Source organism: Microbacterium horticulturae, from assembly GCF_029094505.1.
Taxonomy (GTDB): Bacteria; Actinomycetota; Actinomycetes; order Actinomycetales; family Microbacteriaceae; genus Microbacterium; species Microbacterium horticulturae.
Genome location: NZ_CP119108.1, coordinates 2,916,786 through 2,972,182, shown reverse-complemented (window position 1 = coordinate 2,972,182; position 55,397 = coordinate 2,916,786). Strand labels below are relative to the sequence as shown.

Here is a 55,397-nt window from a genome sequence, read left to right as displayed (position 1 = left end):
AGGTCGTCTACTACAGCACGATTCTCACCAGCCAGAGCCTCAAAGTGGCAGCTCTCCTGGACTCGGATTCGGCTGGCGATCAGGCTGCTGAGCAGGAAGCGCTCTGGCAGCTACTGAGCGCGAAGAGGATCCTGAGAACCGGAGACCACATCTCCGGCGTGCAGCGCGCTGAGATCGAGGATCTGCTGCGGCAGACACTGGCTGAGGTCGCCCGCGACGAACTCGGATGGGACAGCCTCGCGACGGTACAGCAGCAACCCGCTCGCCCTCTCATGGAGATCCTCGTCGCCGAGCATCCTGGAGCTTCCAAGTGGAAACTCGCTCGCGCATTCGCGAGATGGTTGAGCGCGAATGGAACTGCAGCACTTGATGCATCGGAACGCGAAGCGTGGCGATCGCTCTCAACTGCCGTCAACAAGGCGCTCGGCTGACCGCTACGCGGCCAGATAGAACTGCCTTGGCGCGCTCGATTCACTGTCTCGTGAGACATCCGACTTGCGCATAAACGCCGGCTCGAGGAACCGCGAATCGATGCGTTCCGTCTCGGACTTGACCAAATCGAGCATGTCGTCGACAAGCCAGCGCGGAGTGAAGACCTCACCGTGGTCTGCCACGCGCTGGCGCGACTTCACGAGCTGTTCTTTGGGCACCCGTCGTTCCTCTCCACGCGCTGCTGTGGAGTGTACTAGTACCCGGGGACATGCACCCTGGTGCGATGTACCGGTGGCAAAGACCCTTGATGAGTGCCCCGAGTCGCCTCTGCCGCCGCCGAACACATCGGCGCCCAGATCGTCGGGGCTCGAACGCGCCGCAAGATGACCCAGGACCAGCTGGCTGCGGCCACGGGCATCGACTCGTCGAACATCCGCAGCTACGAGGGTGGGCGGGCGACCCCTAGCATCCACACGCTCATCCGCATCGCGACCGCCCTCGATGTCGAGCCGGGCTCACTGCTCGACGGGCTCACGCTCGCGCATTTCAGCGCGAGCGGCCGACGCGCGAGCTGACGCAGACATCATCGACGACCTGCGCGAAGAGCGGCTGTGACCCCGAGCGGAACCCCCACCCTGGCGCCCGCGCACAGGAAACCCTAAGATAAGGCGCCATGACGACTCCGCCGATTCCTCCGCAGCAGCCCCCGGTGCCTCCGCAGCAGCCGCCGCAGGGTCCCTACGGCCAGGCGCCGCAGCCCATGAACCCCGCCGATGAGAAGCTCTGGGCGACGCTCATCCACATCGGCGGCATCTTCTTCGAGTTCATCCCGGCGCTGATCGGCTACCTGGTGCTCAAAGACCGAGGGCCGTTCATCAACGGTCACGCGAAGACGGCGCTGAACTTTCAGCTCACGCTGCTGATCGCCGAGATCGTGGGATGGATCACTGCCGTCTTCATCATCGGCTTCATCATCCTTGCCGCGGTCTACATCGTGCGCATCATCTTCTCGATCATCGCCGCGGTGAAGGCCAACCAGGGGCAGTTCTACATGTACCCGCTGTCGATCCCGTTCATCAAGTGAGCGCGACGGGGTCTCCCAGCCCCCGTCGATAGAATCGAGGATGCCGCTGCATGCGGCATCCTCTTCTCTTTCTCCCCTTGCGACCATTGGAGCCACCATGGCCGAGCCTTCCCGTCTCGACAAAGTCATCGCCCTCGCCCGCCACCGCGGGTTCGTGTTCCAGGCCGGTGAGATCTACGGCGGCTCGCGCTCGGCATGGGACTACGGCCCCCTGGGTACGGAGCTCAAGGAGAACATCCGTCGGCAGTGGTGGCAGACGTTCGTGCGCGGCCGCGGTGACATGGTGGGTCTCGACTCGTCGGTGGTCCTGCCCAAGCGTGTGTGGGAGGCCTCGGGCCACCTCGCGACGTTCACCGACCCGCTCGTCGAGTGCCTGCAGTGCCACAAGCGCTTCCGCGCCGACACGCTGATCGAAGACTTCGAAGCGCGCAAGGGCCGCAAGGCCGAGAACGGCCTGGCCGACATCCCCTGCCCGAACTGCGGCACGAAGGGCAAGTACACCGAGCCGCGCGAGTTCTCGGGCCTCATGAAGACGTACCTCGGCGTCGTCGAAGACGAGTCGGGCCTGAACTACCTGCGCCCCGAGACCGCGCAGGGTATCTTCATCAACTTCGCGAACGTCGTGCAGGCCTCGCGCAAGAAGCCGCCGTTCGGCGTCGGCCAGGTCGGCAAGGCGTTCCGCAACGAGATCACGCCGGGCAACTTCATCTTCCGCACCCGCGAGTTCGAGCAGATGGAGATCGAGTACTTCGTGCCGCCGGCCGATGCGCAGGAGTGGTTCGAGCACTGGGTCGAGGAGTGCTGGGGCTGGTTCACCGACCTGGGTCTGAACCCCGACAACATGCAGCGCCTCGACGTGCCGAAGGAAGACCGGGCGCACTACTCCGACGGCACCATCGACATCGAGTACCGCTTCGGCTTCGCCGGCAAGGAGTGGGGCGAGCTCATGGGCGTCGCCAACCGCACCGACTTCGACCTCACTAACCACACGGAGGCGTCGGGTCAGTCGCTCAGCTACTTCGACCAGGCGTCGGGCCAGAAGTACATCCCGTACGTCATCGAGCCGTCGTTCGGCCTCACCCGCGCGATGATGGCCTTCCTCGTCGACGCGTACCGTGAAGAAGAGGCCCCCAACGCCAAGGGCGGCACCGACACCCGCACGGTCCTGGGTCTTGACCCGCGCCTGGCGCCGGTCAAGGTCGCGGTGCTGCCGCTCTCGCGCAACGAGAAGCTCTCGCCGCTGGCCCGTCAGCTCGCCGACACCCTGCGCGCCCGCGGCTGGAACACCGACTTCGACGACGCCGGCGCCATCGGCCGCCGCTACCGCCGCCAAGACGAGATCGGCACCCCGCTGTGCGTCACGGTCGACTTCGACTCGCTCGACGACGACGCGGTGACCGTGCGCGACCGCGACACCATGGCGCAGGAGCGCGTGCCGCTCGCGAACGTCGAGCAGTACCTGGCCGAGCGGCTGAAGGGCGCGTAGCGGAGGGTGGATGCCGCGGCCGCCCTGTACGTCAGCGACCTCGACTTCACGCTGCTGCGCAGCGACGCGACGCTGAGTGCGCGGACCGTCGAGGTCCTGAACAGGCTGGTCGCCGACGGCGTGCCGTTCACCTACGCGACGGCCCGGTCGTACCTTTCGTCACGCCGCGTGACGGCCGCGCTCGACCTCGCCCTGCCGCTCGTGACCTACGGCGGCACGGTGATCGCCGATCCGCACGACGGCGCGCCGCTGCACGTCGAGGGCATGCCGCCCGAGGTCGTCACGACGATCTTGGATGCCGCACGCGACGTCGGCATCGAGCCGATCGTCTATGCGATGGAGGGCGGGCGCGACCGTGTGCGCTGGCATGCGGAGTCGAGCTCGAGCGGGGTTCGTTGGTACGTCGCGCACCGCGAGGGCGACCCGAGGCTGGCGCCGCTGCGCTCGTGGAACGATGTGGATGCGGCATCCATCTTCTACATCACGCTGATCGACACGCGTGAGCGGCTCGAAGCGCTGCGCACCGACCTGGCCGAGGCGCTCGCCGGGTGCGCGCACTTTCTCTCCCTCGACGGATACATGAACGAGCACTGGCTCGAGATCCACGCGGACACCGGAACCAAAGCGCGCGCCGTGCGGCGGCTCGCGGGTTCGCTGAGCGTGGAGCGCATCGTCGCCTTCGGCGACAACCACAACGACGTGCCGCTGTTCGAGGTTGCCGACGAGACCTGCGCGGTCGCGAACGCGGTGCCCGAGCTGCGGGCGATCGCGACGCACGTGATCGGCGCGAACGACGCCGACGGCGTCGCGGACTGGCTCGCCGCGCGCTTCGCGCCGGTCGTGGGGTAACGGCGCCGGTCACAGATGACGGCTTTTCCGCGCAGAATCGGTAATCCGTGACGACGGAATGAGCGGGGTGGATGCCGCGGCCCGCGCACACTACGGGACGAGTGGATGCTGCGGGCCGCGGCATCCACTCTCCGGCGTCTAGGGCGCGGTGCCCGCGGCCGGAGGCATGCCTCCGGCGTGCACTCAGTGCACCGGGACCGGCACGCCGAGAGCGGCGAGCGCGTCGTGCAGCCCGGCCGTGTCAGACGCCTCGCCGGCCCAGGCGATCACGCCGTCGGGACGGACCACCGTGACGGCGGCGGGAGCGGCATCGGTCACGAACGTGCACACGTCGATGTCGAGAGCCACGCCGGGTCGAACCGCCACGACGACCTGCCCGTCCGCGGACGCATCGAACAGCGAGCCGCCCTCGGCGCCGGGCCAATCATCGGCGAGCGTGCCGGCCGGTCCGTCGTCATTCGCGTAGCTGACCACGTCGCCGCTGATCACCCGAACCATCTCGGTGGCCCCGTCGGGCGTGTCCATGAGCGTGCGGAAGAGCCGTGCCGCTGCCCGCGAGCGTTCGTCAGTGCGCATGAGCCCTACCTGCGCGCGGCTGTACTCGATGATGCGCTCGGCCTCGGGGCGGCGCTCACGCGCGTAGTCGTCGAACACCGCCTCCGGCAGTCGGCCTGCCACGACTCCGGCCAGGCGCCAGCCGAGTGCAACGGCGTCGAGCATCCCCAGCGAGAGCCCCTGCCCGCCGAACGGGGGGTGCACGTGAGCCGCGTCGCCCGCCAGCAGCACGCGTCCGCGGCGATAGCTGCCGGCGATGCGCGTGTTGTCAGTGAAGCGGGTGGCCGACATCACGGCAGTGACCGTCGCGTCGACACCGGTGACGCGGCGCAGCGACCCGGTCAGCTCGTCTGCGGTGATCTCGGCGTCGCGATCGACGGGCGCGCCGTCGAACTCCGCGGTGAGGATCAGGTTGTTCGGGATGCGGCGGAACACCCCGGTCGGCGACACCGTCCAGCCGATCGGGATGTCGTCGAGTCCGTCGCCGGCCACGAGCATCTGGTAACCGGTCATGATGCCGTCGAGTCCGGGGAAGGCGAACCCCGCGCTCTTGCGCACGGCGCTGCGGCCTCCGTCGGCGCCGACGACCCAGTCGGCTTCGACGTCACCGGCGTCGGTGAGCACGCGCACACTCTGGTCGTTCTGGCTGACGCCGGTCACGTGGATGCCGCGGCGCACCTCGACGCCGCGTTCGGCCAGCCGCTGCTCGAGCAGTTGCTGGATCTGTTGCTGGCTGATCATCGCCGGCGGGGTTGAGTGGGTAAGGCGCTCTGGGCGGGGCAGGTCCGGTCCGATGAGCATGCCGGCCACATGGCCCACGAAGCGCGGGCGCGCGGCCTGCGGGTGCGCGGCCTGCGCGGACGCGGCCCGAGCCCCGGTCGAGCCGGATCGCCGCTCACCGGGCGAACCTGCGCCCGCGCCCGCAGGCGTGCCGCGACTCGGTGCGCCGAAAGCGCCGGCGTCGAGCGCAACGCCGCGGCGACGCAGCGTGTCGGCGGCGCGCCCGTTCAGGGAACCCGCCTTGATCGTCGGATCGATGGCGCCGGCCCGCTCGAGCACGATCGGCTGCACACCGGCAAGCGACAGCTCGTGGGCGAGCATGAGCCCGACCGGCCCACCTCCGACGATGACCACATCGTTCATGATGAGAACCCTTCTGAATTATGTGCGACCTAAATTAGGTGGAACCTAAGTCTGATACGCTTTCGCCATGGCGTCAAGCACCGATTCGCCGCGGGCAGCGGGGGAGCCCTCGCCTGCCAAACAGCTCCGGCGCAAACGGATCTCCGACGCAGCGACCGTCCTCTTCTCTGAGCGGGGATTCGACGGCACGTCCATCGCCGACATCGCCGCGGCCGCAGGCGTCTCGAAGATGACCGTGACCAACCACTTCGCCCTCAAAGAAGACCTGGTCTTCGATGAGTTCGACCAGCAGCTGCGCGACATCCGCGCGAGCCTCGAGCCCGCGGCATCCCTCACCGATGCCATGGCCGCGATCGAAGAGCATTGCATCGCGGGCGAGCGCAGCGGCGGAGCGGCCCGGGCACTCGCCGCTCCCGACGGCGCGTGGCAGGGGTTCGCCCGGCTCGTGTTGGCCAGCCGCACGCTCACCCAGCGCTTCCATGCGCACTACGTCGATGTGGGCGATGTGATCGCGGGCGCGCTCGCGCCGACGGTGGGCGAGCGCGACACCGCGGTCGCCGCCTGGCTGCTCGCCGAGACTGTGCACCTCGTCGACTGGTGGCCGTTCGACGCGGTGCGTCGGGAGATGTCGACGGCGCAGATCCGTCGCGGGCGCGCGGAGATGCGCGCCCGGGCGTTCGCGGCGCTGCGCGGCGGGCTCCAGGGGTTCCCAGCGGGCGTGCCGGGCTCTGACGATTGAGCGCGCACTCAGTCGTCACAGATTGCGGTTTTTCCGCGCGGAGACGGTAATCCGTGACGACCGAAGGGGCGGGGTGGATGCCGCGGCCCGCCAGTAGGCTTCAGGCATGAACCCCCGCGCCGACAGCGTCGACGGCGTCCTCCGCCGCAGCGCCGCACGTACTCCTGACCGCACCGCCCTGACCTTCGAAGACCGGGCCTGGACCTACCGCGAGCTCGATGACGCCGTCTCACGAACGGCGGCCTGGCTGCAGGCGAAAGGCGCGGCCAGCGGCGACCGCGTCGCTGCGTACGGAACGAACTCCGACGCGTACCTCATCGCGTTCCTCGCGTGCGCCCGCGCCGGGCTCGTGCATGTGCCGATCAACTACGCGCTGCGCGGCGCCGAGCTGCAGTACCTGCTCGAGACCGCGGGTGCGCGGCTGGTGCTCGTGGATCCGGCGCTGGCCGAGGCATCCGCCCCCGTCTGCGCCGCGCTGGGCATCGACGACGTCGTGCCGCTGCGCGGGGGCGAGGGGTCGCTCCTCGAGGCGGCGACCGACGGACCCGTCCCGGTCTTCGTCGACGCCGCCGACGGGAGCGAGCTGGTGCAGCTGCTGTTCACCTCGGGCACGACCTCGAAGCCCAAGGGCGCGATGATGAGCCACCACGCGCTGGTGAGCGAGTACGTCTCGTGCGTCATCGCGCTGGACCTCGCCACCGACGACAAGCCACTCGTCTGCATGCCGCTGTACCACTCGGCGGCGATGCACGTGTTCATGATGCCGTACCTGTCGATCGGCGCCAGCGTCACGCTGCTGGGAGCCCCCGTCGTCCCGGAGATCCTCGAGCGGGTCGAGTCCGAGCGGATCGGGTCGTTGTTCCTCGCGCCGACGGTCTGGGTCCCACTCGCGAACCACCCTGACCTCGAGACCCGCGACCTGTCGTCGTTGACGAAGGCGCAGTACGGGGCGTCCATCATGCCGGTGACGGTGCTGCAGCGCCTGCGCGGACGCTACCCCGACCTCGCCTTCTACAACTGCTTCGGGCAGTCCGAGGTCGCACCTCTCGCCACCGTGCTGCGCCCCGAAGAGCACGAAGAGCGACCCGCCTCGTGCGGACGACCGGTCTTCTTCGTGGAGGCGCGGGTGGTGGATGCCGCGGGCCAGGATGTGCCCGACGGCGAACCCGGCGAGGTGCTCTACCGTTCGCCGCAGCTGTGCGACGGGTATTGGAACGACCCGGAGGCCTCCGCCGAGGCGTTCCGCGACGGATGGTTCCACTCCGGCGACCTCGTCACGCGCGACGCCGAGGGCTTCATCACCGTGGTCGACCGGATCAAAGACGTGATCAACACGGGCGGCATCCTGGTCGCTTCGCGCGAGGTCGAAGACGCTCTCTACACGCACGACGCGGTCGCCGAAGTCGCGGTGGTCGGCATGCCCGACGAGCGCTGGATCGAGGCGATCACGGCCTTCGTCGTGCGCCGCGATGGTGTCGAGGTCGCGCCCGACGAGCTGATCGCGCACGTGAAGGGCATGCTCGCGCCGTTCAAGGTGCCCAAGCAGGTCGAGTTCATCGACGAGCTGCCGCGCAACCAGAGCGGCAAGCTGCTCAAGCGCGAGCTGCGCGCGCGGGGCTGAGCGAAGGACGCCGTGGCTGCGAGGGATTCGCAGGATGCACCCGAGAGCTCAGCCACATGCCCGAAAACGGCATTGAACCTCCCGTTCACACAGCCCGCCGGCGTCCCTCGCAGGGCACCGGCCGCGGCAGCGGGCACCATTCGGCTGTGTGAACGGGAGGTTCACTACGCAAATGGAGAGTGCCGGGAGCAGAGACACGGCGGGAATCCGCGACGTCGCGCGAAGGCGGCGAGACGTCGAAGTGTTGATGAGGCACGTCAGCTGGTCGAGAGCATCCTCGAGCGGCGGCGGTCGCCGCGGCATCCACCCCGCTCAGCGCACGATCGCGGTGACCGTACCCAACCGCGCGAGCACTTCGTGGCTGATCGAGCCCAGCAGCAGTCGGGCGAACGCGCCGCGGCCGTGGCTGCCGACGACGGCCAGGCGCGCGTCGTGCGCGAGCTCGGTGATGATCGTCGACGGATACCCGCACTCCACGCGCTCGACGATCTCGAGGTCGGGGTGCTCCTCACGCACCGAGGCGAGCGCGCCGCGCAGAATCTCGGCGGTGACTCCCTGCATGTCATCGAGATACGGCTCGGGGTAGCCGCTGAGCGGACCGGGGATCGGCATCGGAGTCCAGACGCTCAGCGCGGTCAGCGACTCGCCCAGCCGAACGGCTTCGATCGCCGCGAACCGCACGGCGGCTGCCGACACCTCTGAGCCGTCGGTGCCGACGAGCACGCCCGAGCGCCCCGACACATCGAAATCAGGCACGACCACCACGGGGCTCTTCGCGGCGGCACTGATCCGGATGCCGTGCGCTCCGCGCACCGATCCCGACCCCGGCCCCTTCGAATCGCTGCCGATCACGAGCAGCGTGGCACCCTCCGATGCCTCGACCAGCACGGCCACCGGGTTGCCCCGTTCGACGCGGACCGTGACATCCACTCCCGCCTCCTTCAGGCGTGCGGCGTGTGTGGCGAGCATCTGCTGGGCAGCTTCGTGCGCGGTCTGGGCGATGCTGTCTTCGCCGACCGCGCCCACGCCACCGCCGACGATGGTGACCAGCTCGACGCTCTGCCCGAGCGCCTTCGCATGCTGCTCCGCCCATGTCACGACCCGCTCTGACACGGGTGCGGCGGAAAGTCCGACCACGATCTTCTCGCTCATGACCTCGACCTCCTTGTGCCCAGGCTAGGGCACAGCGCGCTCCGACGGGAGGGGTGGATGCCGTGACAATCGGCGGCCGCGTCAGCCCTTCTTCGCCGCCCGCGCCGCCGCCTTCATCTCGCGCTTGAACTCGCGCACCCGTGCGAGGGTCTCCGGGCTCGTGATGTCGGCGACGCTGCGCAGCGTGCCCTCGTCGCCGTAGGGGGTGGATGCCGCGCGCCAGCCCTCGCCGTCGAAACCGCACTGCTTGCCCAGAAGAGCGAGGAAGATCTTCGCCTTCATCTCGCCGTACCCTGGCAGAGCCTTCAGCCGCTTCAACACCGTCGGCCCGTCGGGGTCTCCCTGCGTCCAGATCGCGCTCGCGTCGCCACCCCAGTCCTCGATGATCGCGCGGCACAGGTCTTGCACGCGCCCGGCCATCGACCCGGGGTACCTGTGCACGGCCGGTGTCTGCCGGAACAGAGCGATCAGCTCCTCCGGGTCGTAGTCGGCCAGAGTCGCGGCATCCACCGGCCCCACCCGCTGCTCGATCTTCAGCGGCCCCGCGAACGCCGTCTCCATCGCGATCTGCTGGTCGAGCAGCATCCCGATCAGCAGGGACAGCGGGTTGCGGGTGAGCAGGTCGTCGGCTGCGTCGTCGGCGGTGAGGTGCAGGGCCATGCCTCCAGTCTCGCAAGCGGGCGGCGCCCCGTCCAGGCGGCGCTGACGCAGGGATGGGACAATAGGCCCGTGGCCCCCGCAGATCCCGAATCCGTTCCGCTCGGCGAACTCGCCGGGCATGCCGCATCCATTCGCATCGCGGTGATCGGGGGAGGCGTCGCGGGCCTGGTCGCCGCCCTTGAGTGCGCGAAGGTCGGCACGCACGTCACTGTGTTCGAATCCTCCGACGCGCTCGGCGGCACTGCGCGCACGGTCGAGCTCGATGGCCTTCCGGTCGACATGGGCGTCGACAGCGTCACCCCGGCGCTCGACGACCGGTTGCGCGATCTGGGGCTTGCCGACGCACTGGTCGTGCCCGACACCGAGACCCGCTGGGTCGCGGGAGTGCCGGGTGTTGATGCCGCGCCCCTGCCTGACGACACGGTGCTGGGCATTCCCGAGAACATGTTCTCGGATCAGTGCCGGCGCATCCTCGGCACCGGCGGCGTGTGGCGCGCATACGCCGACCGGCTGCGGCCGCCGCTGACCATCGGGCATGAGCAGGACCTCGCCAAACTCGTGCGCACGCGCATGGGGCAGAAGGTGCTCGACCGACTCGTCGCTCCGCTGACGGCCGGCGTGTTCGGCACGACGCCCGATCGCATCGATGTCGATGTCGCTGCCCCCGGGCTCAACGCCGCGCTGACCCGCACCGGGTCGCTGTCGGGCGCCGTCGCCGCGGTGCGGACCGAGGGCGCGCACGTGCGTGGTCTCGTCGGGGGAGCCGGCCGTCTCGTCGACGCCTTGGCGCAGCGCTTGCAGCAGCGGGACGCCGAACTGCGCTGCGGCACGACCGTCGCCGCGCTCGAGCGCACCGGCGACGCCTGGGCCGTCGTGACCGCTGACGCCGAGCTGGACGCGAGCGACGAGGCGCCCGGCCCCGAGACCTTCGATGCCGTCGTCGTCGCATGCGACGAGGCCGGGGCGCGCCGCCTGCTCGCCGCCGTCGCGCCGGGAGTGTCGGCGGGTGCGGCGGGGGATGCCGTGGCCGCTGTCGAGACCGTCGCCCTGGTCGTCGACGCGCCCGAGCTGAACGACCGGCCCCGCGGCGCGGAGGTCGTGACCGTTCCCGGCACCCACCGAGCGCGCAGCGTGCTGCACCTCACCGCGAAGTGGGGCTGGCTCGCGCATCGCGCCGGCACCGGGCGTCACGTCGTGCGGCTGAGCTTCGACGCCGGCGTCACCGCCGGGATGGGCGACGACGAGGTGTTCGCGCTCGCGCGGGACGAGGCATCCGCCCTCTTTGGCATCACGCTCGATGCGTCGCAGGTGCGCGCGGCGCACCGCGCGCGGTTCATAGCGGCGCCGCCGCACGCGTTGCGCGGTCACGACGCCGCTGCCGACCACATCCGCCGCGCGATCGACGCGGTGCCCCACCTGACCGCGACCGGGTCGTGGCTGTCGGGCAGCGGCCTGGCGCAGGTGGTGCCCGACGCCGTGGCCGCCGCCGATCGCTTGCGTCGTCGAGCGCTGTTCGACAGCTGATCCGGCATTTCCACCGACATCATCGGCGAATTGTCAAGTGGATGCCCGAAACGGCATACGGCGTTACCCTGGGGTGAGGCAACGAGGTGAGGAGACCGGATGAGGGGCAAAGTCGGGCTGGTGATCGGACTCGCTGCGGGATACGTCCTGGGTACGCGCGCCGGCCGTGAGCGCTACGAGCAGATCAAGGAACAGGCCGAAAAGGTCTGGAACCTTCCCCCTGTGCAGAAGCAGGTCGACAAGGCCAAAGACCTCGGCAAGTCCGCGGCGATGGCGCTGCCGACCGCCTTGTGGAACGGCACGGTCAAGGTCGTGAAGGCGGCCTCTGAGCGCGGCACCGCGGGGGAGCGGCTGGACGCCGCGGTGGAAACGGGAAGAGATTCGGCCGAAGACATAGCGGCCGCCGCCGAGACCACGGCGGGCGAGGTCAAGGACGCCCTCCGCGACCGCGACGGGAGCTGAGCGCATGGCCCGCTTCCGTGATCGCGCCGATGACGGCTTTCTCTCCCTGATCGGTGAGCTGCCGGAGCTCATCCGCAATCTCGTGGTCGCCGAGATCGACGCGGCCAAGACGTGGGTGCGCCGATCGGCGAAGGATGCCGGGTTCGGCGCCGGCTGGATGGTCGTCGCCCTCTTCTTCTTGTTCTGGGCGATCCCGTCGCTCGGGGCGTTCTTCATCGCTGGGCTCTCGTCGTGGTGGCCGGTGTGGCTGTCGGCGCTCGTGGTGTTCGGGATCATGCTCGTCATCGCTGTGGTGTTCGCGCTGCTGGGCATCCTGCGCTTCCGCAAGCTGACCCAGCGAGAGAATCCGGGCAAGGCCGTCTCCCAAGACGTGAAGATCGTGAAGGATGTCGCCGATGAGTTCTGACAGCAGCCTGCCGCGCACGGTCGTCGACCTCGACATCGATGACCCGGTGCTCAAGGCCCGGGCCGAGCTGAAATCGGCCCTGGCGGCCATCGAAGAGAAGGCGAACGTGCCCAAGCGGGTGGCTCGCGCCACCGAGCGCGGCACCGCCCGAGCGCGGGTGTTCGCGCGCAAGAATCCCGCGCTGGCTGCGATTGCCGTGATCGGTGCTGCGGCGGCGGTCGGCGCCCTCGTCTGGGGTGCCGTCGCGCTGTACACGCGCCCGGGCCGCTGACCGCGACATCCACACCTCATACCCTGCTTTTGACAGCGCGGGGTATGCTCGGAGCTTAGGCAGTGGCAATGGTGCGAGTGCTGCCGACGGCGCGGACCCGAAACGCGCAGGATGCGTACCGGGTGCGGTGTCGCCCGTCGGTTGCTCGAACGTGGGGCGGCCGACGTCGTAGAAACCTCAGCCGACCCCCTGAACACCAGAACATGAACACAGCCGAAACCCTTCACGGTGCTACCACCGACAAACCGCTCAACGGATGGCGCGTTCTCGTGCCCCGCGGCGGTCCGTGGGGCGATGGCGTGGCCGCGAAGCTGCGCTCGCACGGAGCCGTGCCGGTCGTCGCGCCGCTCATCAACTTCGCACCCACCGAAGACGTCACCGCGCTCGAGGCGGCGCTCGCCGACCTCGCCGACGGCGCCTTCGATTGGCTCACGCTCACCAGCGCCACCACGGTGGACGTGCTGTACGCCTACCGGGCCGTCATCCCGGCGTCGACGAAGGTCGCTGCTGTCGGCGAGACCACGGCCGCCGCACTGACCGCGGTCGGCTACCGCGTCGACCTCGTGCCGGAGAAGGACAACTCCGCCGCCGGGATGGCCGACGAGCTCATCGCGCTCGAGCCCGAGCCGCGCCGCGTGCTTACGCTGCGCAGCGAGATCGCCAAGCCCGTGCTCACCAAGCGGCTCATCGCCGCGGGCCACGCTGTGCGCCAGGTGGTCGCCTACCGGACCGTCGGGGTGCCGGTGACTGAGCGCATTGCGCGCGACGTCGCCAACGGGCGCATCAACGCCATTCTCGTCACCAGCGGATCGGTCGCCGAGCAGGTCCGGCAGCAGTTCGAGCACATCCCAGACGACACCGTGATCGCGGCCATAGGCCCGCGCACCGCGAAAGATGCGCGCAAGGTGGGCCTGAGCGTCGACATCGTCGCGCGCAAGCAGACGGTCGACGATCTCATCGATGCCGTCTCACAGTTGCCGTTGCCGCACGCGTCCGACGAGTTCCACCTGTAGGTCGCGGGCCGCGGCAGCTATCGCCTTCCTAGTCTGCACGCACCCCTGCTCCCTTCACGCCGTCGCCCCTCGCCCGAGGCGAGGGGAATGGCCGAGGCGAGGGGCGTTTCGGCGTGATCAGTCCTCGCTTCGGCAGATCCCCTCGCCCGAGGCGAGGGCGGGTCGCGGGAGCCGTCGCGGGCAAGGACGGGTGGTCGCAGGGGCCGGCTGTTCGCGGGCAAGTGTCGGCGACGGGGAGTGGATGCTGCGCGTTGCGGGGCCGCAGGAGAGTGGATGCCGCGGCCCGATAGCCTGGAGACGTGACATCCCTTCGCGTCGTCGTGCTCGCCGGCGGTGTCGGCGGCGCCAAGTTCACCCTCGGGGTGCGCGCCGCCCTCGCGCGCGCCCAGGCTCCGGAAGCGACGGTGGTGGTCAATACCGGCGACGACCTCTGGCTGTCGGGCGTGCGCCTGCAGCCCGACATCGACTCGGTGCTCTATGCGCTCGCCGGGCAGAACGACACCGTGCGCGGCTGGGGGAGAACCGGCGACACGGAGCGGGTGAACGCCGAGTTGCAGGCCTGGGGTGCCGGCTGGCCGTGGTTCACCCTGGGCGACCTCGACCTGGGAACGCACCTGGCCCGCACCGGCTGGCTGCGCGAGGGCCTGTCGGTCAGCCAGGTGGTCGAGCGCCTTTCGCAGCGCTGGCCCCTCGGCGCGCACCTGGTGCCCATGACCGACACCGAGGTCGACACGCACGTGGTCACCGATGCCGGGCGGATGCACTTTCAGGAGTGGTGGACGCGTCACCGTGCGACCATCGCGCCGCGCGCGTTCGAGAACCCCGGTATCGAGGCAGCCGTTCCCGCGCCCGGGGTGCTCGAGGCGATCGCCGCCGCCGACCTCGTGCTGCTGGCACCCTCGAATCCCGTCGTGTCGATCGGGCCGATCCTCGCGGTGCCGGGCATCCGCGAGGCCGTTCAGGCGGCGAAGCGCGTCGTCGGTGTCTCGGGAATCATCGGTGGCAAGGTCGTGCGCGGCATGGCGGACGTGTGCTTGACCGCGATCGGTGTCGAGACACGCTCCGACGCGGTGGCGGCGCACTACGGCGCGCGCGCCGAGGGCGGCCTGCTCGACGCCTGGGTGATGGCCGAGGAGGACGCCGCTCTCGCGCCCGCGGTGCAGGGCTGCGGCATCCATCCGGTCGTCGCTCCGCTGTGGATGAACGACGCCGCCGCGAGCGAGGGTGTCGCGCAGGCGGCGTTGGACGCGTAAGCCTGTCACACGGCGGCGTCTTCTCATAGGGTGGTCAGGGGAATCCGACACGAGCACGAGGGACGGGCATGGAATCTGCGGCGGACATACTCGTGGCGATCGGTGCGCAATTGCAACGCGCGCAAGAGATCTCGACGGTCGCCGAACGGCTGTCGGACGAGCTCGCCGGCCTGCGCGGGGTCGGTGAGACGGATGACGGCGAGGCCGCCGTCACGGTCGACCACAACGGGCTGATCGTCGACGTCGCGCTCTCCGATGCCGCCCTGACCGAGGGCGGGCCGCACGCGGCGTCCCTGGTGATGCAGGCGATGAGTCGCGCCATTGAAGACGTACAGCGGAAGGGGCAGCCGCTGCGCGACGCGGTGCTGCAGCCGCACGCGAGTCCGCCGATGCGCACCGATCTGGGTGAGAAGCTCGACGAGCTCTACGACCGCATCGAGCAGATCGATCGCCGCCTGCGCGGGGAAGAGACGGAGGAAGACCGATGACCGAACTCGATGTGCAGATCTCGGCGCTCGAGGCCCATGCGAACGCGATCGAGAGCATCGGCGAGCGTATCGACGAGGTGTCGAAGGCCGCGCTGACCTCGATCTCGCTGGACGGCGCCGCGTTCGGACTCGCCTGCTCGTTCCTCGTACCGGTCGTCGCCACGATGCAGGCGGGAGCACTCGCCGGCATCGTCGCACTGGGCGCGGCGGTGAAGGCCGAGGGGAAGGCCGTTGCGGCAGCAGCCACAACCTACAGCACGGCCGATGACGGCCTCGCGGATCAGATCGCCGCAGCCGACGCGGCGGAGGCCTGATGAGCGGCCTGGTCGCAGCACCGGAGTACGAGGGCGTCTCCGGAAAGGCTCTGCTCGACGCCACGCCCGCCGCGGGCAACATAGCCTCGGCGGCGGAAGACTTCGGCAATGGCAACATCGGATCCGGCATCATCGACGTCGCCGGCGGTGTGCTCGACACGGTGGGTCTCATCGCCAATCCGATCGCCGCCCTCGCCGGATCGTGTGCCTCGTTTCTGATGGATCACATCGGGCCGCTGCATCGGGCGCTCGAATCGGTGACCGGCAGCCCCGAGATGGTGCGCGCATTGTCCGAGACCTGGGACAACCTCGCAGAGGCACTGAACGAGATCGCCGACGACCATCGCGCCGCGGCGAACCGTCTGGTTCCCGATTGGGCCGGCGACGCCGCCCGGTCGTACGGGCTGACAGCGGAGCGGCTCGAGCAGGTGATAGCGACCATCGGCACCTCTTGCCACAACGTCGCCCTCGGCTTCCGCGTCGCGGCGACGATCGTCGAGATCGTCTACGAGATCGTCAAGGGCATCATCGCGGACCTCGTGGGCATGCTCATTCAGGCGGTGGCGGAAGCACTGGCCACCCTCGGGATCGGCATTCCCTTCATCGCGGGCCAGTGCGCCCAGCGCATCGCGCAGCGGGTTCCGCAAGTCATGCGGTGGGTCGAGAAGGTCCAGGACGCGATGCGGACCGTCAACCGGGTGGTGGGCCAGCTGACCCAGTTCGGGCACATTTTCGAGGGCCGCGTCGACGTGGTCGCTGAATCGCTCGGCAGGGTGGTGACGGTGCCCATGAACATCGACATCGCCGCCGTCGACATCCCCGCGATCGTACAGGCAGGCAACAGCAGCTACAAGGACAACTGGACTGATGACTGAGGAACGTGACGCAGCCGAACAGATCGTGCGCATCGAAGGCATGCGACAGGCCATCGCGTCGTCCGGCGGGGTCGCGCGATCGGCTGACGGCTCTGTGCGCGTGCGGGTCGGGCCGGGCGGCCTGCTCGAGCAGCTCGAGATCTCTCCGCGTGCTGTCACCTTGGGGCCGCGGGCAGTGTCGAAGCTGATCGTGGACACGCTGCGCGAAGCGCTTGTCGCTTTGGAGCAGAACGTCGTGTCGGCCGTCGCCGAGGCGGATGCGGGGGCCGCCGGCACCCAGACCCTCGCCGAATTCCGGCGGGGGCTCTCCGGTCCGCTCACCGCGCTCGGCGGCGGCGACAGTCAGACCCGGTGAGCGCTCAGGCGGACGGCGGCTGATCCCCACCCAGCGTGGAGGCGACGGTCGGGATGCCGAGATTCGATCTCCCGTGCAGGTCGATGCGAACGCCGCCGATGCCCGGCCGCTGTGGCGCGGCATCATCGGACGGCGCGGTCCAGATCTCCACTTCGTCCCGCCGACTCAAGGTCACGGACCACTTCGCCTGCGGCGTCTGTTCCCAGGTGATCTTCGCCAGGCCGGAACCCCGCCAATCGCGTTCGACGAGTCGCTCGGAGAGAACGAGCGCGTTTCCGTCGGGCGCATAGGTGGGGGAGACCCCCGTGCCGGCGATGAGGGCGTCCGCACGGCCCCAGCAGGAGTGTGGAACGCGGGCGACGAGCGCTGCGAGGAAGTTCGCGCGCGTCGCGATGCTCGGGACATCACCGATCGGATCTCCGTAACAGAGGATCACGCCGGCGCGGATGACCACCGTGCACGAAGCCGGTGCTGTCTCGAGCGTCGCGATGAACGCCGGCGTGAGCAGCTCGGCGGCGAACGGCGCGACGAACCCCTCCACCGACCAGCGTGCACTGACGCCGCTCGGCAGGGGGAGCTGCGGAAGTCGGACCCCGTCGTCGTCGCGCAGCTGTGTGTCGACGATCCTCAGCTCGGGCAGCGACGCGGGCAGCGGCATCCACACGACCTCGGCCGACACGCGATCGCCGTAGGCCGTCGCCTGACGCGTCTTGCCGAGCGCGTAGCCGACGAGGTGGCCGCCGGTGAACGGCTGGCCGTCCACGGTGCCGTCGACGACTTCGCTCATGCCCGTCGGCCACACCGGGTGCCTGTCGTGCCGGCGCAGCACGGCCTCGCAGATCTCCTGGGCGGGCACCGGGGCGGCGTCGTGCCACGTCCAGCCGGCCGCCTCGGCCTGAGGACGCCCCGCACGCCGCGTCTCGGCGGCCTTCTTGTACTTTCCGCCGAACATCAGAAGGACTTCGCCAGTGTCGACTCCGTCTTGTGCATCGCACTGCCGCTGGTCTCAAGCACCTTCGCGTACGATGCGAGCCGCGCCTGCAGAGCGGCCATGTGGGTGCACCAGTCCTGCCGCATCCGCCGGTAGGACTCGAACGCCGCGCCGGTCCACTCCGTCTCGAGGCCGTCGAGCTTCTGGTCGAGCGTCGTGAGGATGCCATCGATGCGGGAAGCCGCCGACGACAGCTGGTCGGCCGCATCGGCGACCTGGGTGAAATCGATCGTGATCCGGTCGCTCATCGTCTGCCGTCCTTCTCCTCGGTCGGGGTGACTTCTTCCCCAGGGTAACGGTGCCTCGTGAGCGCCGTCGATCGCACGCCGAGTCCGAGGCGGGCCGCGGCCGCAAGCTGGTCGGGGGTGTCGACATCCCGACGCAGGGAAGGCCCGGCATCCAGCACGGTGCATCCCAGCTCGACGTGCCGGCGCAGCGAGTCAGCCCCGAACGCCGCAGCCCACGCCACACCGGCGCGCGCGGTGATCAGGGTCGACCCGGTGCCTTCGGCGTCGGGCACCACCGCGCGATCGAGCGCCGAAGCCCGCCGCAGCGCGTCGGCGAGGTCCACAGGGCGCAGCGCCGGCAGGTCACCGAGCATGGCCGCGCGATGACCCGGGCCGGCGGCATCCACCCCCGCCGCGATCGCCGCGTTCAGCCCTGTCGGCGCGGTCTCGTCGACCACCCGAGCGCCAAGGGCACGCGCCGCGGCGGCGACCTCGGCGTCGGCAGTGACCACGACCACCGCGCATGCCCGGGAGGCCGCCTCGATCGTGTCGAGCGCTATGGCGCGCGCCAGTGCTGCGCGATCGTCGACCCCGGTCAGGCGCGACTTGCCGTGCGCGGACGGCTTGACCGGGATGACGACGGCCCAGTCTGCGCAGAACTCAGCCGATCGTGGCACGTCGGGCCTCCGGACAGGCGAAACACCGCGCGCGGCGCACGGATCGACGGAGTTCTGAACAGGCCGCTGCCGGCCGTACCGCCCGCACCCGTCGCAGGTCAGTCTCCGTAGCGCGCACGCAGCCGCGGAAGGATCTCGGCGCCGTACATGCGCAGGAACTCCTCCTGGTCGAAGCCCGGGTCGTGGAACACCAGGTGCCGGAACCCCAGGTCGATGTACTTTCCGATCTGCTCGACGTGCTCATCGGGGTCGGTGGAGACGATGAAGCGGGATGCCACACGCTCGATCGGCAGCTCGGCCGCGCGCCGCTGCATCTCGATCGGGTCGTGCACATCGCGCTTCTCTTCGGGCTTCAGCGCCAGCGGCGCCCAGAAGCGCGTCTTCTCGAGCGCGGTCTCGTGGTCGGGGTGGTACGAGACCTTGACCTCCATGAGGGTGTCGACGTCATCGGCGGCACGCCCGGCCTTCGAAAGCCCCTCCTGCAGCGCCGGGAGCAGTGTGTCGGAGTACAGGGCCGGATCTTTGCCGCTCGTGGTGATGTACCCGTCGGCGATGCGGCCCGCCAGCCGGGTCGCCGCCGGCCCCGATGCGCCGATGTAGATCGGCACCTCGTGTTCGGGACGGTCGTAGATCGTGGCATCCTGCACGTGCCAGAAGTTGCCGTCAAACGTAACGCGCTCGCCGCGCCACAGCTCGCGGATCAGCGTGATCGACTCCTTGAGCCGCTGGAACCGCTCGGGCGAGTCGGGCCATTCCAGTCCCAGCGTCACCTCGTTCAGGGCCTCGCCGGTGCCCACACCCAGGATCACCCGCTCGGGGTACATCACGCCCAGTGTCGCGAACGCCTGGGCGATCACGGCCGGGTGGTACCGGAAGGTCGGGGTCAGCACCGAGGTGCCGATGAGCACCCGTTCGGTCTGCGCACCCAGCGCGCCCAGCCAGGGGAGAGTCGCCGGCGCGTGCCCGCCCTCGTGCATCCAGGGCTGAAAGTGGTCGGAGAGGAAGACCGAGTCGAACCCCATCTCTTCGGCGAGCACGCCGAACCTCAGCAGCTCGTTGGGTCCGAACTGCTCGCTCGAGGCCTTGTATCCGAATCGCAGCATCATCGTGCTCCTCTTTCGATCGTCACGGGCAAGAACTCGCCCCCGTCGGTGTCGAGCGTCGCTCGGAACGCGTCGACGGTTCCGGGCCACAGCAGGGTCAGTCGGCCCGACCTCTCGTCGACGTACCAGTTGCGGCATCCCCCCGAGATCCAGGGGGTGGATGCCGCGGCCCGGTCGATCTCGTCGGTGTAGGCATCTTCGGCGGCCGGATCGACCCGCCGCACACCGGGATGCCGCGCGAGGGTGCGTGCCGCGTACGCGGCCTGTGCCTCGATCATGAGCACCGACGAGTTGTGGCCGAGCGATGCGTTCGGTCCGTCGAGCACGAACAGGTTCGGGAACCCGGCGACCACGGTCGAGCCGAACGAGGTCATGCCGCGATCCCAGTGTGCGGCCAGGGTGTCGTGCTCGCCGCGGACCAGGTCGGCATAGGGCTGCTCGGTCGACTCGAACCCGGTCGCGAGCACGACCGCGTCGACGGTGTGCCGCCCGCCGCTCGCAGCGACGAGGGTCGACCCCTCGACGGCGGCCAGCGCCGAGGCCTCGAGGGTCACCGCACCCGACGAGAGCGCCGGGTAGAACGCGTCGGAGAGCAGCACGCGCTTGCAGCCGAACGCATAGTCGGGCGTCAGCGCGCGGCGCAGCGCGCGGTCGGGGACCTGCTCGGCGAGGTGCTGCAGTGCCACCGCGCGAGCGGCGGCCGCGGCATCCCGATCACCCGACCGCGACGCGAACCGCGCCTCGCCCTCGGCATAGAGCTCGTCGCGCAGCCGGGCCAGCACGGCCGGGTCGGCGGTGAACGACGCGCGCTCGGCGGGGGAGTAGGCGCGGTCGTCGCGCGGCACTATCCACGCCGGGGTGCGCTGGAACAGCGTCACCTCGGCGACCTTCGCGAGCTCGGGCACGAGTTGCACGGCAGTCGCGCCGGTGCCGATCACCGCGACCCGCGCGCCGCGCAGGTCGGTGGTGTGGTCCCAGCGCGCGGAGTGGAAGATCGGCCCCGGGAACGACTCGAGCCCCGGCACGTCGGGGATCTTCGGCTCGGTGAGCCGCCCGCAGGCCAGCAGGAGAGTGGATGCCGCGATCTCGCCCGCATGCGCACCGCTACAGCGCACGCGCCAGACGCCGTCGTCCCAGCGTGCATCGAGCATCGTCGTGTTCAGCAGGGGCGCGATGCGCTCGAGGCCGGCGACCCGCTCCAGGTACGCGCGGATCTCATCGCCGCGCGCGAACAGGCCTGACCACTGCGGGTTCGGGTGGTTCGCGAAGCCGTACAGGTGGCTCGGGATGTCGCACGCGACACCCGGGTAGGTGTTGTCGCGCCAGGTGCCCCCGACCGACGGGCCGCGCTCGATCACGAGGAAGTCGTCGATCCCCTGCGCGCGCAGGGCCATGGCCGCGGCCAGCCCGGCGAATCCCGCGCCCACGATGACGGCGTTGACGCGATCGGGGAGATGCCGGGGCTCAGGATTCTGTCCGGGCGGTCGTTTCGACTCGCTGCGCTCGCTCAACGGCCGGCCTCCCGTGTCGCGCAGGCCGCGGGCCGCGGCGCGAGAAGACGCTCACGCACGCCGCACCTCCGCATAGTCGGTGGCGCGCTGGCGGAACGGGCGGAAGAGGTGGGATGCCATCGCCGCCGCGTCGGCGACAGGCAGCTCGAGTCCCGCCTCGATGCCCGCCTGCGGCCGCACGCGCCCGTCGAGCAGCGTGCCGCCGAGGTCGTCACCGCCCGACTGCAGCAACGTCTTCGTCACCTCGCGGCCCACGCGCGTCCACGGGATCTGGATGTGCCGGATCGACCCGTTCAGCAGCAGCCGCGACACGGCCACCATCGCGCGGTGCTCGTCGAGGGGCGAGCGTCCGTCCACGAGCGGAACGCCGCCGGCCGGCGCCGGCAGCGGGATCGGCACGAACTCGGCGAAGCCGCCGGTCTCGCCCTGGATCGCCCGCAGCGCCCGCAGATGCGCGATTCGCTCGGCGGCGGTCTCGACGTGCCCGTAGAACAGGACGCTCGTCGAACGCAAGCCCGCTCGGTGCGCAGCGGTGATGCCCGCCGTCCACCGGTCGATCTCGAGGTCGCCGGGAGCGACGAGTGCCCGCACCCGCTCGGAGAGCACCTTCACCCCGGTGCCGGGCACCGTGCCCACGCCCGCATCACGCAGCGCGCGCAGCGCGGCATCGAGTTCGAGGCCGCTGCGCTCGGCGAAGTCCCACACGTCCTGCGGGCGGTAGGCGTGCAGGTGCAGCTCGGGTGCTGCGCTCTTGGCCGCACGCACGATGTCGAGGTAGACGGCGGGGTCCGCAGCATCGGGCACCCGCCCCTGGATGCACAGCTCGGTCGCGCCCAGCTCGTGCGCATCGGCCGCTATCGCGGCGACGTCGTCAAGCGTGAACGTGGCGGGGTCGCCCGCGGGCGCCTCGCGGAACCCGGTCGTCGTGAGGTTGCGGTTCACGACGATGCTCACGGCCTCGCCGACCGTGTACCGGCGCACGTCGTCGGCCGTCTGGGTCAGCGCATCGAGGTCGCGGCCTGTCGCGCGCAACAGGCGCTCCCAGTCGCCGTCGTCGAGCGAGAGGGGGGCGGATGCTGCGGCCTCGGCCAGTGCTGGCAGCGCGCCCGTGTGTACCGTCAACATGCTCAGATGCGCATTTCCGGCACGGAGAGCGGGGTTGGAGCGAATTGAGCCTGTATTTCCCACCGAATCTGCCGGGGCGTCGGATCGAGCCAGCCCCGTCTCCGGATCGGCCAGGGCCGCGACGGCGCCATGCAGGGCGGGGTCGATCCAGGTTGCGGCATCCCGCACGTATTCGGGATGCGCGGTCAGGCGCTCGTTCAGCCGGAAGCCGGCGGCCGCCGTATGCGCGGCCAGGTCGTCGATCTGCGGCCACGGCCGTTCGGGATTGACATGGTCGGCCGTCAGCGGTGAGACGCCGCCCCAGTCGTCGATGCCCGCACGCACGAGCAGCTCGAGCTCGGCGGCGTCGGTGAGGTTCGGCGGCACCTGGATGCGCATCCGTGGCCCCATCACGATGCGGGCGACGGCCACCGTCGCGAGGTACTCGCGCAGTTCGGCATCGGGCGCGCCGCGCATCGCCGTGCCCGGCTTCGCGCGGAAGTTCTGGACGATGACCTCTTGCACGTGCCCGTGTCGTTCGTGCGCCGCCCGAATCGCGACGAGCGACTCGGCCCGGTCGCGCACGGTCTCGCCGATGCCGACGAGGATGCCGGTGGTGAACGGGATGCGGGCGGCTCCGGCGTCTTCGATGACCTGCAGGCGCACGGCGGGGTCTTTGTCGGGCGAGCCGTAGTGCACCTGGCCGGGCTCTTCGTAGAGACGGCGCGAGGTGGTCTCGAGCATCATGCCCATCGACGGGGTGGCTGTGCGCATGGCGTCGAGTTCGGCACGGCTCATGACACCGGGGTTCGCGTGCGCAAGCATGTCGGTGGAGGCCGTGATGAGCCGCGCCATCGCCGCGACGTAGTCGAGGGTCGAGGTGTAGCCGTGCTCGTCAAGCCAGGTGCGGGCGGCGGGCCACCGGTCTTCGGGCCTGTCGCCGAGCGTCAGCAGCGCCTCTTTGCAGCCGAGCGCCTGCGCCTGCCGTGCCACCTGCAGCACCTGCTCGGCCGACATGTACAGGGGCTTGTGAAGCTTCGCGAGCTGGCCGGGCGTGTCGACGAACACGCAGTAGTGGCAGCGGTCGCGGCACAGCGTCGTCAGCGGCAGGAACGCCTTGCGCGAGTACGTGATGACGCCGGGGCGGCCGGCTGCGGCGAGTCCTTCGTCGCGGAGGGATGCCGCGACCTCGAGCAGTCGCTCGAAATCAGCCTGCTCGGCATGCAGGAGCGTCTCGGCCTCGTCCAGGTCGATCCGAGCGCCGCGAGCTGCGGCATCCAGCACCCGGGCGGGCGTCGTTGCGGTGGCGGTGTCGATCGACGTCACTGTTCCAGTCTGTCACCGGCGGGGTGCGATCGGCGATCGTTGTCGCACTGTGAGCAAATCAGCCCGGATGTGCGCGACGACGCTGGCACACTGGAAGTCATGGTGACGCTCATGCTCGACTCGACACAGCTCGAGGTCGTGCTGTCGGTCACCGAGCACGCGCTGAGCCTGCGCACGCAGAACGTCATCATGGACCGCTCGCAGATCGTCAAGGTGCAACTCACCGACGACGCCTGGACGTGGTTGCGGGGCGTGCCCGACCCCGGGGTGTACGTGCCGTCGGCGTTCGCCATGGGCACGTGGAAGTCGGCGGGCGGCAAAGACTTCGCGATCATCCGCCGGCGCCGCCCGAGCGTGGTGATCGATCTCGAGGGGCACGAGGAGTTTCAGCGCGTCATCGTCACGACCCGCCATGGGATCGCGCTCGTCAAGGCGCTGCGCATGGACACCGGCGACGAGTTCGCCGACGTCGTCGACATCGCCGAGGCTCCGGCCAAGAAGAAGGCCCGCCCGGCCAAGCCGCGCCCTGCGACCGCCTGATCAGGAGCGCGGCGCCGTCACCGGAACTCGATCTTCGCGTCTTCGTTGTTCAGCACGACGACCGGCGTGATGGGGTCGAAGCCGGCGGCCATGATCTTCTTGCGGTCGAACCGCAGGATCGGCGTGCCCTCGGTCACATGGTCGCCCTTGGCTACCAGCGTCTTGAAGCCGTCGCCCTTCATCTCGACGGTGTCGATGCCGACGTGGATGAGCAGCTCGGTGCCGTCATCGAGGGTCAGTCCGATGGCGTGGCCGGTGTCGAACGTCGCGCCGACCTCGCCGTCGGCGGGGGCGATGACAAGGGAGCCGGTGGGCATGATCGCCACGCCGGGACCCATGATCTCTTCGGCGAACGTCGCGTCGGGCACCCGATTCAGCGGCACGACCTCGCCGTCCAGCGGCTGCCGCAGCGAGACGACGGCGGGGGCTGCGGCATCCCCCGTCTTCTCTTCGGTCAGGACCGTCGTGGCCGCGGTGCCGTCGCCGGCGATGGATGCCGCAGCCGACGTGGTCGGCTCGGGTGCGGTCACCTCGCCCGACATGAGCCGCTCCATCGCGTCCTTCACGAACTGCACGTTCAAGCCATACACGACCTGCACGGAGTGCCCACCCGACTTCATGGTGCCGGCGGCTCCGGCGCGCTTGAGGGCGGTGTCGTCGACCTTCGAGACGTCGTCGATCTCCATCCGCAAGCGGGTCGCGCAGTTGTCGAGGTCGGTGATGTTGGCAGTGCCGCCGAGGCCCTCGATGAAGCTCGCGGCGGTGACGAGGTAGGCGTCGTCCTTCGAGCCGGTCGCCGAGACCTCGTCGTCGACGAGCTCGTCGTCTTCACGTCCGGGCGTCTTCAGGTTGAACCTCTTGATGAAGAAGTAGAAGACGAAGAAGTAGATGAAGAACCAGAACACGCCCATCACGGGGATGAGCCACGGGTTCTGCGCCATCGGGTTGGTCCAGCCCAGCACGAGGTCGATGAAGCCGCCGGAGAAACCGAAGCCCATGCGCACCGGCAGTATCTGGCTGATCGCCATCGAGATGCCCATGAACACCGCGTGGATCAGATAGAGCACCGGTGCCAGGAACATGAACGAGAACTCGAGAGGCTCGGTGACACCGACGAAGAACGACGAGATCGCGCCGGAGAGCAGGATGCCGTAGGCGATCTTCTTGCGCTTGGTCTTGGCGGTCATGTACATGGCCAAAGCGGCGCCGGGCAGCCCGAACATCATGACGGGGAAGAAGCCGGTCATGTACTGGCCGGTCTCACCGAAGGTGCCCTGACCGGCGAGGAAGTTGTTGAGGTCGTTGATGCCGGCCACATCGAACCAGAACACCGAGTTCAGCGCGTGGTGCAGGCCGACGGGAATGAGCAGGCGGTTCAGGAACCCGTAGATGCCCGTGCCGACCGGGCCCAGGGTCACGATCCACTCGCCGAAGCTGACGAGCCCGCCGTAGACGAACGGCCACACGAAGAACAGGATGATCGCGGCGACCAGAGAGACCCCGGCGGTGACGATGGCCACCGACCGTTTGCCGGAGAAGAACGACAACGCATCGGGCAGCTTGGTGTCTTTGAAGTGGTCGTAGCACCAGGCGCCGATGAGGCCGCAGAGGATGCCGACGAAGACGTTCTCGACGTTGCTGAACGCCGCGTCGACCTTGCCGACGGCGACGCCCTGGAACAGGGCGACCGTGTCGGGCTTGAGCAGCGTCGTGATGACGAGCCACGACACAAGACCCGCCAGTGCCGAGGTGCCGTCGGTCTTCTTCGCCATGCCGATCGAGATGCCGATCGCGAACAGCAGGGCCATGTTGTTGAGCAGGGCGCCGCCGGCTGCGGCCAGGAACGTCGAGACGATGTTGTCGCCGCCGGCTGCGGTCTTGATCCAGTACCCGACGCCCGAGAGGATCGCGGCGACGGGGAGTACCGCCACCGGGAGCATGATGGAGCGGCCGAGCCGTTGGAAGAACTTCATCGTGGGTCCTCCTGCCGAGGGGTCGTCCGCCGATGATATCCGTATGATCCGGCGATGGGAAGGCTATGCGCGATGGTGCCTGATGCCGCGCTCAGTCGACGTCGCGGCGCCAGCTGGTGACGTGTCCGAGCACCATCAGCACGATCGCGTAGGCGAGCAGCACGACACCGCCCACCCACCAGTCGAGTGGTTCGGCGCTGCTCGTCGATCCGGTCGTGGCGGTGTAGATGCTGGTGCCGACCAGCGCGTCGCTGGCCGCGCCGGGCAGGAAGCGCAGCGCCGCGTCGAGGCCGTCGACGAACATGCCCGCCACGCGCGCGATCGGTTCGACGAACTGTGTGAACGCGAGGACGATGACCACGGCGGCGACCTGGTTGCGCACCAGGGTGCCCACGCCGATGCCCACGAGCACCCACAGGGCGAACGCGATGACGATGCGGCCGAGCATCGCCCAGGTGTCGGACTGATCGAGTCCCGTCGACTGCCCGAAGCCGGTGAGGAAGCCGGCTGAGGGGCCGACCGCCGCGATGAGCGCGAGCACGGCATACACGACGCCGATGCCGATCCCGACGAATGCCTTGGCCCACAGCACGCGCCCGCGCCGCGGGGTCGCCAGGAACGTCGGGGTCAGAGTATGGTGTCGGAACTCGGCGGTCACCATCAGCGTGCCGATCAGCAGCGGGAAGACGTAGCCGATCGACGCGGCGATGCTGTACAGCACCGGCGCCAGGTCACCGGTGGGCACGCCCGCCTGCTGGCTCTGGCCGGGGAGCTCGCCCGCGGCCGAGGCGCTGAAGACGAAGCCGAGGCCGGCGGCGGTGAAGCCGATGTAGGCCACGAGCACGATGGCGAGGATCCACCACATCGCCGTCGTCAGCAGCTTCGTGGTCTCCGAACGGGTGGCGGCGGCAAAGCTCATCGCCCGTCACCTCCGTCGTGCGAGTGGTCATCGGGGCGGGATGCCGCGTCCTCGGCGCTCTCGTCGGCGTCGGGGGTGGCCGTGCCCGCGGCGTCGGACGCGGCGGCGTCCGGCTCAGCCGGGTCTGTCTGCGCCTCGGGTGCCGCGGCCGACGACCCGTCGAAGGCGTGGAAGAAGGCATCGGCGTCCCGATCGGCCTGCGTCTTCTCCTCATGGCGCCAGTCGTCCGGCGGAAGCTCTTCGGGCTCACCGGCGACGACCTCGTTCCGGTCGGCGGACGGTTCTGTGGGGTCTGGCTCGGCGGCGGGTTCCGGCTCGGAGACCGGCTCAGGCTCGGCCTCTGATTGCGGTTCTGACGCCGTTTCCGGTTCCGTCTCCCGTGTCGATTCAGGCTCGGTCGGCGGCACGATGTCGATGACGCCCGTTGCGGCAACCGCGAACGACGCGGTGTGCGGCGCCGGCTCCGGCTGCGCGTCGGACGCGGACTCGGACGCGGGCTCGGGCGAGGGGGCGACGCCGGACTCCGGTGCAGCGACCGCTTCGGTCTCTGCGGGTGCTTCGGCCTCTGTGGGCGCTTCTGCCTCTGCGGGTGCCACGGACTCCGTCGGCGCTTCGCTCTCTGCGACCGCTTCGGCCGCTGCGGGCGCGTCGACGTCCGCGGGAGTCCCGGGCTCCGGATCGGGCGTGGCGGGCTCATCTTCCGTGATGGCGGGGGCCGCGGCATCCACTGTCTCTTCTTCAGCGCCGCGCGCCGACGGGTGCACGCGCAAACCGTTGACCAGCTCGAAGAAGACCTCCTCGAGCGCGGGACCGCGGCGTTGCAGCAGCGACAGGGCGACGCCCGCGTCGGCGGCGACCCGTCCGACGGCGGCGACATCGGGATTGCGCACGGTCAGCCCCGAGCGCAGCACCTCGTACGGCACGCCGGCGCTCTCGAGCGCCGCGGACAGCGACGCGCGGTCGGGGGCGTCGACGACCGTCGCGTACTCGATCGGGTCGACGAGGTCTTCGATGCCGCCCTGGAAGACGAGGCGTCCGTTGGAGATGATCAGCAGCCGGTCGACGGTCTGCTGCACCTCGGAGAGCAAGTGGGACGACATCAGCACGGTGCGGCCCTGGCGGGCGAGCTCCTGCAGCAGTCCGCGGATCCAGGTGATGCCCTCGGGGTCGAGCCCGTTGACCGGCTCGTCGAGCACGAGCACGCCGGGGTCGCCCAGGAGCGCGGCGGCCAGCCCCAAGCGCTGTCGCATGCCCAGCGAGTACCCGCCCACCTTGCGACCCGCGACATCCGCCAGCCCCACGGTGCCGAGGGCCTGGTCGACCCGCGCGGCAGGCAGACCTGACGCCTGCGCGAGCACCTTGAGGTGATTGGCCGCGGTGCGACCCGGATGGAAGCTGGATGCCTCGAGCACAGCACCGACCGTCTGCAGGGGATTGTCGAGCTTCGCGTACGGCACGCCGCCGATCGTCGCTTCTCCGGAGCTGGCACGCACCAGGCCCAGCAGCATGCGCAGCGTGGTGGTCTTGCCGGCTCCGTTCGGACCGAGGAACCCGGTCACCGACCCTGGCTCGACGCGGGCCGACAAGCCGTCGACGGCGAGCACCGGTCCGAAGCGCTTGGACAGTCCTGCGAACTCGAGCACCTGACCTTCGGGCATGCCGAACCTCTCGTCGCGCGGGCAATCGTCCTCCCCATCTTGGCGGAAAGCGGCGTTTCTGTCCTCCCCCTGCGCAGATGTCGCCGATATGGCCCGGGTAACCTGGCGGACGTGTCAACGTCGCCCGAAATCGTCGAACCCACCGTCCTCGCCCGTATCGAAGGCGCCGTGGGCCGCCTGACCCTCAATCGCCCGCGCGCCATCAACGCGCTCGACCTGCCGATGATCGGCCTCATCGACGAGGCCCTCGACGCGTGGGAGCACGATCCGGCCGTCACGGTCGTCGTGCTGGACGGCGCCGGCGAGCGCGGACTGTGCGCCGGCGGCGACGTGCGCAGTCTCTACGACGAAGTCGTCGCCGGGCGCCCTGGCGACACCGCGGCCTTCTTCCTCGCGGAGTACCGGCTCAACGCCCGCCTGGCCGAGTATCCGAAGCCGATCGTCACCCTCGCCGATGGCATCACCATGGGCGGCGGCATCGGCCTGGCCTCGCACGCGGCGATCCGCGTGGTCACCGAGCGGTCGAAGCTCGCGATGCCCGAGACACGCATCGGCTTCACTCCCGACGTCGGCGGCACGTGGCTGCTGGGTCGTGCCCCGGGGCACCTCGGCGAGTACCTCGGCGTGACAGGGACGACGATGGATGCCGCAGACGCCGTCTACGCCGGGTTCGCCGACCACCTCGTGCCCTCCGACCGGCTCGACGAGCTGCGCGCCGCGCTCGCCGGCGGCGGCGACGCTTCGGCGATCGTCGCCGAGCTCGCGATAGCGCCGGGGGTCTCGCGGCTCGAAGCCGCCCGCGCCTGGGTCGATGAGACGTTCTCGGCCGACACGCTGGGCGAGGTCGCCGAGCGCTTGCGCGCGCGCGCCGAGCCCGCGGCATCCACTGCTCTCGACCTGATGGGCGAGCTCGCTCCCACCGGCATGGCCGTGACCTTCGAGGCGGTGCGGCGCGCGCGCGATCTGCGCGACCTGCGCGCCGACCTCGCGCAGGAGTACGGCCTGGTCATGTGGTTCGCGCACACTCAGCCCGATCTCGTCGAGGGGATCCGCGCGCAGCTCGTCGACAAGACGCGCGACCCGCACTGGAACCCCGCTGCGCTCGCCGACGTCGACCGGGCCACGATCGAGGCGGCCTTCGCGTCGGTGCCCGCACTGCCGCTCTGGGAGTGACGTGTTCGACAGTCCTCTCTCCGCCTCCGCGTACGAGGTGCTCGGCGTGGAACCGACGGCCGACGACGACGTGCTGCGCAAGGCGTACCGTCTGCGGCTGCGCCAGACGCACCCCGACACCGGGGGCGATGCGGCACTCTTCATCCAGGTGCAGCGCGCGTGGGAGCTCATCGGAACCGCTGATGCGCGCGCCGCGTATGACCGCGGACACGGCTTCGGCGGGCAGGCTTCCGCCGCGGCGGACTGGGGTGGATGGCGCGCCCCCGCGGCCCGCACCGACACCCGGCCGCGCGCCCGGTCGAGCGGGCAGCCTGGCGGGCGGCGGCGCGAGCAGTTCCTCACGCTGATCCGCGAGTGGGCGGGGCGGGGCGTCGATCTGCCCGATCCGTACGACCCGGCGCTGGTGCGGACGGCGCCGGTCGAGATCCGCCGGTTGCTGGCCGATGCGCTCGCCGAAGAGGCCACCGCGCGCATCGTCGCAGACCTCGGCATGGGATACACCGTCTGGCACGATGTCGCCGCGGGGCGGCATCCCGACGAGAAGGTCGACCACATAGTGCTCGCACCCAGCGGGCTGTACGGGGTTCTCTCCGAAGACCTCGGCGGTCCCGTGCGTACGCGCCGGGGCGAGCTCGTCGGCGACACCGTCGCCGGAACCCCGATCGCGGACCTGATCGCGGGCGTGCGCACGATCGCGCGCGCAGCCCGGGTGCGCTTCGGCGGGGCGATCGTCGTGCTGCCCGATGACGACGTCGTACAGCCCGTGGAGCAGCTCGGCAAAGTACGCGGCGTGCGCACGGCGCTGGTGGCCCGCAGCTCGTTGGCGAACGTGCTGCGTCAGGGCATTCCCGGGGCGCCCGAGATCGGCGGCAACGAGATCTTCGACGTACGCACGCGCCTGAACCAGACGCTGCGCTTCGCCTAGGGCGGGCGGAGGCGCGGGGGTGGATGCTGCGGGTCGGCCTCTGGCCGCGGCATCCACCCCCTCACTCCGCCGGTTCGGAATCAGGTGTTCTCGCGAGATCAGGACGATGTGCGGCTCGATCGTCCTGCTTTCGCGAGATCAGGTGTTTTCGTGCGGGGCGCCGCCGGGCGCGACAGGCCCGAGTAGGCTCGCCGCGTGGACCCCGTGATCGCCACCTTCGTCATCCTCGGTCTCGCCGTGATCGCGTTCGTGAGCGGCCGGATCGCGCTGCCGGTGGTCGCGCTGGGCGTCTGCCTCGCTCTGTGGGCGACGGGTGTGCTGACGCTTCCCGAGGCGCTGTCGGGGTTCGGCGACCCGACTGTCGTGTTCATCGCGACGCTGTTCGTGGTCAGCGAATCGCTCGACGCGACGGGCGTGACCGCCTGGGTCGGGCAGCGGGTGATCGAGCGGGTGGGGACGAACCGCGGCATCCTGCTCATCGCCGTCATGCTCATCGCGGCGGTGATGTCGGCGTTCATCAGCATCAACGGGGCGGTCGCCGCCCTGCTGCCCGTTGTCGTCGCGGTCGCGGTGCGCGCGGGGATCGTTCCGTCGAAGCTGCTCATCCCGCTGGCCTTCGGCGCGAGCGCGGGGTCTCTGCTGACCCTGACCGGTACGCCGGTGAACGTGGTGGTGTCGGATGCCGCGGTGAACGCCGGCGGCCGCGCATTCGGGTTCTTCGAGTTCGCCTTGGTGGGCATTCCGCTGGTCGTGCTCACGGTGGTGTTCACCGCGGTGTTCGGGGAACGGCTGCTTCCACGCCGCGACCCCGAGCATCTCGACGTGCCCGACACGAGCCGCGCGGCCCAGCGTCTGCGCGAGAGCTATGCGGTCACGGCCGAGACCGGGCAGCTGTTCAGCGCGCGGGAGGGCGCGGCCGAGGTCATGATCGCGCCACGATCGAGGCTGGTGGGCCGCACGATCTATGCGGGTATGACCACGCGCGAAGAAGACCTCGTGATCCTCGGGGTGCGCCGCGGAGGCAGCGACGTCGATGCCACGTCTGTGCGCGGCGGCGAGCTCACGCTGCAGGCCGGCGACTCGGTGCTCGTGCAGGGGCCGTGGGCCGCACTGGAGCGCTACGTGCGCTCGCCCGATGTCATCGCGGTCACGCAGCCTCAGACGTTGCGTCGTGCGGTGCCGCTCGGTCGCGGCGCGAAGCGGGCGCTGGCCATCCTTGCTCTCATGGTCGTGCTGTTGGCCACCGGGGTTCTGCCGCCCGCGGTCGCGGGACTGCTGGCGGCCGGAGCGCTCATCGTGTCGCGGGTGCTGACTCTGCCGCAGGTGTACCACGCTATCTCCTGGACCACGGTGATCCTCATCGCGGGCATGTTCCCGCTGTCAGACGCATTCGTCTCGACGGGCGCCGCCGACGTCGTCTCGAAGGTCGTGCTGGGACTGACCGGCGGGGCATCGCCGGTCCTCGCGCTGCTCGTGCTGTGCGTGGTCGCGCTGGTCCTCGGCCAGTTCATCTCGAACCTGGCCACGGTGCTGATCCTGGTTCCGATCGCGGTGTCGGTCTCGCACACTCTGGGCGTCAGCATCCAACCCTTCATGATGGGGCTGACGGTCGTCGGGGCCGCCGCCTTCTTCACCCCGATCGCGACACCGGTGAACCTCATGGTGATGCAGCCCGGTGGGTACCGGTTCGGCGACTACTGGCGACTCGGTCTGCCTTTGGGGCTCATCTACCTGCTGATGGCCGTGCTGTACGTGCCGCTCATCTGGAAGTTCTGAGGCCGATCAGCCGACCCCGTCAGCCGGCCCCGTCAGCCAACCCCGAGCAGGTCGAGCGGGTGGGTGAGCCGCCACCACAGGCTCGGGCCCGTCAGCTCGGATCCCAGCGTCACCGACACCGTCGACGAGTTCAGCGGCCCGCTGGCCGTCAACGTGCCGGCCTTGGCGCCGGCCTCCCAGACGCCGAGGTCGAGATCTGCGGTCACCTTCGCCGACGCGCCGTTCCACAGCACGACGACGGCGTCCTTGGTGGTCGTGATCGGCACTGTCTCGCCCCAGCGCGTATGCACGGTGCCCACCGTCGTGTCGGCGGCGACCGACGGCGACTCCTGCAACTGCTTCTCAAGCTGCGCGAGCAGATCCCGCGACGTCGACCAGCGCTTCTTGTCGGTCGGCTCGTTGAGCACGACCGAGTACACCCGCACCTCGGTGCCGTCGATCTCGACATTCTTCGCGGCGAGCAGGTTGTACCCGTCGAGACTGCCGGTCTTCAGACCTATAACGCCCGTGTCGGCCAGCAGCTCGTTGGTGTTCTCGACCTTGCCCGCGCCGGGCAGCGTGAGCTTCTTCGTCTTCACGATCCCGGCGATCACCGGATTCGCCATCGCCAGCTCGGCCACGTCGATGAGGGCTGTCGGGGTCGCCGTGTTGCCGATGTCGAAACCGGTCGGGTCAGCGATCGTGATGCCCGAGATTCCCCGGGTGTGCAGCCACGAGTTCGCGGCACTGGCGAACGTTGCGTCGGACCCCCACCAGGTCGCCCCCAGGCGCGCCGCGTAGTTGTTGGCCGAGCCGATCAGCATGCCCTGCAAGACCTGGTATTCGGTCAGTGATGCGCCGACCGGCACGTCGAGCGCCGACTCGCCGCGCGCCCGGTACCGCCAGTAGTCGAGCATGTCGTTGTAGGTGAATGCGAATTCCTGGCCCTGCTTCTTCGCAGTGACCGGGCTCTCGTCGAGCACCATGAGGGCCGTGACGACCTTGGTGATGCTGGCGATCGCGCTCTGGTCGGCGGTCGATGCGGCCGGGTCGCCCAGACCCTCAACGCCGACGCCGGCAGCCCCGTCCTTGGGCCATTGGATCACTGCGGCCTTCGCCGCGACCGGCTGCAGCTCGGCCTTCGCCACTGTCGGGGCGACGGCGGTCAGCGGCCATACCGCCATCGAGACGCAGTACGCGAGGACGACCGCCACCACGAGCCCGATCGGCACGAGCACGCCGGGCCGCAGCGGCGAGCGGCGCGGACGCTCGGCGAGCAGGTCGGGAACGACGGGCTGGGCCGTGGACGTCACGTCGAGAGACAGCGACTGTGCCGAAGCGGTGAGGGATGCGGCATCCCACCATGCCAGCGCCGACTCGCCGTCTGCGGTTGTCGACGTCGCCGGCTCGTCGGTCGGCGGGTCGGTCGTGTTCACCAGCCCAAACTACCGGACGCGCCTCTCAACGGGCCATGGGAGAGATGGGCCATTCGGCCTCATCTCCCTCGGTGGGCTGCGGCTTTCAGCCGGGTCCGAGGGCTGTCGCCGCGGCTATACTCGACCACACAACCACGGGAGTCCGGTGTGCCGGGCTGAGAGGAAGCGCCAACGCTTCGACCGTCGAACCTGATCTGGGTCATGCCAGCGCAGGAAGGGAGTTTCAATGCACACAACCGCATCCGCCTCCACCACGCCGAAGCATCGCTGGAGAGTCGTCGACATCGTCGTGGCCAGCGTGATCGGCGTCGCCGCCGGCGTCGTCTTCTGGATCTGGGGTCAGGCCTGGACCCCGCTGTCCACCGCTCTCGCGTTTCTGCCGGGGGCCGAGGGTCTGCTCGCGGGCGGCTGGTTGTTCGCCGGCGTGCTCGGTGGGCTGGTGATCCGCAAGCCCGGCGCCGCGCTGTACACCGAGATCGTCGCGGCCGTCGTGTCGATGGCGGTCGGCACGCAGTGGGGGCCCGAGACCTTCATCTGGGGTGTGATCGAGGGCCTGGGCGCCGAGATCGGCTTCGCGCTGCTGCTCTACCGCAACTGGCGCCTGCTCGGCGCCCTGCTGTCGGGCGCGATCGCGGGCCTGTCCACGGCGATCCTCGACACGAACTTCTCCTCGGTCGCCGCCCAGGCGCTGCCGTTCCGTGCCGTCTACTTCATCGCCGCCATCGTGTCGGGCATCGTGCTTGCCGGGTTCGTCTCCTGGCTGATCGTGCGGGCTCTTGCCGCCACCGGCGCGCTCGACCGCTTCGGTGCCGGTCGGGAGGCGCGCTCCCGTGAGCGGGAGAGCGCCCCCGCCGACGCCGCGTAGAGGCCGACCATGGCCGACTCGTTGCGCCCCGCCGTCGCCACCGCACGCGGATGGGGCTGGCGGCACGCGGGGCGCCGCCGGTGGGCGGTGTCGGGGCTCGATCTCGACATCCCCGCCGGTCAGCGGGTGCTGCTGCTGGGCGCGAGCGGCGCGGGCAAGAGCACGCTGTTGCGCGCGTTGGCCGGGGTGCTCGGCGACGAGGAGGACGGCGAGCAAACCGGCTCGCTCCTGGTCGATGGGGCGCACCCGGCGTCGGCCCGCGGACGCACCGGGCTGGTCCTGCAGGATCCGGATGCGCAGGTCGTGCTCGCCCGCGTCGGCGACGACATCGCGTTCGCCTGCGAGAACCTCGGCGTTCCCCGTGACGAGATCTGGAAGCGAGTGGATGCCGCGATCGACGCCGTCGGTCTGTCGGTCGGCCGCGACCACCCCACCGCGCAACTGTCGGGCGGGCAGAAGCAGCGGCTCGCCTTGGCGGGCATCCTCGCCATGCAGCCCGGCCTCGTGCTGCTCGACGAGCCGACCGCCAATCTCGACCCCGAGGGCGCGGTGTCGGTGCGCGACGCCGTGCTGTCGGCAACCCGCGGGGCGACCCTCGTGGTCGTCGAGCATCGGGTCGATCTGTGGGCAGCGCATATGGATCGGGTCATCGTCCTGGGTGACGAAGGGCTGATCGCCGACGGCGCCCCCGGCGAGGTGTTCGCGCGGTTCGGCAGCGAGCTGACCGAGGCCGGCGTCTGGGTGCCGGGCGCTGAGCCCTGGCGCTCGCCGCGGCCGCGTCGCAGCACCGGGGGAGACCGGCTGCTCGAGGCGCGCGGGCTGGCGGTCGGCCGCCGGGCGTTCGGGCAGCGGATGCCGCGGGTCGTGGCGTCCCGAATCGATCTGTCGGTCGATGCGGGCCGGGCCCTGGCGCTGACCGGACCCAACGGCGCCGGAAAATCGACGCTCGCGCTGACCGTCGCCGGTCTGCTGCCGCACGCCGGGGGTGGACTTGTCGCCACCGAAGCGCTGCGCGACGGCGCCGGGCCGGATCCGGTCCGCTGGCGCTCGCGCGAGCTTCTGACCCGCATCGGCATGGTCTTCCAAGAGCCCGAGCACCAGCTGCTGACCGCCCGCGTGCGCGATGAGCTCGCCGTGGGCCCGCGCGCCCTGGGCATCGACGGCGACGCGCTGGCGGCCCGCGTCGATCCTCTTCTGGAGCGCCTGCGGCTGGCCCGGCTCGCGGCCGTCAACCCGTTCACCCTCTCGGGCGGCGAGAAGCGCCGCCTCACGGTGGCCGCCGCCCTCGCCACGCGTCCGCGCGTGCTCGTCCTCGACGAGCCGACCTACGGGCAGGATGCCCGCACGTGGCGCGAACTCGCCGACCTCATCGATGAGGTGCGGGATGCCGGCACCGCCGTCGTCTTCGTGACGCACGACCCCGGGCTGGTCGACGCGCTTGCGGACGACGAGCTGCGGTTGGATGCGGCGTTGGCCCCGGGCGGTGTGCGATGAGCGTCCTTGCGCCGGACCCCGCCGCTCGCGTCGCCTCGTTCAACCCCGTGGCGAAACTGCTCGCCACTCTCCCGCTGACGGTGACGCTGCTGCTGTCGATCGACCCGGTCTCGGCCGGGGTGACCCTGGCGGGCGTGCTCGTCCTGATGCCGTTCGCCGGGCTTCCGGCACGAATGCTGTGGCTGCGCGCCTGGCCGCTCCTGCTCGCCGCCGTCATTGCCTCGGCCGCGACGGTGCTGTATGGACGGCCCTCGGGGCAGACCTATGCGCAGTGGGGGCTCGTGCACATCAGCGATGGCTCGCTGCAACTCGCGCTGGCGATCCTGTTGCGCGTGCTGGCGATCTCGCTGCCGGCCATCGTGCTGCTGTCGACCACCGATCCGACCGACCTCGCCGACGGGCTCTCACAACTGCTGCGCCTGCCGTCGCGCTTCGTGCTGGGGGCGCTGGCCGGGCTGCGCCTTGTCGGGCTGCTGGTCGACGACTGGCGCGAGCTGTCGCTCGCGCGTCGCGCGCGGGGCGTCGCCGACTCCGGGCGCATCCGCCGGTTCCTCGGGCAGGCGTTCGCGCTGTTCGTCCTCGCGATCCGGCGCGGCACCAAGCTCGCCACCGCCATGGAGGCGCGCGGCTTCGGCGCCCCCGGCGCACGCAGCTGGGCGCGGCCCTCGCGTCTGCGCCCGCGGGATGCGGTGCTCGTGGCGATCGCGGTCGTCGTGGCCGCGGCATCCATCACCATCGCCGTCGCCGTCGGCAGCTGGACGTTCGTCTGGACGCTGTGAGCGGGGGTCGGTGTCTGCGCCTCACACCGTGCACGGGTGTGTTCTCGCGAGCGCACGCTTGTGCACGGTGTGAGGCGGGGAGGGCGTGCACGGCCGTGTTCTCGCGAGCGCTTCGCCGCCGCGACGCCAGAGGCGGCATGAGCCTCCGCTTCGTTCACCGACCTCACGTCGCGTCCCAGAGGTCGCGGTAGTAGGCCAGACGCTCGGGATCTGGCTCGATGCCGTACGCCGCGATGAGAGCGTTCTCCCATCCCGGCCCGTAGTTCCACCGGGTGCTCATCGAGGCGACGGAGATGTCCGCCCAGCGGTCGGCGACACCGAGGGCGCCCAGGTCGACGTGCGCGACGGGGTCGCCGGCGTCGTCCAGCAGCGTGTTCGGGCAGCATGCGTCGCCGTGGCAGACGACCAGCGCATCGATCGGCGGCGGCGTGCGCAGCGCAGCGGGAACGTGGATGCCGCGGCCCGCGGCATTCGCGATGCGCGCAGGGACGCCCCAGTCGAACGGACACGTCTCTACGGGCAGGGCGTCGTGCAGAGCCCGGAGGCCGGCGCCGAGCGCGCGCACGGCGGTCGCAGGGTCGGCGATCCAGCGCGGATCGACCGCCGAGCGGCCGTCGATCGCCTCGGTTACCAGCCACTCCTCGGTCGCATCGTGCCCGACGGTCAGGACCTGGGCCACGCGGGTGTACGCACCCGCCCAGGCCAGGCGCTCGGCTTCGGCTGCGGCATCCACTTCCAGATTCCGCGGCCACCACTTGATGTATCGGCCGTCGTCCGTGCGGAAGGTGAGCCCGCCGAGTTTGTTCGCCCACACCGGGGTGAGCGCGGCGCCACGCGCGAGCGCACGCACGCGTCGGGGGATCGGAAGCGGCTCGACGGGGATCGACATGAGCTCTATCCTGCCCGGCATGCGCGTGTGCCCAGCCACCGGAGCACGCCGCTCTCTCACGGCAAGCGGCTCACGTCAAGCCCCTCGCCGGTGCCGCTGCCGTCGGCTGGAATGAGTCCACGTCGGGCGGAAACCGAGTCGCGTGGAAGCCGACGACAAGACGAAGGAGGCCAGTATGGGCATCGACGACAAGATCCAGAACGAAGCAGAAGACCTCAAGGGCAAGGGCAAGGAAGCCGCCGGCAAGGCGACGGACGACGAGAGCCTTGAGACCGAAGGCAAGTTCGACCAGGCCAAGGCCGGCATGAAGAAGGCGGCCGAAGGCGTGAAGGACGACGTCAAGGACGCGCTCGACTGAGCGGCGACGACGCGAAACGGCCGGGGCGAAAGCCCCGGCCGTTTCGGCGTGTCGAGCCCGGCGCCCCTCGGGCGTAGCGGGGGGACGGTGGATGCCGCCTCGGGAGGCGCGAGGAACGACGCTCGCCTAAAATGAGATGGTTCTCATTGTTTGGGCGGAGTGGTCGGTGACACGTGGGGCGTTCCCGCGGGCTGTCGGAGTGGCGGCGGCCACTGCATCATTGGTGCTGGCACTCGCCGGCTGCGGGTTCGATGAGGAGGTAGCCGCGGGCATCGCTACGCCGCCGCCCAGTGTGCCGACCGCGACGCCCACGACAACCGTGACGCCGAGCGCGACGCCGACGACAACCGCGACGCCGACCGTCACCCCGGCCCCGACGGCCACACCGACGCAGACGGCCACACCGACGCAGACGGCCGGGCCGGTGGCATCCACCTCCCCGGCGGTCGACGGCACGGCGCGGGCTCGTTCTGCACGCCCGAGGGCGCACGCGGCGTCACGGTGAAGGGCACGGCCATGCGCTGCACGCTGAAGAGCGGCGAATCCCGCGCCCGCTGGCGGTCGGCCGGCTGATTCGGGATGCCGCGGCCCGGCCACGTCCATCGGCCGCGGAGTGCGTCGTCCTGCGTGTTCATCTCACGACCAATACCCCCGATGCTGGGCGGCAGCCACCGCGCGCGAGCATTAGACGCGCGCGACATTGCGGTCCTCGGAGGACGGTGCCACTTGGCGGCCGCGTCGGAATGCAGCGAGATCGTGTCAGCGTTCGATCAACCCGCCGAACGGCTTCCGTGGCTACTTTACTTCCACTTCGGCTATTGAGATCTCGAACTTTCCGATGACTGTCTTTCCATCCTCGGCATACACCGCCACCGCTAGCGGCCCATCTCGCAACTCCTGCGCTTCGCGTTCTTCTTGCCACGCAACGGCTTCATCCGGTGACTTGAAACTCTCGGCAGCGGCCGAACCATCAGCTTCGTCCAGGTCGCTTTTGTACACGTACCCTTCACGACCGTTCGTTGCTTCGACGCGGATCAGATCTGGCTCAAAATCGGGCGAGGGCGCATCCATGGCTGATCCGAAGGTCAAGCCGTTCGAGTTCTCTGGGTAAGCCACGGGCGTGGGTGTTGGCGGGGGCGCGGTATCCGGTTGGATACCGCCGATGGCGGCCCCCGAAGCAAGGCCTGCCGACAGCGCAAGTGCCGCCCCGAGCGAGAGGAAAACGATTGACTTTGTCTTCATGACGATCTTTCCTCTCACGAGTTCTGATACGGAGACTTGTATGTATAGAACGCCCCGTAGCTGGAACCCTTCCACCCCCAGGTGACGCCCCAACTCTGCCGAACGCCATGACCGGTCTTACTGGTTAGTACCGACATATAAGACGTGTTGTTAACGGCGTTGTACTTGATCGCGCTCTCTTGAAGGAGAGTTCCAGACGAGTTAAACATCCTCGCCCGCGCCCCCATATACCCTGCTGGCACCGATCCAGTTTGGGTTGAAACAATGGTGTATGCGGTAGCGCTCCCCGCCCCCGCCGCCCCTGTCGTACTGGTGGCTATCATCGCTTGATTGTTGTACGCGTGGCCGCCGACGGAGTACGCGGCCTCCGCGGACGTTGCGGTTCCAGCGGTCGCTGCGAATGGAGCAGCAGTGAGCAGCAGCCCCGCAACAAATGCTCCCGCCATCCATCGAACGGCTATCGAACGTGGGCGCATCTTCTCCTCCAGGGCGTGATGACTCGGGTCCCACAGCGTATGCAGCCGCGTACAGGACCACAACATTGTTGTTGATGGTCCTCTCGGAGCCTTCCCTTGTCAATAGGCGCGGGTTCGGCGAGAACACAGCGAAATCTGCCGCCGTTACCGGTCGATTAAGGCGGGTTCTGGCCGAAGCTGCGACACGCCCGGGAAGTCTCTGCCGAAATAGGTTGCCGAAACCGAAGCTGCGTCAAAACCGCGCTGTACCGTTTTCGGCATGAGCAATGTGATCGGCTACGCCCGGGTCTCCAAGCGAGACCAGAACCCGGACGCGCAAGAGGCAGAACTGCGCGCCGCGGGATGCTCGCGCGTGTTCGTCGACCACGGGCAGTCGAGCCGCATCATCGACCGGCCGCAGTGGGTGGCCTGCCTCGACTATCTGAGGCCGGGCGACATCCTGAAGGTGCGGCGACTGGATCGGCTGGCCGGCAGCGAACGCATCCTGATCGAGACGCTGCACGACCTCGACAACCGTGGCGTAAACATCGTCAGCCTCACCGAACCACTGATTGACACGACCTCGCCCATGGGGCGGGCGCTGTTCGGAATCGTGGCCGTGTTTGCGCAGCTGCGCGTGGACACGATCAGGGAGAACACCCTGCGCGGTCTGGACTATGCACGCACCCAAGGCCGTATCGGTGGCCGGCCTACCGTGATGACCGCGGAGCGTGTTGCCGTGGCCGAGCGCATGCGCGCCGAGCACCACAGCTGGGAGAGCATCGCTCGCGTGCTGGGCGTCGGAGCCTCCAGCGTGCGCCGAGCGCTCGGCCGATAGCCCTATCTATACCAGCCTGATAGAATGTTCTATAGGAGGTGGTCGTCGTGACGATCGTAGAGGTTCCGGTTGAGGCGCGTGCAGCAGTATTGGCGCGACGTCGGAAGGAGATCGACGAGCTGGACTATCGACGCGAGCTGCGCCGGCTTGGAGAGCGTGGCTACAGTCAGCGGGATATTTCCAGGTGGCTCGGGATCGCGCAGCCGTCTGTTCTGAGCGCGCTGCGCACGGCAGCGAAGGTAGCGATGCCCCTGGATGGTTTTTCCGGTGCGACGCCGTACGAGATTTGCGAGCGGTACGCCGCTGGCTTCGTTGACAGGGCGAAGCTCGTCGACGAGCTCGTGCGGTTCCCCTATGTGAAGGGTGGGCATACGGATGGCTGTGACTCGCTAATCGTTGATCCGCCCGGTACGTGGTCCGAGGTTAGCGACGCTCGACGTCGCGGGCTCATCGAGGATGACGTGTACGAGGAGGTGTTCAATCGTCGGCACCACGGCGTCGTCGCCGGCGCGCGGCACAGCGACACCGAGGCGGAGCTGTGACAGCGAACAGCGAAACCCCCTCTCTCACTCGCAGCGGGAGTGTTAGTTGAAGTCCCCGAAACAGGCCGTCGACGTAGTACACAACGCCTCGAATTTCTTAACCGCGGCTACGTTCCCCCATGGGATACCGGCCTTCGTGTGCCCACTGGTACCAGCATTTCCCAGTGCATACCAGCTAGACCATGTGCCGAATGTGGATCCGTTGTATCCGCGGTAGTAGCCGATACCGTCTCCTGCCGCGGTCTCAGAAGTCGCGTCTTTTGTTCTGAAATAGTACGTTGCGGTCGCGGAGTCGTCCCAGCCGATCAGAGAGCCACCCGCGTAGCTACCCGACCACTGAAAGGAGGTTGCAGACCATGAATAGTAGGTGGTGAGGGGCGTAACGACGGATGATGGCGCGGTGGTTTCGTCTGCTGAGGTCGTGAGCGTTCCGGCGCGTTTCTGCTGGACGAGCGTCTGAAGGTCGCTCGTCGTGAGGCCGCCCGGCAGGTTCCCGTCCGAGTCCTTGATGACGACCAGCGTGTCGTCACTAATCGGCCCGGTGGGATAGAAGGTTGCATCTCCGGCCACCTGGGCGTCCGAAGGGCCGACGACGATGTAACCCGCGGCATCGGCCGCTGCCGCCCCTCGCGCTAGCGCGTTATCTGCGCCCGTGGCTGTGTGCGCATCCGCTGCAGTGCCCAATGCTGTTGCGACGATTAGGACTCCCAGCACACCGAGTACCTTCGCACTCTTTGATTTGATCCCCATGCCAACCTCTCCTGCTTGTTGTTCGGCGCGAACATTGTCAATTAGGGACTACCACCAAGAACAGATCTCTCGCAAGGGAAACCTTTGAGCCGCGCAGGAAAAGAGTGTGGAGAGCCTTGCCCCCCGGATGGCCGAATTATCTGAAGGCGGCATGTGCCGGGAGTCGTCGATACAGTGAGGTTCTGTCGATACAGTCGATACAGTCGATACTCAGGGCTTGACGGAAGAAGCGTGGTGATGTCGAAGAATTCGTATCTCTGGGCGGGCTCGATGCTCGCTGCCTCGTCTCCGGTCGAGTTTGCTCTACCGGCATTTCCGGGGAGGTCGCTTCTCTCAGCGATCCTCTACGCGGGAGGCCTGGCTGTGCTGGCTCTGAATGGTCGCGTTGCGCAGAATCTGTTCCGCGGCCGGCGTCTCGGAACCATCGCGCTTTTCGTTCTTGCGGGCTGGATCCTCGCGCTCTCGATCGTCCAGACAATGGGGCTGCTGGACCGGGCGACGGTTCCACTTGGCCTTGTCAGCCCGTTGGACCTGGTGACCCTGGCGATCTCCTTGGTGGTGGTGGTTCAGATCGGACGGGCGACGCACTTGCCGGCGAGATGGCGATGGGCACCGGCATGGGCGCTCCTGGCGCAGGCTGTGGTTACGATCGCCGTGCTCGTGGCTCTGGTGAGTGTGCCGCCCGACATGTCGACGCCCTTTTTGCCCGTCACGGCTCTCTCAACATTTGTTCGAGCTGCGGTGCCGATCTTCTTGGGGTTCCTTGCGGTCGTGCTCGCGTTCACGAGCTCGTCGACTGTTGGTGGCGGAACCGAAGTGTGGAGCGAGAGTGCTGAGCGGTCTACAGATATCGGCCGGTCTCAGTCCTGAGATTGCGCCGGTTGTTGCGTGAGTGCGAGATTCTCCATAGTCGGCTCAGCCGTGTGACTCGGAACGTCCGGGAATACTCCGGCCGGCGGTGGTGCGTACGGCAATGGTTCGCCCTTCTTGCAGTGGTTGGCGCTGTCGGTGTGGTCCGCGGCCGCGAATGGCCCATCAGGGTCCATCAGCACTGCCATGTGGTGGTCAGCGTGATCGCGCCACCACACGCTGATCCCGGTTGCGGCATCCTGCCGCAAATGCTCCCAGGAGCGCCAGAGCGCTTCAAGGCGGATGACTGCCTCGTCGTACCGCCACTCGGCCGCCCAGCAACGATGACGGCCGTCGACGCGGCGGCGGTATACGTTCGCATCCACCCTTCCGGTGTTCAGAACTCATCAAGAACCCGCTGTCGCGCCGCGGACACGCCGCGGTCAGACCTCCGATGCCGCGGAATGGCTGAGTTTTGAACATGGCCTCTCTGCGGTGGGCGGAGCCGCTACCCCTCGAGCGCGTCGCGCAGCAGCCCCGCGTGGTTGTGCTCGGTGTCGTTCATCGCATACAGCAGTGTGACGACCTTGTGCCCGGCGATCTCGCCGCGCAGCTCGTCGACCGCGCTCGCATTCGCGGCAAGCTCGGCGCGGTACGCGGTCACGAAGTCGTCGAACGGCATGTCCTCGTGATGGAAGGCCTTGCGCAGCTCGGCGGACGGCGCGACCTGTTTGGCCCACAGGTCGACATCGGCCTTCTCCTTCGACAGGCCGCGCGGCCAGAGGCGGTCCACGAGAACGCGGTAGCCGTCGGATGCCGCGGGCTCGTCGTACACGCGCTTGGTGCGGATCTCCATATGCCCAGTCAACACCCGCACGGGCTAGCCTGGGGTGGACTCGAACCGGCGAGCGCGAGACGCAGTCTCGCGTAAGCTGGCACCGGATGCCGAAGCCGGCGCCTCTTCCGGGGCCGTTCGAAAGCCGAAGTTCGAAGGAGAACACATGCAGATCAGCCACGCTGCCGCCCTTGTCACGGGCGGTGCGAGCGGACTGGGCCTGGCCACCGCCCGCGCCCTGGCCGCGCAGGGGGCGAAGGTCACGATCGTGGACCTGCCCACCTCGGCGGGCGCCGAGATCGCCGCCGAATTGGAGGGCACGTTCGCCGCCGCCGACGTCACCGACCCCGAGCAGGTCGCGAACGCGGTCACCGTGGCCGCCGATGCCGCTCCGCTGCGCGTCGTCGTCAACTGCGCGGGCATCGCTCCGCCGGCCAAGGTGCTCGACCGCGACGGCAACCCGTCGCCGCTGTCGGCGTTCGCGAAGGTCATCCAGGTCAACCTGATCGGCACCTACAACGTGATCTCGCAGGCCGCGGCATCCCTCACCAAGAACGACCCGACCGAATCGGGCGACCGCGGCGTCATCATCAACACCGCGTCGGTGGCCGCCTTCGAAGGACAGATCGGCCAGCCGGCGTACTCCGCCAGCAAGGGCGGCGTGCACGCTATGACGCTGCCGATCGCGCGTGAACTGGCGCGCTACGGCGTGCGCGTGTGCACGATCGCGCCGGGCATCATGGAGACTCCGATGCTCGCCGGCCTGCCGCAGGCCGCCCAGGACTCGCTCGGCGAGCAGGTGCCGTACCCCGCACGCCTGGGCACGCCCGCCGAATACGCGAAACTGGCCCTCGCCATCATCGACAACGGATATCTGAACGGCGAGACGATCCGTCTCGACGGCGCGATCCGGATGGCTCCGCGATGAGCGACGCCGTCCTCCTGCGCATCGAGAACGGGCTCGCCCGCATCACCCTCAATCGACCCGAACGCCTCAACGCGTTCGACGCCGAGACGGCGCACGCGTGGGCTGACGCCACCCGCGAGGCCACGAGCCGTGACGACGTCGGTGCCATTGTGGTGGATGCCGCGGGCCGCGCCTTCTGTGCGGGCGGCGACGTGCGCGAGATGGCCGAGGGCATGAGCGCGGGCAGCACGCTGACCGAGCTGGCCGAGGTCATCAACTCCGGCATCCGGGCACTCACCGAGTCGGCGGTCCCTGTCGTCGCTGCGGCGCAGGGCACGACGGCCGGGGGAGGGCTGGGCATCCTGATGGCCAGCGACTACGCGATCATCGGCGAGAACTCGAAGCTCGGCAGTCTCTACGCGAACATCGGGCTGACGCCCGACCTGTCGGTCAGTGCGCAGCTGGCGCGGGCGGTCGGCGAGCGGCGGGCGCTGCAGCTCGTCTTGCAAGACCGGATGCTGTCGGCTGACGAAGCCCTCGACTGGGGGCTCGTGGCCGAGGTGGTCGCCCCTGACGCGGTCGGCGAGCGCGCCGACGAGGTCGCGCACTTCTGGCTCGCCGGTGCGTATCGCGCCTACGGACAGGCCAAGCGCCTGGTGCGTTCGCAGCCGACCCGCACCTTCGCCGAGCAACTCAGCGAGGAGGCGCGCTCGATCGGCGCCTCGTTTGACACCCCCGAAGCACGGGCCCGCATCCAGGCGTTCGCGAAGCGCTGACGACGCAAGGAGAAACGACATGACCGACCTCGCCGGAAAGACCATTCTCCTGTCGGGCGGCAGCCGCGGCATCGGGCTGGCCATCGCCCTGCGCGCCGCGCGCGACGGTGCCAACATCGCGCTGCTGGCCAAGACCGACACACCCCACCCGAAGCTCGAGGGCACCGTGCACACGGCTGCCGAGCAGATTCGGGATGCTGGGGGCCATGCCCTGCCGATCGTCGGCGATGTGCGCAGCGACGACGACGTGGCCGGCGCCGTGCTGAAGACACAGGGCGAGTTCGGCGGCATCGACATCGTGATCAACAACGCGAGCGTGATCGATCTGTCGGGCTCGCTGGACCTCTCGGCCAAGAAGTACGACCTCATGCAGGACGTCAACGTGCGCGGCACGTTCATGCTCTCGCGCGCCGCGATCCCCATGTTGCAGGAGGCCGAGAACCCCCACATCCTGTCGCTGTCGCCGCCGTTGAACATCACGCCGCGCTGGCTGGGCGCCCACACCGGCTACACGCTGGCCAAGTACGGGATGACCATGGCCACGTTGGGCATGGCCGCGGAGTTCGCCGAGCAGGGCATCGCCGCCAACACACTGTGGCCCAGGACCACGATCGCGACCGCGGCGGTGCAGTTCGCGCTCGGCGGAGACCGGATGATGAAGGCCAGCCGCACGCCCGAGATCTACGCCGACGCGGCCTATGCGGTGCTCACGCAGCCGGCGCGTTCGTACACGGGCCAGAGCCTGATCGTCGAAGACGTGCTGGCCGCGGCCGGCGTCACCGACCTGTCGGGGTATGCAGCCGTGCCGGGCACGCCCGACAGCGAGCTCTTCCCCGACATCTTCCTGGACTGAGGCGGGCGCCGCCGGCGCCCGGACCCTGCGTACGCCGCGGCGCCTTGACGGTGCGTGGGCCGCGGACGCCTTCACGCGGGAACACGCCTGTGCACGCTTTTTCGCGCTTCGGGCGTGCACAGGCGTGTTCTCGCGAGGTCGTACCTTATCTCGCGAGGTCGTACGTGATCTCACGAGGTCGTCGGCGCGGCGGCATCTCGCCACGCGCACGCTAGCGTAAGCGGGTGCCCCTGTCTGATCTGAGCGTCCTCGCGTGGGTCGCTCTCGCGGTCGGCGCCGCGGTCATCGGCCTCTCGAAGGCCGCCCTTCCGGGGGCCGCAACGCTCGCGGTGGCGCTGTTCGCGGCGGTGCTGCCGGCGAGACAGTCGACGGGGACGATCCTGCTGCTGCTCATCGTCGGCGATGTGTTCGCGCTGCTGGCCTATCGGCGCCACGCCGATCTGCGCACGCTGCTGCGGCTGGCGCCCGCGGTGGTGGTCGGCCTCATCGGTGGCGCGGTCTTCCTCGCCTTCGCCTCCGACGCGTGGGTGCGCCGCATGATCGCGGTGATCCTGCTCGCCGTCGTGGCGGTGACGCTCTTGCGGAGGTGGCGGGGCCATGAGCCCGGCACCGGGCCACGCGCTCACCGCGTCGCCGCCGCGGTCTACGGCTCGCTCGGCGGATTCACCACGATGGTCGCGAACGCCGCCGGTCCCGTCATGTCGATGTACTTCATCGCAGGGCGCTTCCCGGTCAAGGCGTTCCTCGGCACCACCGCATGGTTCTTCGCCATCGTGAACGTCACGAAGCTGCCGTTCTCCATCTTTCTCGGACTGATCACTCCGCAAGGAGTGCTCATCGACCTCATCCTGGTGCCGGTGGTTGTCGCGGCGGCCTTGTTCGGTCGGTGGATCGCCGGGCGGATCAGCCAGCAGCTGTTCGAGCGGATCGTGATCGCGCTCACCGTCATCGGCGCCGTGTACCTGCTCTTCTGACGGACGGAGGGGTGGATGCCGCGGCATCCACCCCTCCCATCAGGTCATCCTTGACGGGCGCCGCGTCGCTTGTTGACGACGTCGAAGGCCACCGCTGCCAGCAGCACGAGTCCCTTGATGAATTCCTGCCACTCGGTGCCCACGCCCATGATCGTCATGCCGTTGTTGAGCACACCGATGATGAGGCCACCGACGATCGCTCCGCCGATGGTGCCGATGCCGCCGCTCACGGCGGCCCCGCCGATGAAGACAGCGGCGATGGCATCCAGTTCGAACCCGTTTCCGGCGCTCGGACCGGCCAGGTTCAGCTGTGCCGTGAAGACAAGGCCCGCCAGAGCCGACAGCACACCGATGTTCACGAAAAGGAGGAAGCTGACCCGGTCGGTCTTCACGCCGCTCAGTTGTGCTGCACGCTTGTTGCCGCCCAGCGCATACACGTGGCGTCCGAACACGCTGTTCGCCATCACCGCCGAGTACGCGACGACCAGCACGCCGAGGATGACGAGCACCACGGGGGTGCCGCGGTAGCTCGCCAGCAACCACGCGATTCCGAGGATGAGCACCGCCATGAACACCGTCTTCAGGGTGAACCAGCCCAGCGGCTCGAGCGTCAAACCGTTCTTCGCACGGGAACGACGAGAACGGACGCTCATGCCGATGAGAGCGATGACCGCCCCGATCCCCAGGATCATGGTGAGCGGTTCGAGGTAGGAGGTTCCTCCGCCCAGGTCTGGGAGGAAACCGGATCCGATTGCGCGGAACCCGTCGTCGAACGGCGAGATCTGCGTGTTGTGGAGCAGAATCTGTGCGAGTCCGCGGAACAGCAGCATCCCACCCAAGGTCACGATGAACGACTCGATATGGAAATAGGCGATCCAGAAGCCCTGCCATGCGCCGATCACCGCCCCGGCGATCAGGCAGAGGACGACGGTGGTCGCCCAGTCCAAGCCCAGCTTGTTGTTCAACACACCGGCGAGGGCGCCGATGACGGCCACCACCGAACCCACGGACAGGTCGATGTGTCCCGCGATGATCACCATCACCATGCCGATGGCGAGGATCAGGATGTAACTGTTCTGAACGATGAGGTTCGAGACATTCCGCGGGCTCAGGGTGATGCCCTGCGTCACGATCTGGAAGAACAGCACGATGACGATGAGTGCGATGAACAGGCCGATCTGGCGCAGCTGCCCGCTCATGTACGAGACAGTGCTGGCGATCAGCCCTCCCTTCTGTGCGCGCGCCTCCGTCTGCGTCGTGCTCATAGGTGGTCCTCTTCTCGGATCTTGGTCATGCTCTGCATGAGACGTTCGGGAGATGCCTCGTCGCGGGGGACCTCGGCGGTGATGACGCCTTCGGACAGGGTGTAGATGCGGTCGCAGAGACCGAGCAGCTCGGGCAGCTCGGAGGAGATGACGATGACGCCCTTCCCCTCGTCGGCGAGGCGATTGATGATCGTGTAGATCTCGTACTTGGCGCCCACGTCGATGCCGCGGGTCGGCTCATCGAGGATGAGCACGTCGGGGTCGGCGAACATCCACTTGGAGAGGACCACCTTCTGCTGATTGCCGCCGGAGAGCTTGCCGACGATCGAGGAGACAGACGGCGCCTTGATGTTCATGTCGCGCCGGTACTGCTCGGCGACGACATGTTCGCGGTTGCCGTCGACCCAGCCGAACCGATTGCTGAGGGTGCCCAGACCCGCTGCAGACACGTTGCGGGCGATGTCGTCGATGAGATTCAGACCATAGGTCTTGCGGTCTTCGGTCGCATAGGCCAGGCCCGCGCGGATGGCAGCAGGCACGCTGCGGGTGTTCACCGGCTTGCCCCGTTTGTACACGGTGCCCGAGATGTCGACGCCCCAGCTGTGGCCGAACACGCTCATCGCCAGCTCTGTGCGGCCCGCGCCCATGAGCCCGGCAATGCCGACGATCTCGCCGGCGTGCACGGTGAGGCTGGCATGGTCGACGACCACCCGCGCGCGGTCGGAAGGGTGGTGAACGGTCCAGTCTTCGATGCGCAGCAGCTCATCGCCGATATGCGGTGTGTGCTCGGGGAATCTGTGCGTCAGGTCGCGTCCGACCATGCCCTTGATGATGCGGTCTTCGTTCACTTCGGGGCTGGCGGCATCGAGCGTCTCGATCGTGTGCCCGTCTCGAATGATCGTGACGGTGTCGGCGACCTTCTTGATCTCGTTGAGCTTGTGGGAGATCAAGATGCTGGTGACGCCCTGTCCCTTCAGCTCGAGCATCAGATCGAGCAGACGCTCAGAGTCGTCGTCGTTGAGGGCGGCGGTGGGTTCGTCCAGGATGAGCAACGTCACATCCTTCGACAGCGCCTTGGCGATCTCGACGAGCTGCTGCTTGCCGACACCCAGCTCGTTCGCCTTCGTCGCCGGGTTGTCATGCAGCCCGACGCGCTCGAGGTAGCTTCGTGCGAGAGTTTCGGTCGAGCCCCAGTCGATCCAGCCCGCGCGTCCGCGCTCGTTGCCGATGAAGATGTTCTCGGCGATGCTCAGGTACGGGCTCAAGGCCAGCTCCTGGTGGATGATGACGATGCCGGCCTTCTCTGAGTCGGCGATGCTGCCGAACCGGCACACATTCCCCTCGAAGACGATGTCACCGTCGTAGGTACCCTGCGGGTACACGCCGCTCAGAACGTTCATGAGGGTCGACTTGCCGGCACCGTTCTCGCCGCAGATCGCGTGGATCTCACCACGGCGCACGGTGAGATTGACGTCTGAGAGCGCTTTGACCCCGGGGAACTCCTTGGTGATCGCCCGCATCTCGAGGATGGCGTCCTCGGTCATGGTGTCTCCTTCGAACGGGTGCCGGGCGTCGCTGGACGCCCGGCACGGCGGGTGCTACTTGAGGTCGCCCTCGGTGTAGTAGCCGCTGTCGATGAGTTCCTTCTGGTAGTTGGCCTTGGTCACGACCACCGGCGGCAGGAGATAGGTGGGGACCACCTTCTTGCCGTTGTCATAACTCTTCGTGTCGTTGACCTCGGGCTTCTTGTCTTGCAGCAGCGCTTCGGTCATCGCGACGGCCTGCTTCGCGAGGTTTCTGGTGTCTTTGAAGATCGTCGAGTATTGCGACCCCGCGATGATCTGCTTCACGCTGGCAACTTCGGCGTCCTGACCGGTGATGATCGGCCACGTGTCGGTGCCGACCTTGTAGCCGCCGCTTTCGAGTGCCGCGATGATGCCGTCCGACAGGCCGTCATAGGGCGAGAGCACGCCGTCGAGCCTCGTCGCGCCGGTCGAGTAGCTCTTGGCGAGCAAGTCGTCCATGCGCTTCTTGGCGGTCGCTGGGTCCCAGCCCTGAATCGCGGTCTGGTTGAAGTCGGTCTGACCGCTGGTGACCACGAGGGTGCCGTCGTCGATCAGAGGCTGCAGGATACTCATCGCACCCTTGTAGAAGAACGTCGCGTTGTTGTCGTCGGGGCTGCCGGCGAACAGTTCGACGTGCCACGGGCCCTTGTCGCCGGTCTTCTCTCCGTTGTCATCGAGGTAACCGAGACCGGTCAGCAACGAGTTCGCCTGCAGAACGCCGACCTTGAAGTTGTCGAAGGTGGCGTAATAGTCGACGTTCTCGTCGCCGGTGAGCAGGCGGTCGTAAGAGATGACCTTGACGCCGGCCGCCTTCGCGTCGTCGAGCTGCTGGCCGAGCGCCCCGCCGTCGATGGAGGCGATCACAAGCACCTTGGCGCCCTTGGTGATCATGGCTTCGATCTGCTGCGCCTGCGTCGGGATGTCGTTGTTGGCGTACTCGAGGTCGGTCTTGTAACCGGCCTCCTTCAGGTACTTCACGACGTTGTCGCCGTCTTGGATCCAGCGCTGGTCGACCTTCGTCGGCATAGCGATGCCGACCAGGGCGCCCTTGTTGGCATCGGCGCCGTCATCGGAATTGCCCGAGCCCCCGCGACCGCCGGAACAAGCGGCGAGACTGAAGACGAGGCCGGCCGCGACGGTGACGGCGGCGATCTTTGTGATGCGGAACGACATGGTTCCTGCCTTCCTCTTAGTGGTTGTCGACGGTGGAGTCGTGGAAAGAGGGACGCAGTGGCTTCCGCGCCCCTTCGAACGGAATTGGCGGTGTGCCGACGGGAGTGGCGCGCGGACGCGGTGGGCGAGAGCATGGATGGCTCGCCGTCGGGCGGAATGGTCTCTTCATGGAGAACCTCATTGTTCGCGGGTGGTGTGGTCATGTCGTCGGCAGCGTGGATGTTACCGGTAACAAGGCCGGACACAGACTAGGCACACGCCGGGGAGCACGTCAAGCCCGCGCGGCAGAAGCGGCGACGAGCGCGCCGCCCAGTCGAGCGCACGAGAGGCCGGGAGAGTGGATGCCGCGGCATCCCGCCTCTCGTCGGTCAGGCCGCCAGCGGGTGGGCCGGGTCAGACCCCGTAGTCCGCCTGGACCACGTCCCACAGCTGGTCGCTGCACGCGGCGACCGCGGCGCGCCAGTCGGTGATCGCACCGTCCTGCGCGCGGTCGGAGACGGCCTTGAGCACGCGAATCGGCACGCCGAACCGCTCGGCGACCCACGCGTACGCGTAGGTCTCCATGTCGACGAGGCGAGCGCCCAGCGGGCGGATGGATGCCACGGCCTCGGCATCGTCCACGAAGTGGTCACCGGTCGCGATCGTGACCGCCTGTCGCCGGATGAGATCGGCGGGCAGCGTCACGCGGGCCGGCAGTGACACATGCTGGCCGACCACGCCGTCGATGTCGCTGACATCGTGCTGGATGGCGGCATCGATGTCGTAGACCTCGGGGTCCAGAAGCGTGTCGATCGCACCGGCCGTTCCTACGACGAGCACCTCGTCGTAGCGGGTCGCATCCAGCGCGCGCGTCAGCGCGTAGGTGGCCTGCAGCTTTCCGGGTCCGGTCACGAGCCGGTCGAAGCCCGGGATCTCGGCGGGGAACGCGACGAGTTCGGCGTCCAGCGCCGCAACGAGAAGTCTCACCCGTCCATTCTCCCAGGCACAGGCCCCCAGCATCCGCGCATCCTGCTCCCGTACCCTGGAAGGCATGACCCATGCGCAGGTGCGACCCCGCACCGAGGGGTGGACGCAGAAGAAGGATGCCGATGGCCGGCCCCTGCTGCAGTTCGCCAGCCCTCGCCGCGGCAAGCCGCCGGCACACTTCGCCGACCTCACTCCCGAACAGCGTGTCGAGAAGATGACCGAGCTCGGGCTGCCGGCATTCCGGGCCAAGCAGCTCGAGAAGCACTTCTTCACCCACTACACGCACGACCCCGCCGAGATGACCGATCTGCCGGCCGAGGGGCGCGAAGAGCTCGTGCACACACTGCTGCCTCCGCTGCTGACCGAAGTGCGGCGCCTGTCGACCGACCGCGGCGACACGATCAAGTTCCTCTGGAAGCTGCACGACGGGGCGCTCGTCGAATCGGTGCTCATGCGCTACCCCGGCCGCATCACGCTGTGTGTGTCGAGCCAGGCCGGCTGCGGCATGAACTGCCCGTTCTGCGCGACCGGGCAGGCGGGCCTGACCCGCAACATGTCGGCCGCCGAGATCGTCGCGCAGGTCGTGCACGCCAACCGTGCCATCGCCGAGGGCGAACTCGGCGACCCCCGTCACGTGGGGCACGAGGGCGAGCGCGTCACCAACATCGTCTTCATGGGCATGGGTGAGCCGATGGCCAACTACGCTCGCGTCATGCACGCGGTGCGTGTGATGGTCGACAAGAAGCACGGGCTGGGCATGAGCGCACGCGGCATCACGATCTCCACGGTCGGGCTGGTGCCGGCGATCCGCAAGCTGACGAACGAAGACATCCCCGTCACCTTCGCCCTCTCGCTGCACGCGCCTGATGACGAGCTGCGCGACGAGATGATCCCGGTGAACTCGCGGTGGAAGGTCGACGAGGCACTGGATGCCGCGCACGAGTACTTCGCGAAGACAGGGCGCCGCGTGTCGATCGAATACGCCCTCATCAAAGACATGAACGACCACGGCTGGCGCGCCGACCTGCTCGCCGAGAAGCTCAACGCGCGTGGGCGCGGGTGGGTGCACGTGAATCCGATTCCGCTGAATCCGACGCCGGGCTCGGTCTGGACGGCGTCTGACCGGCCGGTACAAGACGAGTTCGTACGCCGGCTCGAGGCCCATGGCATCCCGACCACGATCCGCGACACCCGCGGCAAGGACATCGATGGCGCCTGCGGTCAGCTCGTCGCCACCGAGGCCGATCAGGAGGCCGCGGACGCGACGCCGATCGAGGCGTAGCCGACACAGGGATGCCCCGACTCGTACGAGCCGGGGCATCCCTGTCTTGCGGCTGTCACCGCGTGTGGCTGGCCACGCCCTCGTCGGTGGGCGCGTCGTGCAGGAGCATCACCGGCTCGGCGGGTGAGTCGCCGGCGACGACCGGAAGCACTTCTTCTTCAGAGGCCTCGGCGGCCGCTACGCCTTCGGTGATCATGGTGCGCGAGATGATCAGGAGAACGATCGCGATGACCAGTGCGACCACCGCGATCCAGAACGGCACGTGGACGCTCAGCGCGGTGCCGACGATGCCGGCGACGAAAGGCGCGAGCCCGCCGCCGAAGAACCGCACGAAGCTGTACGCCGCGCTTGCGACGGGGCGCTCGACCGGGGCGACCTCCATGACCGCCTGCGTCACCAGGGTGTTGTTCAAGCCCGAGGCGACGCCCGAGACGATCACCGCGACGATGAGCACGGCGGGGATGTCCGCCCAGATCGCCGCAACGGCCAGGTCGAGGGTGAGGAAGCTGAACGTGGCAACGAGGACGGGCACCAGACCGAACCGCCGCTCGAGGCGGGGTGCGACGAACACGGCGAAGATCGCGACCAGGATGCCCCAGCCGAAGAAGATCATCCCCAGCAGCACCGCATTGCTGATGCCCATCTGCAGCGGCGCATACGCGAGCACCGTGAAGAACGCCCAGTTGTAGAGCAGGGCGACGAGGCTCAGCATGAGCAGGCCCTTGTGGCGCAGAGCCTTCAGCGGAGCCGCGAGCGAGAGCTTGTGCGTGGTGGTGGGGGCGTTCGTGACGAACACGCTCGTCCCGACCAATCCGATCAGCATCAGCACCGAGACGCCGAAGAACGGCCACTGCCACCCGATCGAGCCCAGCAGGCCGCCCAGGAGCGGACCGACGGCGATGCCGACGCCCATGGCCGCTTCGTAGATGGCGATAGCACCGCGTACGCCGCCGCTCGCGCTGCCGACGATCACCGCCAGGCTCGTGGCGATGAACAGGGCGTTGCCCAGTCCCCAACCGGCGCGGAAGCCGACCATGGCACCGATGGTCGGCGAGAAGCCGGCAAGTGCGGCGAAGACGACGATGAGGATGAGGCCGAGGATGAGTGTGCGTTTGCCGCCGATGCGGCTCGAGACCCATCCGGTGCCGAGCATGGCGACGGCCGTCACGAGCAGATAGCTCGTGAACAGCAGCTCGACCTGAGCGTGCGAGGCGTGCATCTGCTCGCCGATCGCGGGGAGGATCGGGTCGACGAACCCGATGCCCATGAACGAGATGACGCACGCGAACGCCACGGCCCAGACGGCCTTCGGCTGCCGGAACATGCTGGGTGTGCGAGTGGACGTGGACTCCACGAGGGGTGTTCTCCTTGCTGTCGGGGGTTCAGTGCGTCGAGCCGCGCTCGTCGGCGATGGCGACGAGCTGCTCAAGCACGGGTATTGCGGCCGCGAGCGTGTCGCGGGCCTCGGGATGAAGCTGCGAGACCAGCTCGTCGAGTACGGCGGCGCGCGCCGCCCGGCGCGCGCCGGTCAGTTCGCGCCCGGCGTCGGTGGCGTCGATGACGAGGGCACGGCGATCATCGGGGTCTGCCGCGCGGGTGACGAGCCCCGCCTGCTCGAGCCGGGTGACCACCTGGGTCATCGCCGGCTGCGTCACGTGCTCGGCCGAGGCGAGAGCGGTGAGCCGGGAGGGCCCGTGGTGCACGAGCGTATAGAGCGTCGAGGCAGCCACCGGACTGAGG

At 68.8% G+C, this 55,397-nt stretch carries 58 protein-coding genes and 1 riboswitch (2 of these 59 cut by a window edge); of the genes, 33 read left to right on the top strand and 25 right to left on the bottom strand.

All coding sequences use genetic code 11. The features are described 5' to 3' along the window. On the top strand, positions 1-431 hold the final stretch of the coding sequence (locus PU630_RS14100) for an AAA family ATPase (RefSeq protein ID WP_275277688.1). The gene continues 1,588 nt to the left of window position 1, outside the view; only the last 431 of its 2,019 coding nucleotides appear in the window; its start codon lies beyond the left edge, outside the window; it ends in the stop codon at positions 429-431. 3 nt (positions 432-434) lie between these two features. Here the strand turns inward: PU630_RS14100 and PU630_RS14095 are convergent, their stop codons facing one another. After that, on the bottom strand, positions 435-650 hold the full coding sequence (locus PU630_RS14095) for a hypothetical protein (RefSeq protein WP_275277687.1): 216 nt from the start codon (positions 648-650) through the stop codon (positions 435-437). Positions 651-743: 93 nt separating this feature from the next. Between PU630_RS14095 and PU630_RS14090 the strand changes: the two genes are divergently transcribed. The 4 genes from PU630_RS14090 to PU630_RS14075 all read left to right on the top strand — a co-directional run bounded on the left by PU630_RS14090 (position 744) and on the right by PU630_RS14075 (position 3,851). Further along, complete coding sequence (locus PU630_RS14090; RefSeq protein ID WP_275277686.1) at positions 744-1,007, top strand: helix-turn-helix domain-containing protein; 264 nt, start codon at positions 744-746, stop codon at positions 1,005-1,007. 98 nt (positions 1,008-1,105) lie between these two features. Beyond that, entirely contained in the window at positions 1,106-1,516 is a 411-nt protein-coding gene (locus PU630_RS14085; protein ID WP_275277685.1) for a DUF4870 domain-containing protein, read from the top strand. A 97-nt stretch (positions 1,517-1,613) separates the two neighbouring features. After that, a complete protein-coding gene (locus PU630_RS14080; protein WP_275277684.1) occupies positions 1,614-3,002 on the top strand; it encodes a glycine--tRNA ligase in 1,389 nt (462 codons plus the stop codon). 6 nt (positions 3,003-3,008) lie between these two features. Then, positions 3,009-3,851, top strand: coding sequence for an HAD family hydrolase (locus PU630_RS14075; RefSeq protein ID WP_275277683.1), 843 nt, complete (start codon positions 3,009-3,011; stop codon positions 3,849-3,851). A gap of 183 nt (positions 3,852-4,034) precedes the next feature. Here the strand turns inward: PU630_RS14075 and PU630_RS14070 are convergent, their stop codons facing one another. Next, positions 4,035-5,549: an FAD-dependent monooxygenase gene (locus tag PU630_RS14070; RefSeq protein WP_275277682.1), complete on the bottom strand. Its 1,515-nt coding sequence runs from the start codon at positions 5,547-5,549 to the stop codon at positions 4,035-4,037. A 67-nt stretch (positions 5,550-5,616) separates the two neighbouring features. Here PU630_RS14070 and PU630_RS14065 point away from each other — a divergent pair, with 67 nt between their 5' ends. After that, on the top strand, positions 5,617-6,288 hold the full coding sequence (locus tag PU630_RS14065; protein WP_275277681.1) for a TetR/AcrR family transcriptional regulator: 672 nt from the start codon (positions 5,617-5,619) through the stop codon (positions 6,286-6,288). A 106-nt stretch (positions 6,289-6,394) separates the two neighbouring features. Next, positions 6,395-7,909, top strand: a complete 1,515-nt coding sequence (locus PU630_RS14060) for a fatty acyl-CoA synthetase (protein ID WP_275277680.1) — start codon at positions 6,395-6,397, stop codon at positions 7,907-7,909. A 312-nt stretch (positions 7,910-8,221) separates the two neighbouring features. Here the strand turns inward: PU630_RS14060 and PU630_RS14055 are convergent, their stop codons facing one another. After that, positions 8,222-9,061: a universal stress protein gene (locus tag PU630_RS14055; RefSeq protein ID WP_275277679.1), complete on the bottom strand. Its 840-nt coding sequence runs from the start codon at positions 9,059-9,061 to the stop codon at positions 8,222-8,224. Between the two features lie 81 nt (positions 9,062-9,142). Beyond that, on the bottom strand, positions 9,143-9,721 hold the full coding sequence (locus PU630_RS14050; RefSeq protein ID WP_275277678.1) for an HhH-GPD-type base excision DNA repair protein: 579 nt from the start codon (positions 9,719-9,721) through the stop codon (positions 9,143-9,145). 69 nt (positions 9,722-9,790) lie between these two features. Between PU630_RS14050 and PU630_RS14045 the strand changes: the two genes are divergently transcribed. From PU630_RS14045 to PU630_RS14000, 10 genes are all read left to right on the top strand, one after another. Continuing rightward, complete coding sequence (locus PU630_RS14045; RefSeq protein ID WP_275277677.1) at positions 9,791-11,245, top strand: protoporphyrinogen/coproporphyrinogen oxidase; 1,455 nt, start codon at positions 9,791-9,793, stop codon at positions 11,243-11,245. A gap of 99 nt (positions 11,246-11,344) precedes the next feature. Continuing rightward, entirely contained in the window at positions 11,345-11,707 is a 363-nt protein-coding gene (locus tag PU630_RS14040; RefSeq protein ID WP_275277676.1) for a hypothetical protein, read from the top strand. A gap of 4 nt (positions 11,708-11,711) precedes the next feature. After that, positions 11,712-12,113, top strand: coding sequence for a phage holin family protein (locus PU630_RS14035; protein ID WP_275277675.1), 402 nt, complete (start codon positions 11,712-11,714; stop codon positions 12,111-12,113). Continuing rightward, positions 12,103-12,384, top strand: coding sequence for a hypothetical protein (locus PU630_RS14030; protein ID WP_275277674.1), 282 nt, complete (start codon positions 12,103-12,105; stop codon positions 12,382-12,384). The genes PU630_RS14035 and PU630_RS14030 overlap by 11 nt, the downstream gene beginning before the upstream one ends. Before the next feature lie 203 nt (positions 12,385-12,587). Then, positions 12,588-13,397 (top strand): uroporphyrinogen-III synthase, encoded by an 810-nt coding sequence (locus PU630_RS14025; RefSeq protein ID WP_275277673.1) that lies wholly within the window; start codon positions 12,588-12,590, stop codon positions 13,395-13,397. A 299-nt stretch (positions 13,398-13,696) separates the two neighbouring features. Further along, on the top strand, positions 13,697-14,650 hold the full coding sequence (gene cofD, locus PU630_RS14020) for a 2-phospho-L-lactate transferase (protein WP_275277672.1): 954 nt from the start codon (positions 13,697-13,699) through the stop codon (positions 14,648-14,650). Between the two features lie 68 nt (positions 14,651-14,718). Then, positions 14,719-15,138 (top strand): YbaB/EbfC family nucleoid-associated protein, encoded by a 420-nt coding sequence (locus PU630_RS14015; protein ID WP_275277671.1) that lies wholly within the window; start codon positions 14,719-14,721, stop codon positions 15,136-15,138. After that, positions 15,135-15,452 carry a hypothetical protein gene (locus PU630_RS14010; RefSeq protein WP_275277670.1) on the top strand — a complete coding sequence of 106 codons (318 nt, stop codon included), beginning with the start codon at positions 15,135-15,137 and terminating at the stop codon, positions 15,450-15,452. The genes PU630_RS14015 and PU630_RS14010 overlap by 4 nt, the downstream gene beginning before the upstream one ends. After that, on the top strand, positions 15,452-16,327 hold the full coding sequence (locus PU630_RS14005) for a WXG100 family type VII secretion target (protein WP_275277669.1): 876 nt from the start codon (positions 15,452-15,454) through the stop codon (positions 16,325-16,327). The genes PU630_RS14010 and PU630_RS14005 overlap by 1 nt, the downstream gene beginning before the upstream one ends. Further along, positions 16,320-16,682 carry a YbaB/EbfC family nucleoid-associated protein gene (locus PU630_RS14000; RefSeq protein ID WP_275277668.1) on the top strand — a complete coding sequence of 121 codons (363 nt, stop codon included), beginning with the start codon at positions 16,320-16,322 and terminating at the stop codon, positions 16,680-16,682. The genes PU630_RS14005 and PU630_RS14000 overlap by 8 nt, the downstream gene beginning before the upstream one ends. 4 nt (positions 16,683-16,686) lie before the next feature. On the opposite strand, the gene PU630_RS13995 is transcribed toward PU630_RS14000, so the two are convergent. The 6 genes from PU630_RS13995 to cofG all read right to left on the bottom strand — a co-directional run bounded on the left by PU630_RS13995 (position 16,687) and on the right by cofG (position 23,621). After that, positions 16,687-17,634 carry a hypothetical protein gene (locus PU630_RS13995; RefSeq protein WP_275277667.1) on the bottom strand — a complete coding sequence of 316 codons (948 nt, stop codon included), beginning with the start codon at positions 17,632-17,634 and terminating at the stop codon, positions 16,687-16,689. Beyond that, complete coding sequence (locus tag PU630_RS13990; protein ID WP_275277666.1) at positions 17,634-17,921, bottom strand: WXG100 family type VII secretion target; 288 nt, start codon at positions 17,919-17,921, stop codon at positions 17,634-17,636. The genes PU630_RS13995 and PU630_RS13990 overlap by 1 nt, the downstream gene beginning before the upstream one ends. Next, positions 17,918-18,577 (bottom strand): 2-phospho-L-lactate guanylyltransferase, encoded by a 660-nt coding sequence (gene cofC, locus PU630_RS13985; protein ID WP_275277665.1) that lies wholly within the window; start codon positions 18,575-18,577, stop codon positions 17,918-17,920. Before cofC ends, PU630_RS13990 begins: the two co-directional genes overlap by 4 nt. Before the next feature lie 98 nt (positions 18,578-18,675). Continuing rightward, positions 18,676-19,680, bottom strand: a complete 1,005-nt coding sequence (fgd, locus tag PU630_RS13980; RefSeq protein WP_275280112.1) for a glucose-6-phosphate dehydrogenase (coenzyme-F420) — start codon at positions 19,678-19,680, stop codon at positions 18,676-18,678. Then, a complete protein-coding gene (locus PU630_RS13975; protein ID WP_275277664.1) occupies positions 19,680-21,191 on the bottom strand; it encodes a flavin-containing monooxygenase in 1,512 nt (503 codons plus the stop codon). Before PU630_RS13975 ends, fgd begins: the two co-directional genes overlap by 1 nt. A 51-nt stretch (positions 21,192-21,242) precedes the next feature. Then, positions 21,243-23,621 carry a 7,8-didemethyl-8-hydroxy-5-deazariboflavin synthase CofG gene (cofG, locus tag PU630_RS13970; RefSeq protein WP_275277663.1) on the bottom strand — a complete coding sequence of 793 codons (2,379 nt, stop codon included), beginning with the start codon at positions 23,619-23,621 and terminating at the stop codon, positions 21,243-21,245. Positions 23,622-23,720: 99 nt separating this feature from the next. Here cofG and PU630_RS13965 point away from each other — a divergent pair, with 99 nt between their 5' ends. Then, a complete protein-coding gene (locus tag PU630_RS13965; protein ID WP_275277662.1) occupies positions 23,721-24,161 on the top strand; it encodes a hypothetical protein in 441 nt (146 codons plus the stop codon). Positions 24,162-24,178: 17 nt separating this feature from the next. On the opposite strand, the gene nagE is transcribed toward PU630_RS13965, so the two are convergent. The 3 genes from nagE to PU630_RS13950 all read right to left on the bottom strand — a co-directional run bounded on the left by nagE (position 24,179) and on the right by PU630_RS13950 (position 28,711). After that, the gene (gene nagE, locus PU630_RS13960) at positions 24,179-26,134 is read right to left on the bottom strand and encodes an N-acetylglucosamine-specific PTS transporter subunit IIBC (RefSeq protein ID WP_275277661.1); all 1,956 of its coding nucleotides are present in this window, start codon (positions 26,132-26,134) and stop codon (positions 24,179-24,181) included. Positions 26,135-26,225: 91 nt separating this feature from the next. Next, on the bottom strand, positions 26,226-27,053 hold the full coding sequence (locus PU630_RS13955) for an ABC transporter permease (protein WP_275277660.1): 828 nt from the start codon (positions 27,051-27,053) through the stop codon (positions 26,226-26,228). After that, complete coding sequence (locus PU630_RS13950; protein ID WP_275277659.1) at positions 27,050-28,711, bottom strand: ATP-binding cassette domain-containing protein; 1,662 nt, start codon at positions 28,709-28,711, stop codon at positions 27,050-27,052. Before PU630_RS13950 ends, PU630_RS13955 begins: the two co-directional genes overlap by 4 nt. Positions 28,712-28,822: 111 nt before the next feature. Between PU630_RS13950 and PU630_RS13945 the strand changes: the two genes are divergently transcribed. From PU630_RS13945 to PU630_RS13935, 3 genes are all read left to right on the top strand, one after another. Continuing rightward, positions 28,823-29,884 (top strand): enoyl-CoA hydratase/isomerase family protein, encoded by a 1,062-nt coding sequence (locus PU630_RS13945; protein WP_275277658.1) that lies wholly within the window; start codon positions 28,823-28,825, stop codon positions 29,882-29,884. Position 29,885: 1 nt separating this feature from the next. After that, positions 29,886-30,809 (top strand): J domain-containing protein, encoded by a 924-nt coding sequence (locus PU630_RS13940; protein ID WP_275277657.1) that lies wholly within the window; start codon positions 29,886-29,888, stop codon positions 30,807-30,809. Between the two features lie 195 nt (positions 30,810-31,004). Beyond that, positions 31,005-32,585 carry an SLC13 family permease gene (locus PU630_RS13935; RefSeq protein ID WP_275277656.1) on the top strand — a complete coding sequence of 527 codons (1,581 nt, stop codon included), beginning with the start codon at positions 31,005-31,007 and terminating at the stop codon, positions 32,583-32,585. Positions 32,586-32,617: 32 nt separating this feature from the next. On the opposite strand, the gene PU630_RS13930 is transcribed toward PU630_RS13935, so the two are convergent. Continuing rightward, entirely contained in the window at positions 32,618-34,000 is a 1,383-nt protein-coding gene (locus PU630_RS13930) for a D-alanyl-D-alanine carboxypeptidase family protein (protein WP_275277655.1), read from the bottom strand. A gap of 124 nt (positions 34,001-34,124) precedes the next feature. Further along, positions 34,125-34,233, top strand: a riboswitch (TPP riboswitch). On the opposite strand from PU630_RS13930, the gene PU630_RS13925 reads away from it, so the two are divergent. The 3 genes from PU630_RS13925 to PU630_RS13915 all read left to right on the top strand — a co-directional run bounded on the left by PU630_RS13925 (position 34,227) and on the right by PU630_RS13915 (position 37,138). Next, positions 34,227-34,865, top strand: a complete 639-nt coding sequence (locus PU630_RS13925) for an ECF transporter S component (RefSeq protein WP_275277654.1) — start codon at positions 34,227-34,229, stop codon at positions 34,863-34,865. It overlaps the preceding riboswitch by 7 nt. 9 nt (positions 34,866-34,874) lie before the next feature. Continuing rightward, positions 34,875-36,359 carry an ABC transporter ATP-binding protein gene (locus PU630_RS13920; protein WP_275277653.1) on the top strand — a complete coding sequence of 495 codons (1,485 nt, stop codon included), beginning with the start codon at positions 34,875-34,877 and terminating at the stop codon, positions 36,357-36,359. Further along, positions 36,356-37,138: an energy-coupling factor transporter transmembrane component T family protein gene (locus tag PU630_RS13915; protein ID WP_275277652.1), complete on the top strand. Its 783-nt coding sequence runs from the start codon at positions 36,356-36,358 to the stop codon at positions 37,136-37,138. Before PU630_RS13920 ends, PU630_RS13915 begins: the two co-directional genes overlap by 4 nt. A gap of 163 nt (positions 37,139-37,301) precedes the next feature. Here PU630_RS13915 and PU630_RS13910 read toward each other — a convergent pair whose 3' ends face one another. Further along, a complete protein-coding gene (locus PU630_RS13910; RefSeq protein WP_275277651.1) occupies positions 37,302-38,027 on the bottom strand; it encodes an aminoglycoside 3'-phosphotransferase in 726 nt (241 codons plus the stop codon). Positions 38,028-38,202: 175 nt separating this feature from the next. On the opposite strand from PU630_RS13910, the gene PU630_RS13905 reads away from it, so the two are divergent. Next, entirely contained in the window at positions 38,203-38,385 is a 183-nt protein-coding gene (locus tag PU630_RS13905; protein ID WP_275277650.1) for a CsbD family protein, read from the top strand. Between the two features lie 795 nt (positions 38,386-39,180). Here PU630_RS13905 and PU630_RS13900 read toward each other — a convergent pair. Further along, positions 39,181-39,627, bottom strand: a complete 447-nt coding sequence (locus PU630_RS13900) for a hypothetical protein (protein ID WP_275277649.1) — start codon at positions 39,625-39,627, stop codon at positions 39,181-39,183. A 735-nt stretch (positions 39,628-40,362) separates the two neighbouring features. On the opposite strand from PU630_RS13900, the gene PU630_RS13895 reads away from it, so the two are divergent. Beyond that, complete coding sequence (locus tag PU630_RS13895; protein ID WP_275277648.1) at positions 40,363-40,920, top strand: recombinase family protein; 558 nt, start codon at positions 40,363-40,365, stop codon at positions 40,918-40,920. Between the two features lie 47 nt (positions 40,921-40,967). Further along, a complete protein-coding gene (locus PU630_RS13890; protein ID WP_275277647.1) occupies positions 40,968-41,462 on the top strand; it encodes a hypothetical protein in 495 nt (164 codons plus the stop codon). Positions 41,463-41,504: 42 nt separating this feature from the next. Here the strand turns inward: PU630_RS13890 and PU630_RS13885 are convergent, their stop codons facing one another. After that, positions 41,505-42,212, bottom strand: a complete 708-nt coding sequence (locus PU630_RS13885; protein ID WP_275277646.1) for a hypothetical protein — start codon at positions 42,210-42,212, stop codon at positions 41,505-41,507. A 237-nt stretch (positions 42,213-42,449) separates the two neighbouring features. Here PU630_RS13885 and PU630_RS13880 point away from each other — a divergent pair, with 237 nt between their 5' ends. Next, positions 42,450-43,082, top strand: a complete 633-nt coding sequence (locus PU630_RS13880; RefSeq protein ID WP_275277645.1) for a hypothetical protein — start codon at positions 42,450-42,452, stop codon at positions 43,080-43,082. On the opposite strand, the gene PU630_RS13875 is transcribed toward PU630_RS13880, so the two are convergent. Continuing rightward, the gene (locus PU630_RS13875) at positions 43,073-43,447 is read right to left on the bottom strand and encodes a DUF4913 domain-containing protein (RefSeq protein WP_275277644.1); all 375 of its coding nucleotides are present in this window, start codon (positions 43,445-43,447) and stop codon (positions 43,073-43,075) included. The two genes, PU630_RS13880 and PU630_RS13875, sit on opposite strands and share 10 nt — an antisense overlap. Before the next feature lie 122 nt (positions 43,448-43,569). Beyond that, the gene (locus PU630_RS13870; protein ID WP_275277643.1) at positions 43,570-43,917 is read right to left on the bottom strand and encodes a DUF488 domain-containing protein; all 348 of its coding nucleotides are present in this window, start codon (positions 43,915-43,917) and stop codon (positions 43,570-43,572) included. Between the two features lie 145 nt (positions 43,918-44,062). Between PU630_RS13870 and PU630_RS13865 the strand changes: the two genes are divergently transcribed. The 4 genes from PU630_RS13865 (at position 44,063) to PU630_RS13850 (ending at position 47,406) form a co-directional block, all read left to right on the top strand. After that, entirely contained in the window at positions 44,063-44,824 is a 762-nt protein-coding gene (locus PU630_RS13865) for an SDR family NAD(P)-dependent oxidoreductase (protein ID WP_275277642.1), read from the top strand. Further along, entirely contained in the window at positions 44,821-45,579 is a 759-nt protein-coding gene (locus PU630_RS13860; protein ID WP_275277641.1) for an enoyl-CoA hydratase/isomerase family protein, read from the top strand. The genes PU630_RS13865 and PU630_RS13860 overlap by 4 nt, the downstream gene beginning before the upstream one ends. Before the next feature lie 19 nt (positions 45,580-45,598). Beyond that, entirely contained in the window at positions 45,599-46,432 is an 834-nt protein-coding gene (locus PU630_RS13855) for an SDR family oxidoreductase (protein ID WP_275277640.1), read from the top strand. A 230-nt stretch (positions 46,433-46,662) separates the two neighbouring features. After that, complete coding sequence (locus PU630_RS13850) at positions 46,663-47,406, top strand: sulfite exporter TauE/SafE family protein (protein ID WP_275280111.1); 744 nt, start codon at positions 46,663-46,665, stop codon at positions 47,404-47,406. Between the two features lie 44 nt (positions 47,407-47,450). Here PU630_RS13850 and mmsB read toward each other — a convergent pair whose 3' ends face one another. From mmsB to PU630_RS13830, 4 genes are all read right to left on the bottom strand, one after another. After that, positions 47,451-48,671 carry a multiple monosaccharide ABC transporter permease gene (gene mmsB / locus PU630_RS13845; protein ID WP_275277639.1) on the bottom strand — a complete coding sequence of 407 codons (1,221 nt, stop codon included), beginning with the start codon at positions 48,669-48,671 and terminating at the stop codon, positions 47,451-47,453. Beyond that, positions 48,668-50,215 (bottom strand): multiple monosaccharide ABC transporter ATP-binding protein, encoded by a 1,548-nt coding sequence (gene mmsA / locus PU630_RS13840; protein WP_275277638.1) that lies wholly within the window; start codon positions 50,213-50,215, stop codon positions 48,668-48,670. Before mmsA ends, mmsB begins: the two co-directional genes overlap by 4 nt. Before the next feature lie 54 nt (positions 50,216-50,269). After that, complete coding sequence (chvE, locus tag PU630_RS13835) at positions 50,270-51,409, bottom strand: multiple monosaccharide ABC transporter substrate-binding protein (RefSeq protein ID WP_275277637.1); 1,140 nt, start codon at positions 51,407-51,409, stop codon at positions 50,270-50,272. Between the two features lie 393 nt (positions 51,410-51,802). Beyond that, complete coding sequence (locus PU630_RS13830; RefSeq protein WP_275277636.1) at positions 51,803-52,375, bottom strand: phosphorylase family protein; 573 nt, start codon at positions 52,373-52,375, stop codon at positions 51,803-51,805. Positions 52,376-52,439: 64 nt separating this feature from the next. On the opposite strand from PU630_RS13830, the gene rlmN reads away from it, so the two are divergent. After that, positions 52,440-53,657 (top strand): dual-specificity RNA methyltransferase RlmN, encoded by a 1,218-nt coding sequence (rlmN, locus tag PU630_RS13825; protein ID WP_275277635.1) that lies wholly within the window; start codon positions 52,440-52,442, stop codon positions 53,655-53,657. Between the two features lie 55 nt (positions 53,658-53,712). Here rlmN and PU630_RS13820 read toward each other — a convergent pair whose 3' ends face one another. Together PU630_RS13820 and PU630_RS13815 are read right to left on the bottom strand one after the other, a co-directional pair. Next, on the bottom strand, positions 53,713-55,011 hold the full coding sequence (locus tag PU630_RS13820) for an MFS transporter (RefSeq protein ID WP_275277634.1): 1,299 nt from the start codon (positions 55,009-55,011) through the stop codon (positions 53,713-53,715). A 28-nt stretch (positions 55,012-55,039) separates the two neighbouring features. Then, positions 55,040-55,397: the 3' portion of a MarR family winged helix-turn-helix transcriptional regulator gene (locus PU630_RS13815; RefSeq protein WP_275277633.1), read on the bottom strand. Its footprint extends 98 nt past the window's final position; only the last 358 of its 456 coding nucleotides appear in the window; its start codon lies off the right edge, out of view — the gene reads right to left on this strand; its stop codon occupies positions 55,040-55,042.

Excerpts from the sequence above, each read along its gene's own strand:
- PU630_RS13865 (WP_275277642.1), top strand. The coding sequence starts at position 44,063 with ATGCAGATCAGCCACGCTGCCGCCCTTGTCACGGGCGGTGCGAGCGGA.
- PU630_RS13920 (WP_275277653.1), top strand. The coding sequence starts at position 34,875 with ATGGCCGACTCGTTGCGCCCCGCCGTCGCCACCGCACGCGGATGGGGC.
- chvE (WP_275277637.1), bottom strand. The coding sequence starts at position 51,409 with ATGTCGTTCCGCATCACAAAGATCGCCGCCGTCACCGTCGCGGCCGGC.
- PU630_RS14035 (WP_275277675.1), top strand. The coding sequence starts at position 11,712 with ATGGCCCGCTTCCGTGATCGCGCCGATGACGGCTTTCTCTCCCTGATC.
- PU630_RS14060 (WP_275277680.1), top strand. The coding sequence starts at position 6,395 with ATGAACCCCCGCGCCGACAGCGTCGACGGCGTCCTCCGCCGCAGCGCC.
- PU630_RS14055 (WP_275277679.1), bottom strand. The coding sequence starts at position 9,061 with ATGAGCGAGAAGATCGTGGTCGGACTTTCCGCCGCACCCGTGTCAGAG.
- PU630_RS14010 (WP_275277670.1), top strand. The coding sequence starts at position 15,135 with ATGACCGAACTCGATGTGCAGATCTCGGCGCTCGAGGCCCATGCGAAC.
- PU630_RS14005 (WP_275277669.1), top strand. The coding sequence starts at position 15,452 with ATGAGCGGCCTGGTCGCAGCACCGGAGTACGAGGGCGTCTCCGGAAAG.
- PU630_RS13900 (WP_275277649.1), bottom strand. The coding sequence starts at position 39,627 with ATGAAGACAAAGTCAATCGTTTTCCTCTCGCTCGGGGCGGCACTTGCG.
- PU630_RS13895 (WP_275277648.1), top strand. The coding sequence starts at position 40,363 with ATGAGCAATGTGATCGGCTACGCCCGGGTCTCCAAGCGAGACCAGAAC.
- PU630_RS13990 (WP_275277666.1), bottom strand. The coding sequence starts at position 17,921 with ATGAGCGACCGGATCACGATCGATTTCACCCAGGTCGCCGATGCGGCC.
- PU630_RS13910 (WP_275277651.1), bottom strand. The coding sequence starts at position 38,027 with ATGTCGATCCCCGTCGAGCCGCTTCCGATCCCCCGACGCGTGCGTGCG.
- PU630_RS14065 (WP_275277681.1), top strand. The coding sequence starts at position 5,617 with ATGGCGTCAAGCACCGATTCGCCGCGGGCAGCGGGGGAGCCCTCGCCT.
- PU630_RS14070 (WP_275277682.1), bottom strand. The coding sequence starts at position 5,549 with ATGAACGATGTGGTCATCGTCGGAGGTGGGCCGGTCGGGCTCATGCTC.
- PU630_RS14085 (WP_275277685.1), top strand. The coding sequence starts at position 1,106 with ATGACGACTCCGCCGATTCCTCCGCAGCAGCCCCCGGTGCCTCCGCAG.
- PU630_RS14050 (WP_275277678.1), bottom strand. The coding sequence starts at position 9,721 with ATGGCCCTGCACCTCACCGCCGACGACGCAGCCGACGACCTGCTCACC.
- PU630_RS13925 (WP_275277654.1), top strand. The coding sequence starts at position 34,227 with ATGCACACAACCGCATCCGCCTCCACCACGCCGAAGCATCGCTGGAGA.
- PU630_RS14000 (WP_275277668.1), top strand. The coding sequence starts at position 16,320 with ATGACTGAGGAACGTGACGCAGCCGAACAGATCGTGCGCATCGAAGGC.
- PU630_RS14030 (WP_275277674.1), top strand. The coding sequence starts at position 12,103 with ATGAGTTCTGACAGCAGCCTGCCGCGCACGGTCGTCGACCTCGACATC.
- PU630_RS13950 (WP_275277659.1), bottom strand. The coding sequence starts at position 28,711 with ATGCCCGAAGGTCAGGTGCTCGAGTTCGCAGGACTGTCCAAGCGCTTC.
- rlmN (WP_275277635.1), top strand. The coding sequence starts at position 52,440 with ATGACCCATGCGCAGGTGCGACCCCGCACCGAGGGGTGGACGCAGAAG.
- PU630_RS13965 (WP_275277662.1), top strand. The coding sequence starts at position 23,721 with ATGGTGACGCTCATGCTCGACTCGACACAGCTCGAGGTCGTGCTGTCG.
- PU630_RS13995 (WP_275277667.1), bottom strand. The coding sequence starts at position 17,634 with ATGTTCGGCGGAAAGTACAAGAAGGCCGCCGAGACGCGGCGTGCGGGG.
- PU630_RS14080 (WP_275277684.1), top strand. The coding sequence starts at position 1,614 with ATGGCCGAGCCTTCCCGTCTCGACAAAGTCATCGCCCTCGCCCGCCAC.
- PU630_RS14025 (WP_275277673.1), top strand. The coding sequence starts at position 12,588 with ATGAACACAGCCGAAACCCTTCACGGTGCTACCACCGACAAACCGCTC.
- nagE (WP_275277661.1), bottom strand. The coding sequence starts at position 26,134 with ATGAAGTTCTTCCAACGGCTCGGCCGCTCCATCATGCTCCCGGTGGCG.
- PU630_RS13860 (WP_275277641.1), top strand. The coding sequence starts at position 44,821 with ATGAGCGACGCCGTCCTCCTGCGCATCGAGAACGGGCTCGCCCGCATC.
- PU630_RS13885 (WP_275277646.1), bottom strand. The coding sequence starts at position 42,212 with ATGGGGATCAAATCAAAGAGTGCGAAGGTACTCGGTGTGCTGGGAGTC.
- fgd (WP_275280112.1), bottom strand. The coding sequence starts at position 19,680 with ATGCTGCGATTCGGATACAAGGCCTCGAGCGAGCAGTTCGGACCCAAC.
- PU630_RS13880 (WP_275277645.1), top strand. The coding sequence starts at position 42,450 with ATGTCGAAGAATTCGTATCTCTGGGCGGGCTCGATGCTCGCTGCCTCG.
- mmsB (WP_275277639.1), bottom strand. The coding sequence starts at position 48,671 with ATGAGCACGACGCAGACGGAGGCGCGCGCACAGAAGGGAGGGCTGATC.
- PU630_RS13915 (WP_275277652.1), top strand. The coding sequence starts at position 36,356 with ATGAGCGTCCTTGCGCCGGACCCCGCCGCTCGCGTCGCCTCGTTCAAC.
- PU630_RS13955 (WP_275277660.1), bottom strand. The coding sequence starts at position 27,053 with ATGAGCTTTGCCGCCGCCACCCGTTCGGAGACCACGAAGCTGCTGACG.
- PU630_RS14015 (WP_275277671.1), top strand. The coding sequence starts at position 14,719 with ATGGAATCTGCGGCGGACATACTCGTGGCGATCGGTGCGCAATTGCAA.
- PU630_RS13870 (WP_275277643.1), bottom strand. The coding sequence starts at position 43,917 with ATGGAGATCCGCACCAAGCGCGTGTACGACGAGCCCGCGGCATCCGAC.
- PU630_RS14040 (WP_275277676.1), top strand. The coding sequence starts at position 11,345 with ATGAGGGGCAAAGTCGGGCTGGTGATCGGACTCGCTGCGGGATACGTC.
- mmsA (WP_275277638.1), bottom strand. The coding sequence starts at position 50,215 with ATGACCGAGGACGCCATCCTCGAGATGCGGGCGATCACCAAGGAGTTC.
- PU630_RS13905 (WP_275277650.1), top strand. The coding sequence starts at position 38,203 with ATGGGCATCGACGACAAGATCCAGAACGAAGCAGAAGACCTCAAGGGC.
- PU630_RS13855 (WP_275277640.1), top strand. The coding sequence starts at position 45,599 with ATGACCGACCTCGCCGGAAAGACCATTCTCCTGTCGGGCGGCAGCCGC.